Origin of the sequence: Cellulosimicrobium sp. SH8 (assembly GCF_025818875.1) — a bacterium.
Taxonomy (GTDB): domain Bacteria; phylum Actinomycetota; class Actinomycetes; order Actinomycetales; family Cellulomonadaceae; genus Cellulosimicrobium; species Cellulosimicrobium cellulans_D.
On the sequence record NZ_JAMXMH010000005.1, the window covers coordinates 1 to 57,671 of the forward strand.

The following is a 57,671-nucleotide window of genomic DNA, read 5'->3' on the forward strand; positions in this document are numbered from 1 at the left end:
GGGGTGGGAGAGTAGGACGCCGCCGGACAACCCTTCACCGAAGGCCCACCCCACACGGGGTGGGCCTTCGGCATTTCCAGACCGTCTCGCCGGCCGCCCCGTCCGGGCAGGCCCGCGCGGACGTCGCGCCGCAGGATTCCCCGGGCCCCTCCGTCACGTGTCACGGCGGGGCCGACGTGGGAAGATGGCCTGCGCAAACTCCAGAACGAGAGGTAACCCCGTGAACGACACCTCCCACGACCCCGAGTCGGACCTGCCGTCGTCGGGCGACGACCGTGGTGGTCGACGCGACCGTGACGGGCGACAGGGTTCCTCCCGTGACGCGCGCGGGGCGGGGCCCGGACGATCCGGTGGCGGCGCTGCCTCCAACGACCGCGACCGTCGTCGTGGCGGTGGCGACGACGCCCGTCGCGGATCAGGTGACTCGCGCGGACGTCAGGACGGCGGCTACCGCGGGAAGCCCGACGGCACGCGCGGCCGTACGGAGGGGGGCCGACCCGACCGGGGGTACGGGGCCACGGATCGCGACCGTCGCGCCGGCGACCGTCCCGGGCGGCGCGACGACCGGGCACCCGCTCGCGACGGGCGTGGCACGTCGGGGTCGCGCGGCGACGGGTACCAGCGGCCCGCGCGCACCGGCGAGGGAAGCCGCGGGCGGTACGACCGGGACTCGACCGACCGCCGTCGTGACGGCTCGGGCCCGCGCGACGACCGCCGTGGTGGTGACCGCCGCGGGCACGCACCGCGTGCCGGGGCCGGCCGTGACCGGGAGGGCTTCGACCGCCGTCCCGAGCCGCGCCACCCGGCGGGTCCGGCGATCCCCGACGAGGTGCAGATCTCTCAGCTCGACCGCGCGGCGCGCGGTCGGCTGCGGACGCTGAGCAAGGAGACCGCCGAGGTCGTCGGGCGTCATCTCGTGATGGCCGGGCGGCTCATCGACTCCGACCCGGAGCTCGCCTACGAGCACGCGCAGGCGGCCGTGCGTCGTGCGGGCCGGGTCGACGTGGCACGTGAGGCGGCCGGTCTGACGGCCTATGCGACCGGTCGGTACGCCGAGGCGCTCCGTGAGCTGCGCACCGTGCGGCGCCTCAACGGGTCGTCGGAGCACCTCCCGATCATGGCCGACTGCGAGCGGGGGCTCGGGCGCCCGGAGCGCGCGCTCGCTCTCGCGGCGTCGGAGGAGGCCGCGACCCTGGACGACGTCGGCCGCACGGAGCTCGCGATCGTCGTGAGCGGCGCCCGCGTCGATCTCGGCGAGCTCGACGCGGCCCTCGCGGCGCTCGAGCAGGTGCCCACGACCGGGACCCGCGGCGAGCTCGGGGCGCGCGTCCTGCAGGCGCGCGCGTCGGTGCTCGAGCTCGCGGGCCGGACCGAGGAGGCGGCGGAGATCCTCGCGGGAATCGACTCGAACCTGCTCGCCGCGGCTCTGGGCGAGGACGACGACGTCGTGGTCTACGACCTCACGGACGACGTCGAGGAGTCCGAGCAGGCCGAGGAGGAGCGTCCCGAGGCGTCCGGACCGACGGACGCCGGCGAGCCTGCCGAGGGCCAGGAGACGGACGAGCAGTCTGACGAGACCGCGGCCGGGGGCTCGCGGGGCGACGGGACGGACGAGGCGCAGGACACGACGGGGGACGCCGCGCCGTCGGACGGGGGCGACCGGTGAGCGTCGGGCTGCTCGGGAGCGACGTCGCGCTGGCCGACCGGTACGACCTCGCGCTCGTCGACCTGGACGGTGTCGCGTACCGCGGCCACGAGCCGATCGAGCACGCGTCGGAGGGCCTGACGACGGCCCGCGCCCGCGGCATGCGCCTCGTGTTCGTCACGAACAACGCGTCCCGCGAGCCCGGGTCGGTGGCCGAGCAGCTCACGGGTCTCGACATCCCCACCTCGGCGGACGAGGTCATGACGGCCGCGCAGGCGGCCGCCGCGCTGCTGCGGACCCGCCTCGAGCAGGGCGCCCGCGTCCTCGTGGTCGGCGGGCCGGGACTCGTGACGGCCGTCCACGACGCCGGCTTCGTCCTCGTGGAGAGCGCGGACGAGGAGCCGGACGCCGTGGCGCAGGGCTTCGCACCGGAGCTCGGGTGGGCCCAGCTCGCCGAGGCCGCCTACGCCGTCCAGCGGGGCGCGTGGCACGTTGCGAGCAACCTCGACCTGTCGCTGCCGACCGCGCGGGGTTTCGCGCCGGGCAACGGGTCCCTGGTCGGCGCGGTGCGCGCCGCGACGGGCGTCGAGCCTGACAGCGCGGGCAAGCCGTCGCCAACCATGTACCGGCTGGCCATCGAGCGCGCGGGCGCCGAGGCACCGCTCGTCGTCGGGGACCGGCTGGACACGGACCTCGCCGGCGCCCGCGCGGGCGGCTATCCCGGCCTGCACGTCCTCACGGGCGTGAGCACGGCGCGGGACGCGATCCTCGCGGAGCCGCACCTGCGCCCGCACTACGTGGGCGCCGACCTGCGCAGCCTCCTCGAGCCGCACCCGGTGCCCGTGCGCACGGACGCCGGCTGGTGGTCGTGCGGCGACAGCGCGGCCCGGGTCGACGACGGCGCGCTGCGCCTCGACGTGCGCGGCACCGCGACGGTCGACACGGTCCGGGCGGCGGCAGCCGCGGCCTGGGCCTCGGCCGACGCGGGGCTCCCCGTCGACCCTGCGACGGTCCCCGAGCTGCCCGTCGGGACCCACTGAGGCCGACCGTCGGGCGGCACGACGCGCCGTGTCGCGCGGGCCGCCGGTCGTGCCCGTCCGTGGGACGCAACCGGTAGCGTGGTCCGGGATGCCCGGCCGCGGCCGGGCGACGTGCGCGCAGCCCACCAGACAGGAGGCAGGACATGACAGACGGCCCGCTGCGTCCGGTTCCCGGCCCGCCTCCCGGCGGAGGACCGGAGCGTTCGGCGAACGACCGGGACGGCGACGCGCCGTCCCCGGTCGCCAGCCCGTCCGACAACCCGCTCGATGCCGCGCTCGGACGGCTCGATGGTCTGGAAGGGCTCTCCACTGCCGACCACGTGGGGGTGCTGGAGGCCGTGCACGACGCGCTGGTCGCCGAGCTCGCGCGCACGGAGGACTGAGCGTGGCCGATCGCACGAGTGCCCGCCTCGACGGCGAGCTCGTCCGGCGCGGGCTCGCGAGGTCGCGCCGGCAGGCCGCCGAGCTCGTGGCCGCGGGCCGGGTGACGCGCGGCGGGACGGTCGTGACCAAGCCCTCGACCGCCGTCGTGCCGGAGGACCTGCTCGCGGTGATGCCGGACCCGGCGGACCCCGGCTACGCCTCGCGTGCCGCGTTCAAGCTCGCCGGGGTGCTCGACGCGCTGGACGCGCTCGACCCCGCCGGCGCGCCGCCGCGGCCGCCCGCCGTCGACGGCGCGCGGTGCCTCGACCTCGGGGCGTCGACCGGGGGGTTCACCGACGTCCTGCTGCGCCGTGGCGCGCGCGAGGTCGTCGCGGTGGACGTCGGGCACGACCAGCTCGTGCCGGCCCTGCGCGCCGACCCGCGGGTCCAGGTGCACGAGGGGCTCAACGTCCGCGACCTGGCTCCCGAGCACGTCGGGGCCGTGCCCGACCTCGTCGTCGGCGACCTGTCCTTCATCTCGCTCGCGATGGTGCTTCCCGCCGTCGCGGGGGTGGTGGGCCCGGGCTCCGACCTGCTCCTGCTCGTCAAGCCGCAGTTCGAGGTCGGTAGGGAACGCCTCGGGAGCGGCGGGGTCGTGCGCGACCCGGCGCTCCACGCCGAGGTCGTCGCCGCGGTCGCCCGGCACGCGGCGGTCGTCGGGCTGCGCCCGCTCGCCGTCGTGCCGAGCCCGCTGCCCGGGCCGAGCGGGAACCGCGAGTACTTCTGGTGGCTGCGGGCCGGCGACCCCGGCCGCGCCGACGGCGCCGTGCTCGACGACTCCGCGCTGGAGGACGCCGCCGCCGCGGCGGTGGCGTGGCAGCCCGTGCCCGACGGCGGCCCGCCGCCCGTCGTCCTCGTCGCCCCGGCGGCGTCGGACGGGCCGAGGACGACGCCCGACGCCACGACGCCCGACCGACCCCTGACTGGAGGAGCACCGTGACGCGACGCGTGCTGATCGTGACCCACGGCGGCCGCCCCGAGGCGGTCGTCGCGCTGCACGAGGCGGTGACCGAGCTCGAGCGCGCCGGCTTCACCGTGACGCTGCACGACGACGACCTCGCGGAGAGGTTCGGCGACCACATGGCGCGCACGCGGGCGCGCGAGGGCGTCGCGGAGTCGGAGGTCGTCATGGTCCTCGGCGGCGACGGCACGATCCTGCGCGCCGCGGAGCTCACGCACGGGACGGGGGTGCCGCTGCTCGGCGTGAACCTCGGGCACGTGGGGTTCCTCGCCGAGAGCGAGCGCGAGGACCTGCGCGCCGCCGTGGGGCGGCTCGCGGCGTACGACTACACGGTCGAGGAGCGCACGATCGTCGAGGTCCGGGCCTACCTGCCCGGCGAGCCCGAGCCGCTCGTGGGGTGGGCCCTCAACGAGGCGACGGTCGAGAAGGCGCAGCGCGAGCGCATGATCGAGGTCGTGCTCGGCGTCGACGGCCGTCCGCTGTCGTCGTTCGGGTGCGACGGCGTCGTGACGGCGACCGCGACCGGCTCGACCGCGCACGCGTTCTCCGCGGGCGGCCCGGTGATGTGGCCGGACGTCGACGCGGTGCTCGTCGTGCCGCTCGCGGCCCACGCGCTCTTCGCGCGACCGCTCGTCGTGGGCCCCCGCTCGACGATCACGGTGGACGTGCTGCCGGACTCGGCGTCGTCGGGCGTGCTCACGTGCGACGGCCGGCGGCGCATCGACCTGCCCAACGGCTCGCGGGTCGAGGTGCGGCGCTCCGACACGCCCCTGCGCCTCGCGCGGCTCAGCACGGCACCGTTCACGGACCGGCTGGTTTCCAAGTTCTCGCTCCCCGTGGTCGGGTGGCGCGAGCGCGCGGCGAGCGTCGCCGCGACCGCGGGCACGACCGCGGAGCGCGCCGCCGCCGCGGCGGCCGCGGACGCAGGCAGGGTGCCGGAGGACAAGGTCGCCACGGACGAGGAGGAGTGAGCGTGCTCGAGGAGATCGCGATCGAGAACCTCGGCGTCATCCGGTCGGCCCGCGTCCCGGTCGGGGCGGGCCTGACCGTGATCACGGGCGAGACGGGCGCGGGAAAGACCATGGTGCTCACCGGTCTCGGTCTGCTCATGGGCGGCAAGGCGGACCCGGCGACGGTGCGCCCGGGCGCGGCGAGCGCGGTGGTCGAGGGTCGTGTGCGCGTCACCGACCGTCCCGCGGTCGCCCAGCGGGTCGACGACGCGGGGGGGCAGGTGGACGACGACGGCACGGTCGTCATCCTGCGCACGGTCGCGGCGGAGGGCCGCTCGCGCGCGCACCTCGGCGGGCGCAGCGTCCCGCAGGGCGTGCTCGCGGAGATCGCCGACGACCTCGTGACGGTCCACGGCCAGTCCGACCAGCTCCGGCTGCGGACCGCGAGCCGGCAGCGTGTCGCGCTGGACGCGTTCGCCGGTCCACCGCACGCCGAGCTGCTGGCGCAGTACCGCGACGCGTGGACCGAGCGGTCGGCGCTGCAGGCGGAGATCGACGACATCGAGACGCGGGCGGGCGAGCGGGCCCGGGAGGCGGAGCTGCTGCGCCTCGGGCTCGCGGAGGTCGAGCGGGTCGCCCCGCAGCCCGGCGAGGACGTCGAGCTGACGGCCCTGGTGGCGCGGCTGGGGAACGTCGAGGAGCTGCGGGTCGCGGCCCAGCTCGCGCACGACGCCGTGGCCGGTGACGAGGCGGCGGAGCCGCAGGAGAACGCGGTCGTGTCGGTCGACCGGGCGCGGCGCGCGCTCGAGGCGGTCGCGGGCACGGACCCCGTGCTCGCCCGGCTCGGGGAGCGGCTCGCGGAGGTGGGCTACGTGCTGGCCGACGTCGCGACGGAGATCTCGGGCTACGTCGAGGACCTCGCGGCGGACCCCGCCGGGCTCGAGAGCGCGCACGCGCGCCTCGCCGAGCTCGGGACGCTGACGCGCAGCTACGGTGACACGGTCGACGACGTGCTGGCCTGGGCGAGCGGCGCCGGGCTGCGGCTCCTGGACCTGGACGACGGCGGCGAGCGGCTCCACGCCGCCACCGCGCGCCGCGACGAGCTCGACGCGGAGCTGGACCGCCTCGGAACCGCGATCACGGCCTCGCGCGAGCGCGCCGCGGCAGAGCTCGCGACCGCGGTGACCGACGAGCTGCGCGGGCTGGCCATGGGCGGTGCGAGCCTCGTGGTCGACGTCGCTCGGGCCGAGGAGCCCGGCCCGTGGGGTGTCGACGTGGTGACCTTCTCGCTCGTCGCCCACGCCGGGGCGCCGGCGCGCCCGCTCGGCAAGGGCGCGTCGGGCGGCGAGCTCTCCCGCGTCATGCTGGCGATCGAGGTGGCGCTCGCGACGGCGGCGGTCGACGGCACCGGGCAGGTGCTCCCGACGTTCGTCTTCGACGAGGTCGACGCGGGCGTCGGGGGCAAGGCGGCGGTCGAGGTCGGGCGCCGGCTGGCGTCGCTCGCCACGCGCGCGCAGGTGGTCGTCGTGACGCACCTCGCGCAGGTCGCGGCGTTCGCCGACGTCCAGTTCGTGGTGACGAAGTCGTCGGACGCCGGTCCGGGGGACGGGTCCGACGACGGCGACGCGGCGACCGCGGTCACGGTCACCGGTGTGCGCGAGGTCACGGGGGACGAGCGCGTCCGCGAGCTCGCGCGGATGCTCTCCGGCCAGGAGGACTCGGACGCGGCCCGCCGTCACGCGGTGGAGCTTCTGGAGTCGTCGGTCGTGGGACGATAGGGCACGATGAGACTCACTCTGCGCAAAGCCTCCCTGCCGGAGGCCGGGTCCGGCACGCTCGGCCCGGCCAAGGTCGACCCGCGCACCAAGGCGCTCACCAAGCGGCTCCAGCCGGGGGACGTCGCGGTGATCGACCACGTCGACATCGACCGCGTCGCCGCCGACGCGCTCGTCGCGGCCAAGCCGTCCGCGGTCCTCAACGCCGCGAAGTCGGTCTCGGGCCGCTACCCGAACCTCGGGCCCGACGTCCTGGTCGAGGCCGGGATCGTGCTCGTCGACGACCTGGGCCCGGCGATCATGGCCGTCCCCGACGGCCGCGAGCTGCGGCTCGACGGCGGCAAGGTCTACCTCGGCGACGACCTCGTGGCGGAGGGCGTCCTCCAGAGCGAGGAGACGGTCGCGCGCAGCCTGGAGGAGGCGCGCGCCAACCTCTCGGTCGAGATCGAGTCGTTCGCCGAGAACACGATGAACTACCTGCGGCGCGAGCGGGACCTGCTGCTCGACGGCGTCGGCGTCCCGGACATCCGCACCCCGATCGACGGGCGGCAGGTCCTCATCGTGGTGCGCGGCTACCACTACCGCGAGGACCTCGCGACGCTGCGCCCCTACATCACGGAGTACCGGCCCGTCCTCATCGGCGTGGACGGCGGCGCGGACGCGATCCTCGACGCCGGGTGGAAGCCGGACATGATCGTCGGCGACATGGACTCGGTGTCCGACCGCGCGCTGAGCAGTGGCGCCGAGGTCGTGGTGCACGCGTACCGTGACGGGAAGGCGCCGGGCCTGGAGCGCGTCCAGGAGCTCGGCGTCGAGCCGGTCGTGTTCCCGGCGACGGGTACGAGCGAGGACATCGCGATGCTCCTGGCCGACGACAAGGGCGCCGAGGTCATCGTCGCGGTCGGGACGCACGCGACCCTCGTCGAGTTCCTCGACAAGGGCCGTGCAGGCATGGCGAGCACGTTCCTCACCCGGCTGCGCGTCGGCGGCAAGCTCGTCGACGCGAAGGGCGTCTCGCGCCTGTACCGGCACCGGATCTCCAACCTCCAGCTCTGGCTCCTGTCGATCGCGGGGCTCCTCGCCGTCGTCGCGGCGCTGTGGTCGACGGCGGCGGGCCAGACGTTCTTCGGGATCGTGGGCGCCCGGTTCGACGACCTCTGGTCGTGGATCGGGTCGCTCTTCGCGGGCGGCGGCTGACCCCGACCGGGCCGTCGTCGTCGGCCCGCTCGGGTCGCTCCCGACCGCGTCCGACCCGCGCTCCCGCGCACCCTGACCTTGCCAGCACGCAGCAGCACGAACCGAAGGACACCACCGCACAGTGATCGACTTCAGGTACCACATCGTCTCGTTGATCTCGGTCTTCCTGGCCCTGGCCGTCGGGATCATCCTCGGCGCCGGGCCGCTCCAGGGCGCCATCGGCGACCAGCTCACCGGACAGGTGGAGCAGCTGCGCACCGAGCGGAACGAGCTGCGCGACCAGCTCGACGAGGCGAACGTCACGGTCGGCAACGACTCGCGCTACATCGAGGCGGCGGGGCCGCAGCTCGTGGCGGGGTCGCTCCAGGACCGACGCGTCGCCGTCGTCGACCTCGACGGGGCGGACAACGAGCGGGACGACGCGATCGCCGAGCAGCTCGAGACGGCCGGGGCGTCGGTCGTCGGCCACGTCCGCCTGACGGACTCGTGGACCGACCAGGACGAGGAGAGCGCGCGGCAGACCGTGGCCGAGGGCCTCGGGGAGAAGCTCGGCGAGGTCCCGCAGGACGCGACCCCCGAGCAGCGGCTCGCCCGTGCGCTCGCGCTCGCGCTCACCGGGTCCACGCCCGCGAGCTCCGAGGAGCGCAGCCCGGAGGCCATCGAGCTCGAGGCGCTCCTGGAGCGCTTCGCGCTCGTGGACGTGGTGTCCGAGCAGACCCTGCCGGCCGACGTCGTCCTGCTGCTGGGCGGTCCGGCACCCGAGCAGGCTGCCCCGGCGGCCGCGGAGGGCGAGGAGGCGCCGGCGCCGGACACGTACGTCGTCGACATCGAGGTCCAGGTCGCGGTCGCCGCGCAGGAGGTCGCCGAGGCGGCGCTCGTCGCCGGCCCGACGGCGGTGAGCGGCGATGTCGTCTCGACCATCCGCGCGAACGATGACCTCGCCGCGACGCTCTCCACCGTGAGCGGGATCGAGGGGGAGCCCGGCCGGATCAACGTCCCGCTCGCCCTCGCCGCGCGGATCGCGGACCAGGTCGGGCAGTTCGGGTTCGAGGAGAGCGCGACGGCGGTCCTCCCGCCGGCCGTCGAGCTCCCGCCGGTGACGCGCACGACGTCGTCCGACACGGGCGCCCAGGGTGCTGCGGCGGGCGACACCGCGGGCGGCACCTCGGACGGCACCTCGGACGGCACGGAGGCCGACGGCGCCGCCGACGTCGAGCAGACCACCGCCGGCGCGGGGGAGGGCTGACGTGGCGCGCGCGCTGCGCACCCTCGCCGCGGCCGGGGTCGCCGCCGTCGTGACCGCGACGGTGCGTCGCTCGGCCGGGTCGCGCCCGCCGGGGGGAGCGGAGCGCTGGACGCGCACCAACCACCGCGGTGAGCCGATCAGCCTGCTCGAGGGCCCGGCGGTCGCCGCCGGCCTCGTCGCCGGGACGCTCGCGGCGGGCGGCGACGCCCGCACGCGCGGCGCGGTCGCCCTCGCCACGGCCAGCGCGGGCGCGTTCGGCCTCGTCGACGACCTCGCGGAGGACACATCGACCCGGACGAAGGGCCTGCGCGGCCACCTCGGCGCGCTCGCCGAGGGCCGGGTGACGACGGGCGCGCTGAAGGTCCTCGGGATCAGCGGCGTGTCGCTCGTCGCGGCGGCGATCGGGACGCGGCGCACGGGCGGGGCATTCGGTCACCTCGTGGACGTCGGCGTGAACGGCGCGCTCATGGCCGGCACGGCCAACCTGCTCAACCTCCTGGACCTGCGCCCGGGCCGCGCGCTCAAGGCCGCCGGGATGGCGTCCCTGCCGTACCTCGGCACCTCCGCGGCCCCGACGACGGGCGCGGTCCTCGGGGCTGCCGTCGCCGCGGCGTCCGGTGACCTGGGCGAGCGCGACATGCTCGGCGACTGCGGCGCGAACGCGCTCGGCGCGACGCTCGGCTCGCAGGTCGCGTTCGCGGCGCCCCGCTCGGTGCGCTGGCTCGCGCTCGCGGGCGTGGTGGGCCTGACCCTGGCGAGCGAGAAGGTGAGCTTCTCGAAGGTCATCGAGGGCAACGACGTGCTGCGGCGCGTGGACGCGTGGGGCCGGCGCCCGGCGTGAGCGCGCGGGCGGGGCGGCTGCGCGCCGCCACGGGCACCCTGGCGGGCGCCGCCGCGATGATCACGCTCGTGACGATCGCGAGCCGGCTCGTCGGCTTCGCGCGGTCGCTCGTGCAGTCCGCCGCGGTCGGCACCGAGGGCGTCGGCTCGGCGTACACGGCGGCGAACCTCCTGCCGAACGTCCTCTTCGAGGTCGCGGCCGGGGGCGCGCTCGCGGGGGCGGTCGTGCCACTCCTCGCGGGGCCGATCGTCCGCCGGTCGGGCACCGAGGTCTCGCGCATCGCGTCCGCGCTGCTCGGCTGGACGCTCGTCGTGCTGGTCCCGCTCGGGGGCCTCCTCGCCCTCCTCGCGCAGCCGATCGCCGGGCTCCTCATGAGCGAGCACCCGGAGCTCGTCGACGTCACCGCGACCTTCGTGCGCGTCTTCGCGCTCCAGGTCCCGCTCTACGGTCTCGCGGTGGTGCTCGGGAGCGTCCTCCAGGCGCACAAGCGCTTCTTCTGGCAGGCGTTCTCGCCGCTGCTGTCGAGCCTCGCCGTCATCGTGGTCTTCCTCGTGTTCGCGCGGGTCGCGGACGGCGACCAGGCGGACGTCGCCGCGCTGTCGGGTGACGCCATCGCCTGGCTGGGCTGGGGCACGACGGCGGGAGTCGCGGTCCTCGCGCTGCCGCTCGTCCTCCCCGTGCACCGGCTGGGCGTGCGGCTGCGCCCCACGCTGCGGTTCCCGGGCGGCGAGGCCGTCCGCGCGCGCAACCTGGCGTTCGCGGGGATCGGGGCGCTCGTCGCGCAGCAGCTCTCCGTGCTGGCCATCATGGGCGCCGCCTACCGGTACGGGCCGGAGCAGACCTTCCCGACGTACTGGTTCGCCCAGCAGGTGTACCTGCTGCCCTACGCGGTGCTGGCGTTCCCGCTCGCGACGAGCGCGTTCCCCCGGCTCGCCGAGCACGTCGCCCACGCGCGCCACGACGCCTACCGGCGCCTCCTCGCGACGACGACGCGGACGCTGATCGTCGTGGCGGGCCTCGGCGCCGCCGCCCTGATCGCCGCGTCGGCGGCCGTCGAGGCGGTGTTCGCGCACATCGCGACGGGCTCGGTCGCCGGTCTGGGGGGAGCCGTCGCGGGCATGGCCGTCGGCATCGTCGGCTTCTCGCTGATCCTGCACCTGTCGCGCGCGCTGTACACGATCGACCGCCAGCGCGTCGCGGTCGTCGTGACCGCCGCGGGGTGGCTCGTCGTGGCGGCGACCGCCTACCTCCTGCCCGCCGTGACGGGCGTGCGCGACCAGGCCGGGGTGCTGTTCCAGCTCGGCCTGGCGACCGCGGTCGGCATGTCGGTCGCGGGAGCCGGCCTGCTCCTCGCGACGCGCCGTCACGCGGGTCCCGGGGCGACGCACGGCGTCCCGCGGACGCTCCTGGTCGTCGCCCTGGGCGTGGCCCTCGGCGCGCTGGCGGGCTCGGCGGTCTCGGGCGCGCTGCTGCCCGACGACGCGGGCTGGTTGCCCGCCGTCGGGGTCGGGATCCTCGCCGCGCTCGTCGCGGGGGCGGTCGTCGTCGGGGTGTCGCTCGCGGGGGACCGTGCTGCGCTGCTCGGCGTGCTGCGCCGTGGCCGGTCCGGTGGAGCACCTGCGGAGGACGAGCCGACCACCTAGACGTGGTGCGTCGCACTGCGCGGTCCGCGTGCCGTCGTCGGGCACGCTGTTAGGATGGAGTTCCGTGGCAGACCTCCTGAACCGGCCCTCCTCCCGCCTCAACGCCTCGGGCGCACGCACCGAGCACCGCACCGCGCACGTCTTCGTCACCGGCGGCGTCGCCTCCTCGCTCGGCAAGGGCCTCACGGCTTCCAGCCTCGGTCGTCTGCTCCGCTCGCGCGGCCTGCGCGTCACCATGCAGAAGCTCGACCCGTACCTCAACGTCGACCCCGGGACGATGAACCCGTTCCAGCACGGCGAGGTGTTCGTCACCGAGGACGGCGCCGAGACGGACCTCGACATCGGCCACTACGAGCGCTTCCTCGACGTCGACCTCGAGGCCACCGCGAACGTCACGACCGGCCAGGTCTACTCCCAGGTCATCGCTCGTGAGCGGCGCGGCGAGTACCTCGGCGACACGGTCCAGGTCATCCCGCACATCACCGACGAGATCAAGTCGCGCATGCGCGCCCAGGCCGGTGAGGACGTCGACGTCATCATCACCGAGATCGGCGGCACGGTCGGCGACATCGAGTCGCAGCCCTTCCTCGAGGCCGCACGCCAGGTGCGCCACGAGCTTGGCCGCGACGACGTGTTCTTCCTCCACGTGTCGCTCGTGCCGTACATCGGCCCGTCGGGCGAGCTCAAGACGAAGCCGACGCAGCACTCGGTCGCCGCGCTGCGCTCGATCGGCATCCAGCCCGACGCGATCGTGCTGCGCGCCGACCGCGTGGTCCCGGAGCCGGTCAAGCGCAAGATCGCGCTCATGTGCGACGTGGACAACGAGGCCGTCGTCAACGCCGTCGACGCGCCGAGCATCTACGACATCCCGCGCGTGCTGCACTCCGAGGGCCTCGACGCGTACGTCGTGCGCCGCCTCGGCCTGCCGTTCCACGACGTCGACTGGGACGGCTGGAGCCAGCTCCTCGAGCGCGTGCACCAGCCCGCCCACCGGGTCGAGGTCGCGCTCGTCGGCAAGTACATCGACCTCCCGGACGCGTACCTCTCCGTCACCGAGGCGCTGCGCGCCGGCGGGTTCGCGAACGACGCGAAGGTCACGATCCGCTGGGTCGCCTCCGACGAGTGCCAGACCCCGGCCGGCGCGGACGACGCCCTGCACGGCGTCGATGCCGTCCTCGTGCCGGGCGGGTTCGGCGTGCGCGGCATCGAGGGCAAGCTCGGTGCGCTGCGCTGGGCGCGCGAGAACAAGGTCCCGACGCTCGGGATCTGCCTCGGCCTGCAGTCGATGGTCATCGAGTACGCGCGCAACGTGCTCGGCATCGACGACGCGTCGTCGACCGAGTTCGACCCGGGCACGTCCCACCCCGTCATCGCGACGATGGAGGAGCAGCTCGCGATCGTCGGCGGGGACGGCGACCTGGGCGGCACGATGCGCCTCGGGTCGTACGAGGCCGCGCTCGCGCCGGGCTCGGTCGTCGCCAAGACGTACGGGTCGGAGCGCGTGTCTGAGCGTCACCGCCACCGCTACGAGGTGAACAACTCGTACCGCAAGCAGCTCGAGGAGGCGGGGCTCGTCATCAGCGGGACGTCGCCCGACTCGTCGCTCGTCGAGTTCGTCGAGCTCCCCGCGGACGTGCACCCGTACTACGTGAGCACGCAGGCGCACCCGGAGTTCAAGTCGCGCCCGACGCGCTCGCACCCGCTGTTCACCGGCCTCATCGGCGCCGCGCTCGAGAACCAGGCCGACTGAGTGGCCGCCGAGCAGGGGTCCGTGCCTGCTGAGGCGTCGAGCGGGGCGGCGCCAGGCGCGACCGTGGTCGACGCGCTCGCCCCGCGCCCGGTCGTGGAGACGACGGTCGTCCACGCGGGTCGCGTGTTCGACCTGCGCTCCGACGTCGTCGACCTGGGCGACGGGGGCCGCGTGACGCGCGAGTACCTCGACCACCCCGGGGCGGTCGCGATCGTCGCCCTCGACGAGCAGGAGCGCGTTCTCCTGCTGCGGCAGTACCGCCACCCCGTGCGGCGCGAGCTGTGGGAGGTGCCGGCGGGCCTGCTCGACGTCGTCGGGGAGGACGGGCGGCTTGCCGCGGCCCGCGAGCTCGCCGAGGAGTCCGACCTCCAGGCCGCGCGCTGGGACGTCCTCGTCGACTACTTCACGACGCCGGGCGGCTCGAACGAGGCGCTGCGCGTCTTCCTCGCGCGCGACCTGTCGCCCGTCCCGGACGACGAGCGGTTCGAGCGCGAGGCCGAGGAGCTCGACATGGAGCTGCGGTGGGTCCCGCTCGACGAGGCGCTGCGCGGCGTCCTCGCGGGCGAGCTGCACAACCCCTCGGCCGTCGTCGGGATCCTCGCCGCTGTCGCGTCCCGCGCGGACGGCTGGGCGTCGCTGCGACCGGCCGACGCGCCGTGGCCGGAGCGCCGCGGCGCCTGATGCCACCGGCGGTCCCGGGCCGGTCTGCGCAGAGGTTCGGGTAGCGTCCTGGGGCGTGGGTGTTCCTCTTCCCGACCTCGTCCCCGTCCCGGCAGGCCGGCTCGACGTCGTCGACGCGCGCACCCGGGAGTCACGCTCCGTCGTCCTGGAGCCGTTCCACGTCGCGCGCACCGCGGTGACCGTCGGTCAGCACCGGTCCGTCCTCGCCGCCGACCCGATCCGCCCGCGTCCCGGGCGCTGCCCGGCCGTCGACGACGACGTCCCTGTGCACGGCGTGACGTGGTTCGAGGCGGTGCTGTGGTGCAACGCGGCGTCCCGGGTGGCGGGCCTGGACCCCGCGTACCGTGTCGAGGGCCGGGACGTGCGGTGGGACGTGCGGTCCGCGGGGTACCGGCTCCCGACGGAGGCCGAGTGGGAGCACGCCTGCCGCGCCGGGACGAGCGGCCCGCGCTACGGTCCGGTCGGCGACGTCGCGTGGACCGCGGACGACGGCGTCGACGGTCCCCGGCCCGTCGCCACACGGCTCCCCAACGCGTTCGGTCTCCACGACACGCTCGGCAACGTCTGGGAGTGGTGCTGGGACTACGCCGACACGGCGCGCTACGGCGAGTACCGGAGCCTGCGGGGTGGCGGCTGGGCGGACCGGCCCTGGAGCGTGCGCGCGGGGGTGCGTCGTGGCAGCGCGCCCGACGCGCGCATCGAGGACGTCGGGCTCCGGGTCGTGCGGGGCGCCGTGGGCGACCCGGGCGTCCCCGCGGCCCAGGGGTGGTCGGACGCGGCGGACCGGGCCCGGGCGCAGATCCCCGGCCTACTCCCGCTCGGATGGACGCCGTTGACGTTCCCGTCTGCTGCCGAGGCTTCCGCCCGCGACGCCGTCGGTGCCGAGGACTAGGGTCTGTCGACGTGCCCGCACCCGACGCCCCGACCCCGCCGGGAGACGCGCGTGTCCGCGTCCTTGGCCCGGTGCGGGTCCCCGGACCCGACGGCGCGCCCGTCGCCCCGCGCGGGTCGCGGGCGGCCGCGCTCGTCGTCGCGCTCGCGCTCGCGGGCGGCCGGACGCTGGGCGTGGCGACGCTCGTCGAGGACCTGTGGGGGGCCGACGCGCCGCAGGACCCGCGCGCCGCGCTCCAGAGCCTCGTGTCGCGGCTCCGGCGGGACGCTGCGTCCGGGACCGTCCTCTCGCGAGCGGGCGGCTACGCGCTCGGCGTGCCGAGCGACCTCGACCGCGCCCGCCGTGCGCTCGCCGACGCACGGTCGGGCGCGCACCGTGGGTCCGGTGCGGGCGGACAGGACGGCACGGGGAGCATCGCCGACCTGCGCGGTGCGCTCGCGCTGTGGCACGACGAGGACCCGGGCGCCGACGTGCCCGGACCCGTCGGGCAGGCGCTGCGCGTGGAGGCGACGCGGCTGCACGACGGCCTCACGGTCGCGCTGCGGTCTGCCGCGGCCGCCGCCGGCAACCAGGAGACCGTCGTCGCGCTCGCGACCGCGGCGCTCGATCGCGACGAGACCGACGAGGACGCCGCGCGCGACCTCATGACGGCTCTCGCGGCGGCGGGCCGGGAGCGCGAGGCGCTCGCCGCGTACGCGCGTGTCCGCCACGCGCTCGTCCGCGAGCTCGGCACGGACCCGGCCCCGGACCTGCAGCGGCTCGCCGCCGACCTGCTCGACCGCCCGCCCGGCGCGGGCGACCCGGCGCGCTCGCCCGCACGCGACGGCGAGGCGGGCGGACTCGCCGTGGTCTCCGGGGCGGGTACGGACCCCGCGACGGGCAGGGCCACCGGTGGGCGCGCGACGCAGGTGCGCGGCGTGCGCGTGGCGCCCGACGCGCTCGTCGGTCGCGACGACGACGTCGACCACGTGCAGGACGCGCTCGCCCGGTCCCGGCTCGTCACGATCCTCGGTCCGGGCGGGCTCGGCAAGACGCGGCTCGCGCAGGAGGTCGCGCGGCGTGCGGCCGCGACCGGGACGGTCGACCTCGTGGTCGTCGTCGAGCTCGCCGGCGTGCGGTCGGACGAGGACGTCGTCGTGGCGCTCGCGGACGGCCTGGGGATCTCCCCGCCCGGACGCACCGGCCGGCTCGCGGACCGCCTGGCCGCGCCGGAGCTGCGCGAGCAGGTGCTCGACCGCGTGCGGGGGCGAGACGTCCTGCTCGTCCTGGACAACTGCGAGCACGTCCTCGACGGCGCGGCGGGCTGGACCGCGGACCTGCTCGGCGCGGCACCGCACCTGGCTGTCCTCACGACGAGCCGGTCGCCCCTGCGCCTCGCGGCCGAGCACGTGTACCCCCTCGACGCGCTGGGGGCGGACGGCGGCACCGGACCCGCCGTGCGCCTCTTCGTCGAGCGCGCCCGCGCCGTCCGGCCCGGTGCGAGCCTGCCGCCCGACGTCGTCGCCCGGCTGTGCGAGCGCCTGGACGGTCTCCCGCTCGCGATCGAGCTCGCCGCGGCGCGCGTGCGCACGATGAGCGTCGAGGACGTCGAGCGGCATCTCGACGAGCGCTTCGCGCTCCTGCGCTCGGGCGACCGCCTCGCTCCGGACCGGCACCGCACGCTCGAGGCCGTGATCGAGTGGAGCTGGAACCTGCTGGCCGAGGCCGAGCAGGACCTGCTGTGCCGCGCGGCGGTGTTCCCGGACGGCTTCTCGGCCGAGGCGGCGCAGGTCGTGGCGGGCGACGCGCTCCCGGGAGCGGTGCTGGGCGCGCCCGCGTGGGGAACCTTGGACGCGCTCGACGGGCTCGTGGCCCAGTCGCTCCTGCGGGTCACCGAGGACGACGGGGTCGTGCGCTACCGGATGCTCGAGACGGTGCGGGAGTTCGGCGCGCTGCGGCTCCAGGACGCGGGCGCCACGGCTGCGGCGCGCGAGGCCGTGCAGCGCTGGGCCGCCGCGCTCGCAGAACGCTGCGCGGACGCGCTCGTCGGTGGTGACCAGGCCGCCGCCGCGACCGACCTGCGGCGCGAGCAGGAGAACCTCCTCTTCGCGCTGCGCGAGGCGGTCCAGGACGGCCGACCCGATGTCGTCGTGCGGGTGTTCACGGCGCTCATGGGCTCCTGGCTCCTGCTCGGCATCGAGGACCAGGCCGCCGGGCTCGTGGAGGTCGTGCTCGACTCGGTCGTCGGCTGGGCCGTCCCGGCCGCGGACGTCCAACCCGCGGCGCTCGCGCTCGCCGCCGTCGCGGGCGCCGGGGCGTTCGCGCGCCCCGAGCTCACCGCCCGGGCACTGGGGCGCCTGCGCCGGCTCCTGCGCCGCCCCGACGTCGGGCCGCGCACCCGGGCGTTCGCCCGGCTCCTCACGGTGCGCAGCACCGAGGAGATGGAGGCCACGCTCGCGAGCCTGCGGGCCGACGACGACGCGTTCGTCGCGATGCTGGCCGAGTTCACGACGGCCCAGATGGCGGAGAACGAGGGACGCCTCGCCGAGGCGCGCTCGTGGGGCACGCTCGCGCACGAGCGCGCGGTCGCCCGGGGCGACGTCGCGGCGCGCGCGACGACGGCGATGTTCCTCGCCTCGTGCGCGAGCGAGGCGGGCGACGCCGCGGACGTCGGGCGCTGGGCCGAGGCCGCGCGCGACCACCTCCGGGCGCTCGGCGCGACGGCGACGCTGCAGCAGCTCGACTGGGTGGAGATGTCGGCCGCGGTGACGCTCGGCGAGACGGAGCGCGCCGAGCGGATGCTCGCGGCGTTCGACGGCACGGTGGGCGTCGCGGGGTTCGGGGGCGCGGACGTCCCGCCCGACGTGCGGTCCGTCGTCGCGATGGGTCGGGCCGAGGTCGCGGCGATGCACGGCGACGACGACGCGGCCCTCGCGCTCTACGGCGAGGCCGCCGCCTCGTTCGACGACGAGGCACGCTGGTCGCCGTGGTACGTGCTCCTCGTCTCGTCATGGCTCGTGCGCCTCGCGACCGCCGGCTCGGCGCTGACCTCGACGGTCGCCGACGAGCTGCGGTCGCTCGTGCTCGGCATGCACCGGGCACGCCCGCACTTCGTCGACTACCCGGTCGTCGGGACGTCGTTCCTCGCGCTCGGGGTCGGGTCCGCGCTGGGCACGGGCGGCACCCCTGGCGGCGCCGCGGACGCCCTCGTCGAACGGGGTGCCCTGCTCGTCGCGCTCGCGGAACGGATGGGCTCACGGCAGGACCAACCGTCGCTGCGGCACGAGAACGCCTGGGCGCAGGTGACCGCCGTCGCCGGTGCGGCGGTCGCGGAGCGGGCACGGACCGAGGTCCGCGACCTGGAGCGGGGTGACCTCGCACGCCGGGGGTTCGCGCTCCTCGACGAGGCCGCGGGCGACGCCGGCCGGGACGGCTCGCACGACGCCTGACGGACGGCGACGGGGCCGGCACCGAGAGGTGCCGACCCCGTGCTGAGGACGCGTCCTCCGCCGTGCGACCCTGAGGCGCCGGGAGCAACGGCGAGTCGTCGGGTCAGGCCTTGCGCATGTACGCACGCACGGTGAGCGGCGCGAAGACCGCGACGATGACCGTCGCACCGACGAGCGAGATCGCGGCGTCGGAGCCGAGCGTCCCGGTGTTCGCCAGCTCCCGGACCGCGGTGACGAGGTGCGACACCGGGTTGACGTTGACGAAGCCCTGCAGCCAGCCCGGCATCGTGTCCGGCTGGACGAACGCGTTCGACAGGAACGTCAGCGGGAAGAGCACGATCATCGAGATGCCCTGCACGCTCGACGCGGTCCGGGCGACGACGCCGAAGAACGCGAAGATCCAGCTCACGGCCCACGAGCACACGATGACGAGCAGCCCTGCGAGCGCGACCGCACCGAGGCCGCCATCGGGCCGGTAGCCCATGAGGTAGCCCATCGCGAACGTGAGCGTGGTCGCGATGAGGTAGCGGACCGTGTCCGCGAGGAGCGCGCCCGACAGCGGCGCGATACGCGCGATGGGCAGCGACCGGAAGCGGTCGAACACGCCCTTGTCCATGTCCTCGCGCAGCTGCGTGCCGGTGACGACCGACGTCGTGATGACGGTCTGCACGAGGATGCCCGGGATGATGATCGGCAGGTAGCTCGTCACGTCGCCCGCGATGGCCCCGCCGAAGATGTACGTGAACATCAGCGTGAAGAGGATCGGCTGCAGCGTCACGTCGAAGAGCTGCTCAGGCGTGCGCTTGATCTTCAGCAGCCCGCGGTAGGCCATGGTCAGCGTGTGGTCGGCCGTCGCGCGCAGGGACGTGCGGTCGGACAGCGCGCGGTCGGCGCCGGCCTGGATGCGGGGTCGGGCCGCGGGCGCCGCGTCGGTCGGGCCGGGAGCCGTGGGGGGAGTCGTGGTCGTGGTGGTCATCGCAGCGCTCATCGCAGTGCCGCCTCTCGCGTCGCGGCGGCGCGGTCGTCGCGCGCGCCCGGGGTGTCGTCCGTGGGACGGGGCGTGCCGTCGCCCGACGCCGCTTCGGACTGCTCGGCGCCGTGCCCCGTGAGGGTGAGGAACACCTCGTCGAGGCTCGGCTTGTCCATGCTCAGCGAGCCGACCTCGATGCGTGCCTCGCGCAGGCGCACGAGAAGGTCCGTCACGACGTCCGGCCCGGGGACCGGCACGGTGAGTCGTCGCGCCTCGGGGGAGACCGTCGCGGCGAGGCCCAGCGAGCGCTCGACGATCTCGACCGCAGGGGCGACGTCGGCCGCGTGGACCAGAGCGAGCTGCAGCGACTGGTCGCCGACGGCGTCCTTGAGGTCGTCCGCGGTGCCCTCGGCCACGACGCGACCGCGGTCGATCACCGCGATCCGGTCCGCGAGCTGGTCCGCCTCGTCGAGGTACTGCGTCGTGAGCAGCACCGTGGAGCCGCTCGCGACGAGGTCGCGGATCGTCGCCCACATCTGGGCGCGCGTGCGCGGGTCCAGGCCCGTCGTCGGCTCGTCGAGGAAGATGAGCGGCGGCTGCGCGATGAGGCTCGCCGCGAGGTCCAGACGGCGGCGCATGCCGCCCGAGAAGTTCTTCAGCGGGCGGGACGCCGCGTCCGTGAGGCCGAACGCCTCGAGCAGCTCGACCGCCTTGCGGCGGGCCTGCGTGCGCGACAGCCCGAGGAGCCGCGCGAAGATCACGAGGTTCTCCGTCGCGCTGAGCGTCTCGTCGACCGACGCGTACTGACCTGTCACGCCGATGAGCTGGCGCACCTTGTGCGGGTGCGCGACGACGTCGTGCCCGAACACGCGGGCCTCGCCCGCGTCCGGGCGCAGGAGCGTCGCGAGCATGCTGATGGTCGTGGTCTTCCCGGCACCGTTGGGCCCGAGGACCCCGTAGACGGTGCCGGTGCGCACGGTGAGGTCCACGCCGTCGACGGCGCGGTTCTCGCCGAAGACCTTCACGAGGCCGTGGGCCTCGATCGCGGGGGTGGTCATGTGTCCTCCTGGTCGGTGGGTTCACCACCCAGGCTGGACGCGCGTCCTCGCAGCGCGCTGTCAGCGGAGCACCACCCGCTGTCACGCCGCTGTCACGCGACGGAGAACCGTGGTCCCGCGAGGTAGATCCGTGGTCGTGCTCGACGGCGGTCTGGTCGCGCTGGGTGGGCGGGGTGGGTGGTGGTGCCGCGTCTACCATCCGCCGCTCGTTCCTCGCGGCTCCCGCCAGGCCCGACCACGACGCGGCACCACCACCCACCCCGCCCGGCGTCGTCTCGCCCTGGTCGTCGCTCACCCGGGCGACTGCCCGCGGCGTCGGCCCGCCAGTGCCGTGATGGCCCACGGTTGGTCCGACCGTCGGGGTGACCGACCCGTCGTCGGGCACGGCCTGGGGTTCTCCTCGGCAGACCACGGCTCTACTTCGGCCAACCATGGCTCTGCCTCGTGTGACCGCGGCTCTACCACGGCAGGTGCGGTTCGTGCCATGCGGGTCTGAGACCCGACTCGCCAGCGTCCTCCCGACGGCCGTAAAGGCCGTGTGCCGAGGCGGGCCTGCGTGCTAGCGTCGGGGCCGATCGTGAATCGAGCCGAGGAGGTGAGTCCCGTGAACGCTGTGTCCGTACCGGGCGCTCCCTCGCTGCCCACGATCGCGCGACGGCCGTAGTCGTCGTCGGGAGTGCTCGCCGCACCATCGCGAGAGGCGACTCCCATGCACACCACCACATCTTCTTCTGTCGCGGGCACCTCGCCCGCGGGTTCCTCGGTCCCTGATCCCACGGCCTCCGACCCTGTCCCGACGTCGGGCGAGCGTGCCCTCGTGCTCGGGGGCGGCGGGTCCACCGGCAACGCGTGGCTGATCGGCGTGGTCGCCGGGCTGGCCGACTCCGGGCTCGACGTCTCCTCGACGGCCGACCTGACCGTCGGGACGTCGGCGGGGGCGACGACGGCGGCGCAGCTCGCCGGCGCGACGCCCGCGGAACTGTACGCCGCCGCTCTCGTCGCGCCCACGCGCCCGCAGGCGGGGCCGGGCGTCTCGAGCTCGGGCGGTGACCGCACGCGACAGGCGGCGGAACAGATGGCGCGGACGGCCGCGGTCATCGCCGGTGCCCGGGACGCGGCGGACATGCGACGCCGGCTCGGGGAGGCGGCGCTCGCGCTGCCGTCGTCGTCGGACGAGGCGGTGCAGTCCCGGTGGCGGTCCACCGTCGCCGCGCGCCTGCCCGACCCGTCCTGGCCCCGGCGGTCGTTGCTGCTCACGGCGGTCGACGCACGGACCGGCGAGTCAGCCGTCTTCGACCGGCAGAGCGCGGTGGACCTGGTCGACGCGGTCGCGGCGAGCTGTGCGAGCGGGTTCGCCTACCGGGTCGGAGAGGGGCAGTACATCGACGGCGGATACCGCCGCAACGAGAACGCGGACCTGGCGGCGGGGCATCGACGCGTGCTGGTGCTGTCGCCGTTCGGCGGCAGGACGCGCGCGCCGCTGGACTGGGGTCTGCAGCTCTCGGACCAGGTCGACGAGCTGCGGGAACGGGGGAGCGAGGTCGAGGTGATCGCCCCGGGCTCCGAGGCAGACCGGTTCTTCGGGCCGCAAGCGATGGACCTCTCGCTGCGCCCGGCGGCGGCCGAGGCCGGGTACGAGCGGGGCACCGCGCTCGCGGAGCGTGTCGCAGCGCTCTGGTGCTGACTGGCGCTGACCGGCGCTGACGCAGCGGTGGCCCGGGTCGCTCAGGCCCGGGTCACCGCCCGCTCAGCCGCGGGTGCGGGTCGTCAGGAGGACGCGCGTGGAGCCGGCGACGAGGAGCGCCGAGCCGAGCATGTGCAGCCCGACGAGGAGCGCGGGCAGGCCCGTGAAGTACTGGACGTACCCGATCAGTCCCTGGCCCAGGGTGATCGCGAGCAGGATCCAGGCCGCGCGGCGCACCTGCTGCGGCCCGCGACGGACGCTCACGAGGTACGCGACGAGGACGGCGACGAACACCCACACGGCCCACGCGTGGAGCTTGCTCATGAGCGCGGGGTCGACGGCGAGGCGGTAGCCGACCTCCTCGTCGCCGCTGTGCGGCCCGGCGCCGGTGACGATGACGCCGAGCACGACGACGAGCGCCGTCAGCCCGTACAGCGTCCAGGCGAGCGCGCGCGAGCGTGCCGCGACCGTCAGGACGGGCGGTCCGTCGCCCTCGCCGGACCGGTGCAGGAGGAGCAGCGAGACGGACACGAGCGCGGCCGAGACGACGAAGTGCAGGGACACCCACCCCGGGTGCAGGTGCAGCAGGACGATCACTCCACCGATGACCGCCTGCGCGGCGACGCCGAGCAGCGGGACGGCGCCGAGGAGCCGGTAGGACAGGACGCGCGAGCGGTCGGTCCACACGAGCACGAGGGCCGCGATCGCGATGACGCTCAGCACCCCGGTGAGCGTGCGGTTCCCGTACTCGACGAACTGGTGGTACGTCGTCTCGGGGTGGAACTTCGCCGCGAACTGCCCGGGCTCGCACTGCGGCCAGGTCGAGCACCCGAGCCCCGAGCCCGTGAGCCGCACGGCACCTCCGGTGACGATGATGCCGATCTGCGCCACGAGGTTCGCGACGAGCACCGGTCGGGTCCAACGGCGCCATCGAGCGAGCCGGTCGGGCCGGGTGGAGCCGTCACCGGTGGCGGCGCCTGCGGGGCTGTCGGCGGGAGCGGGGTCGAGCGCGGGGGGCGGGGTGCTCACGGACCCACGGTATCGGGGCGCGCGGGCGGCCCCGGAATCTTGCGGGTGTGAGATGTGCCCGGGGCTCAGGTCCAGCGGAAGAGCTTGCCCGCGCCCCAGCCGAGCGCGGCGGTCCAGCCGAGCAGCACGACGACGGAGAACGGCGGCACGGACCCGTCGAGCAGGGCGCCGCGCATCGCCTCGCCGAGCGCGCCCGACGGCAGCAGGAGCGCGACGTGCTCGAGCGGGCCGGGGAGCTGGTCGGCCGGGACGAGGACGCCGCCGCCGACGGTGAGCAGCACGAGCACGAGGTTCGCGACGGCGAGCACGCCCTCGGCGCGCAGGGTGCCCGCGAGGAGCATCGCGAGCGAGGTGAAGGCGGCGGTCCCGAGCAGCACCGCGAGCAGGGCCGCGGGGATCCCCGCCGGGTCGGGCTGCCAGCCGAGCGCGAGCGCGACGGCCGTGATGACCACGACCTGCACGACCTCGACGGCCAGGACACCGAGCACCTTGCCCGCGAGGAGGCCGCCGCGGCCCAGCGGCGTGGTGGACATGAGGCGCAGCACGCCGTTGCGACGGTCGAACGCGGTCGCGATGGCCTGCGACGTGAACGCCGTCGACATCACGGCGAGCGCGAGGACGCCGGGCGTCACGAAGTCGACGCGTGTCGCGCCGCCGGTGTCGAGGTCGACGAACGACGTGAGCACCAGCCCGAGCAGGAGCATGACCGGCAGGATGATCGTGACGAGGAGCTGCTCGCCGTTGCGCAGGATCATGCGCGTCTCGAACGCCGTCTGGGCCACGACGCGGCGCCACGCGGGCGCGGCGAGCTCGGTGTCCGGGGTCCGGCTCGGTTTCCGGGTCTCGGACGTCGTCGGCGGGGTCGCGCTCATCGCAGGTGCCGTCCCGTGAGGTCGAGGAACACGTCCTCGAGCGTGCGGCGGCCCACCGTGACGCGCGAGGCGAGGACGCCGCGCGCGGCGAGCCACGTCGTCAGCGCCACGAGCGTCGCGGGGTCGGCAGGGCCGGTGAGGGTGTACGAGCCGGGCTGCGGCTCGGCGACGCTCCACGCCGCGGGTGCGGCCACGCCGTCGGGCAGGCCTGCTCCGGCGACCGCGTCGCTCAGCCCGTCGAGCCCGAGCCCGGGCGTGGCCTCGAAGCGCACGGTGCGGTCCGCCTCGCCGTCGGCGCCGGACTCGAGCAGGTCGCGCGTCGCGCCCGCGGCGATGACCTTGCCGTGGTCGACGACGTACACGTGGTCGGCCAGGTCCTCCGCCTCGTCCATGAGGTGCGTCGTGAGGACGATCCCCACGCCCTCCGTGCGCAGCTCGCGCACCAGCTCCCAGACGGCGTGCCGGCTCTGCGGGTCCATGCCCGCGCTCGGCTCGTCGAGGAAGACGACCTCCGGCCGCCCGACGATCGCCGCGGCGAGCGCGAGCCGCTGCCGCTGCCCGCCGGACAGCCGCCGGACGGTCGTGCGCGCGAAGCTCTCCAGGCCGAGGCGCTCGGTGAGCTCGCCGACGTCGCGCGGCCGCGCGTACATCGACGCGACGTGCCGCAGCATCTCCAGGGCGCGCACCCCCGTCGGGAGCCCGCCGTCCTGGAGCATGACGCCGACGCGCGGGCGCAGGTCGCGCGCGTCGGTCAACGGGTCGCGGCCGAGGACCTGGACACGCCCGGCATCGGGGGAGCGCAGGCCCTCGCAGCACTCGACCGTCGTGGTCTTGCCGGCGCCGTTGGGGCCGAGCACCGCGGTGATCGCGCCGCGCTCGGCGGTGAGAGACACGCCGTCGACGACGGCACGACCGTCGTAGCGCTTGACGAGGTCGTGCACGAGCACGGCGGGGGCGGGCACCCGGCGAGTCTAGGGGGCGGGTCCGCCGCTCAGGATCCCGCGTCCCGCCAGGAGCGCTCGGGTGTCGCGTACGCCACATCCCGGCGCCCCAGGGGGCGGTCTGAGGGTCGCCTTGCTTGCGTTCGGGCAATTAGGGAACAACCATGTTGTCTATATCGGTTCCAGATCTGTCACCCCGTGTCAGGCCGCGCCTCGCGCACGCGCGCCCACGGGACGAAGCACGGGAGGTGAGCATGGCCGCAGGATCCGTCCGACCGGACGCGCTGCGCGCTGCCACCCCCGCGGGCGGGCAGACCGCAGCGCCGACCGCCGTGCCCGCCGCCGACGTCGACCGCCGCACGCGCGAGCGCGTGCTCGAGCTCGTCGCGAGCGCGGGCCCCGTGAGCGCCGCCGACCTCGCCGCGACGCTCGGGCTCACGCCCGCCGCCGTCCGCCGGCACCTCGCCCTCCTCGAGGAGGACGACCTCGTCGCCGTGCACGACGCCGGGCACCCCACCGGGATGCGCGGCCGCCCCGCGCGGCGGTACGTCACGACGTCGGCCGGGCAGGGCGAGCTGAGCGGCACCTACGCCGACCTCGCGACCCAGGCGCTGCGGTACCTGCGCGACGTCGCGGGACCGGACGCCGTCGAGCGCTTCGCCCAGGACCGGCTCGCCGAGCTCGCCGACCGCTACGAGGGCCGGCTCGACGCGGACGACGTCGAGGGCCGGGCCGCCCAGCTCGCGGCGGCGCTCGCGGACGACGGCTACGCGGCGAGCGTGCGCCCCGTCCCCGGCACCTCCGCGGTGCAGCTCTGCCAGGGGCACTGCCCCGTGCAGCACGTCGCGGAGGAGTTCCCGCAGCTCTGCGAGGCGGAGGCGCAGGTCTTCGCCAGGCTGCTCGGCTCGCACGTGCAGCGGCTCTCGACGCTCGCCACGGGCGCGCACGCGTGCACGACCAACGTCCCCGTCCGGGCGCGCGGTCGCCCGACGTCGGGCAAGACCTGACCCGAGGGGCGCACCGCCGCCCCGAGGCACGCACGACCTCCCCCGCAAAGAACCCTTGTACCGACTGCCCCCGCCCGCACACGACGGACAGTGGAAGGACGACCATGAGCGCTCCCACCCAGGACGCCACCGGCACGGCCCAGCCGACCGGTGAGAAGCAGACCGACGACGAGATCATCGCCTCGATCGGCGCCTACGGATACGGCTGGCACGACAGCGACGCGGCCGGCGAGGCCGCGCAGCGCGGCCTGTCCGAGGACGTCGTGCGCAACATCTCGGCGCTGAAGGACGAGCCCGAGTGGATGCTCAAGACGCGTCTCAAGGCCCTGCGCCTCTTCGACAAGAAGCCCATGCCGAACTGGGGCTCCGACCTCACGGGCATCGACTTCGACAACATCAAGTACTTCGTGCGCTCCACGGAGAAGCAGGCCGCCTCGTGGGACGACCTGCCCGAGGACATCAAGGAGACGTACGACAAGCTCGGCATCCCCGAGGCGGAGAAGCAGCGCCTCGTCGCGGGCGTCGCGGCCCAGTACGAGTCCGAGGTGGTCTACCACCAGATCAACGAGGAGCTCGAGCGCCAGGGCGTCATCTTCCTCGACACGGACACCGCGCTGCGCGAGCACCCGGAGCTCTTCCAGGAGTACTTCGGCACCGTCATCCCGTCGGGCGACAACAAGTTCGCGGCGCTCAACTCGGCCGTGTGGTCGGGCGGGTCGTTCGTCTACGTCCCGCCGGGCGTGCACGTCGAGATCCCGCTGCAGGCCTACTTCCGCATCAACACGGAGAACATGGGCCAGTTCGAGCGGACGCTGATCATCGCGGACGAGGGCTCGTACGTGCACTACGTCGAGGGCTGCACCGCGCCGATCTACTCGTCCGACTCGCTGCACTCCGCGGTCGTCGAGATCATCGTCAAGAAGAACGCCCGCGTGCGGTACACGACCATCCAGAACTGGTCGAACAACGTGTACAACCTCGTGACCAAGCGGGCGACCGCGGCCGAGGGCGCGACGATGGAGTGGGTCGACGGGAACATCGGCTCCAAGGTCACCATGAAGTACCCGGCGATCTACCTGCTCGGCGAGCACGCGCGCGGCGAGACGCTGTCGATCGCGTTCGCGGGCGAGGGCCAGCACCAGGACGCGGGCGCCAAGATGGTCCACGCGGCGCCGCACACGTCGTCGTCCATCGTGTCGAAGTCGGTGGCGCGCGGCGGGGGCCGCACGTCCTACCGCGGGCTGGTCCAGGTGCTCGAGGGCGCCTCGCACTCGGCCTCGACCGTGCTGTGCGACGCGCTGCTGGTCGACCAGATCTCCCGGTCCGACACCTACCCGTACGTCGACGTCCGCGAGGACGACGTGTCCATGGGGCACGAGGCGACGGTCTCGCGGGTGAGCGAGGACCAGCTGTTCTACCTCATGTCCCGAGGCATGGAGGAGACCGAGGCGATGGCCATGATCGTGCGCGGGTTCGTCGAGCCCATCGCGCGCGAGCTGCCCATGGAGTACGCGCTCGAGCTCAACCGCCTCATCGAGCTGCAGATGGAAGGGTCCGTCGGCTGATATGACCACCACCACCATTCCCGAAGAGGCCGGTCTGACCACCGACCACTCGCGCGCGCAGGCCGACGGGGCGCACTCCCACGGCGTCGTGCCGCAGGGCTCGCGCGCCGAGCGGCTGACGTCGTTCGACCTCGCCGACATCCCCGTGCCCTCCGGGCGCGAGGAGGAGTGGCGCTTCTCGCCCGTCGCGCGCCTCGCGCCGCTGTTCGACGAGAAGCTCGTCGGGCAGAGCGGCGGCGGCGACGTGCGCGTCACGGTCGTCGAGGCCCCCGAGGTCGAGGTCTCGATCGTGGGCCGCGACGACGCGCGGCTCGGCACCGCCGGCAAGCCGGGCGACCGCACCGCCGTGACGGCGTGGAACGCGTTCGAGCAGTCGACGGTCGTCACGGTGCCCAAGGAGGCCGTCGCGTCCGACGTCACGTCCGTGCGCGTCGAGGGCCACGGCTCCACGCCGACCGCGAGCCACGTCCTCGTGCGCGCCGAGCGGCACTCGGAGGCCGTCGTCGTGCTCGACCACGTCGGGACCGCGACGCTCAACGAGACGGTCGAGATCGTCGTCGAGGACGGCGCGCACCTCACGGTCGTGTCGGTCCAGGACTGGGCCGACGGCGCCGTGCACGCGTCGTCGCATCGCGCCCGCATCGGGCGCGACGCGCGGCTCAAGCACGTGGTCGTGACGCTCGGCGGCGACGTCGTGCGCGTCACCCCGGACGCGGAGTTCACGGCCGAGGGCGGCGACGTCGAGATGGTCGGCCTCTACTTCGCGGACGCGGACCAGCACCAGGAGCACCGCCTGTTCGTCGACCACGCCGTGCCGCGCTGCAAGTCGCGCGTCACGTACAAGGGCGCGCTGCAGGGCGAGGGCGCGCACGCGGTGTGGGTCGGCGACGTGCTCATCCGGGCCGAGGCCGAGGGCACCGACACCTACGAGCTCAACCGCAACCTCGTCCTCACGGACGGCGGGCGCGCGGACTCGGTGCCGAACCTCGAGATCGAGACGGGCGAGATCGAGGGCGCGGGGCACGCGTCCGCGACCGGCCGGTTCGACGACGAGCAGCTCTTCTACCTGCAGGCCCGCGGCATCCCGGAGGTCGAGGCGCGCCGCCTCGTCGTCCGCGGCTTCTTCGCGGAGCTCATCCAGGAGATCGGCGTCGCGTCGGTCGAGGAGCGCCTGCTCGAGGCGATCGAGCGCGAGCTGAGCAAGTCCATGTCGATCATCGACGGGAGCGCCGAGCTCGCCGAGGGGACCGCGTGACCGCACAGCCCGCCTGCACGACGTCCGACCTCGGCCCGGAGGAGGCACTCCGCGTCGAGCTCCCGGCCGAGGACGGGCGCGTCGTCGAGGTCGCGGTCATCCGTGACGGCGACGGCGACTGGCACGCGATCTCGGACATCTGCTCCCACGGGGCCGTGTCCCTGTCGGACGGCGAGGTCGAGGGCTGCTTCGTCGAGTGCTGGCTGCACGGCTCGCAGTTCGACGTGCGGACCGGCATGCCGACCGCGCTGCCCGCGATGCGGCCCGTGCCCGTGTACCCGGTGACGGTCGACGGCGAGCAGGTGCTCGTCGACGTCGACCGCGTCGTCGCTCCCACCTGATCCGTCTCGCTGATCCGTCAGCGGTCCACCAGCACTGACCTGGCGCGCCGCGCGCGCCCCACGGCTCACCAGAACCTCTTGGAGAAGAACCAGATGTCCACTCTCGAGATCCGCGACCTGCACGTCAGCGTCGAGACCAAGGAAGGGCCGAAGCCGATCCTGCGCGGCGTCGACCTGACGATCGCCAGCGGCGAGGTCCACGCCATCATGGGCCCGAACGGGTCGGGCAAGTCCACGCTCGCCTACTCGATCGCCGGCCACCCCAAGTACCAGGTCACCAGCGGCACCGTGACGCTCGACGGCGAGGACGTCCTCGCGATGAGCGTCGACGAGCGCGCCCGCGCGGGCCTGTTCCTCGCCATGCAGTACCCGGTCGAGGTCCCCGGCGTCTCCGTGTCGAACTTCCTGCGCACCGCGAAGACCGCGATCGACGGCGAGGCCCCCGCGCTGCGCCACTGGGTCAAGGACGTCAAGGGCGCCATGGAGCGCCTGCGCATGGACGACTCCTTCGCCGAGCGCTCGGTCAACGAGGGCTTCTCCGGGGGCGAGAAGAAGCGTCACGAGATCCTCCAGATGGAGCTCCTCAAGCCGAAGTTCGCCGTCCTCGACGAGACCGACTCGGGCCTCGACGTCGACGCGCTGCGCATCGTGTCCGAGGGCGTGAACCGCGTCCACGGCGCGACCGACGCCGGCATCCTGCTCATCACGCACTACACGCGCATCCTGCGCTACATCAAGCCGGACTTCGTCCACGTCTTCGTCGACGGCAAGGTCGCCGAGGAGGGTGGCTCGGAGCTGGCCGACCGCCTGGAGGAGGAGGGCTACGACCGCTACCTCTCCGGCTCGGTCGAGTCCGCCTCGGCCGCCTCGGCCTGAGCGGTCGCACCACCTCTGAGGAGACGACCATGACGACCACCGCGCACAGCTCCCCGCTGACGGCGACCGAGCTCGCCGCCGTGCGGGCGGACTTCCCGCTGCTCGAGCGCACCGTGCGCGGTGGTCGTCCGCTCGTCTACCTCGACTCCGCGGCGACGTCGCAGAAGCCGCAGGTCGTCCTCGACACCGAGGTCGACTTCTACGAGGAGCGCAACGCCGCCGTGCACCGCGGCGCGCACCAGCTCGCCGAGGAGGCGACCGAGGCGTTCGAGGACGCCCGCGCGGACGTCGCGGCGTTCGTCGGGGCGCGCCCGGGCGAGATCGTCTGGACGTCCGGCGCGACGGCCGCGATCAACCTCGTCGCGTACGGGATCTCGAACGCGACGCTCGGCCGCGGGGGAGAGGCGGCCCGCCGCTTCGCGCTCGCGCCCGGCGACGAGATCGTCATCACCGAGGCCGAGCACCACGCGAACATCGTGCCGTGGCAGGAGCTCGCGGCCCGCACCGGTGCCGTCCTGCGCTGGTTCGAGGTGGACGACGACGGGCGCGTGCGCGTCGAGGACGCGGCGACGGTCATCACCGAGCGCACGCGGGTCGTGGCGTTCGCGCACGTGTCGAACGTGACGGGCGCGATCACTCCGGTCGAGCCGATCGTGGCCCGCGCGCGCGAGGTCGGGGCGCTCACCGTGCTCGACGCGTGTCAGTCCGTGCCGCACCTGCCCGTGGACCTGCCCGCGCTCGGCGTCGACTTCGCCGCGTTCTCGGCCCACAAGATGCTCGGACCCACGGGCGTGGGCGTGCTGTACGGGCGGCGTGAGCTGCTCGAGGCGCTGCCGCCCGTGACGACCGGCGGGTCGATGATCGAGGTCGTCACGATGACCGAGTCGTCGTACATGGCGCCGCCGCAGCGGTTCGAGGCAGGCACGCAGGCCGTCGCGCAGGTCGTCGGGTTCGGCGCCGCCGCGAAGTACCTGCGCGAGCTCGGCATGGACGGCGTCGCGGCGCACGAGCACGAGCTGGCTGCCGAGCTGCTGCGCATCGGGGAGATTCCCGGGGTGCGGATCATCGGCCCGCGCGAGCCGGCCGACAGGCTCGCCGTCGTGTCGTTCGTCGTGGACGGCGTGCACGCGCACGACGTCGGCCAGGTGCTCGACGACGCGGGCATCGCCGTGCGCGTCGGTCACCACTGCGCCCAGCCCCTGCACCGCCGCTTCGGCATCGCCGCCACCGCGCGCGCGTCCGCGTCGGTGTACACCACGCGCGAGGACGTCGACGCGTTCCGGGAAGCATTGGCCGGGGTGCGCGCGTTCTTCGCGGTGGACTGAGAGAGGACCCGATGAGCTCGATCGAGCAGATGTACCAGCAGGTCATCCTGGACCACGCGAAGACCCCGCACGGCCGGGGCCTGGTCGAGGTGGCGGACGGCGCGGCCAGCGGCCAGTCGCACCAGGTGAACCCTACGTGCGGCGACGAGGTGACGCTGCGCGTCGAGCTCGCCGGCGACACGATCGATCGTGTGAGCTGGGAGGGACAGGGCTGCAGCATCTCGCAGGCCTCGCTGTCCGTGCTCACCGACCTCGTGTCGGGCCGACCCGTGACCGAGGCCGAGCACCTCGGCGAGGTCTTCCGCGAGCTCATGGGCTCGCGCGGCAAGGGTCTCGACGAGGCCGCGGAGGACGAGCTCGGTGACGCCACGGCGTTCACCGGCGTCTCGCAGTACCCTGCTCGCATCAAGTGCGCCCTGCTCGGCTGGGCCGCGCTGCGCGACTCGCTCGTCACCTCGGGCGCCCTGAGCACGCTGGGCGACGCATCAACCGCAGCAGCTTCCGACGCGGCGCTCGCCGCGCGGGGAACGACGGAGGAGAACCGATGACCACCGAGACCGGCGCGCCCGCCGAGGGCGTCACGCCCAGCCCGCCGAACGTCGCCGACGTCGAAGAGGCGATGCGCGACGTCATCGACCCCGAGCTCGGCATCAACGTCGTCGACCTCGGCCTCGTCTACGGCATCCAGATCGACCAGAACAACCACGCCGTCATCGACATGACCCTCACGTCCGCGGCGTGCCCGCTGACCGACGTCATCGAGGACCAGTCCGCCCAGGCCCTCGAGGGCCTCGTCGACGGCTTCCGCGTCAACTGGGTCTGGATGCCGCCGTGGGGCCCGGAGAAGATCACGACCGACGGCAAGGAGCAACTCCGCGCGCTGGGGTTCAACGTCTGAGCTCTGCTACGGAAGCTGATTGCTGACTTAGCTGGCGGAATGCCACTTGAACCGCGGTTCACAAGCGCGGACTGAAGGTCCAGCGGGATCCAAAGGCCCTTCGTGGCCACCGTCGCCCCCTCTCGCCGGGGTCGCCGACTGTCCCGATGCCCTCGCACGATTGTTGCGCGTGCGTGTCGTCGTCCTGAAGGCGTGAGCCGCGACGTGCGGCTGCACGAAGGCGCGCCCTCCGGTGTTCGTGCCGACATCCAGCGCCTCACGACGCGATCCGGTTCATCCGAATCGATGATGACCACCACGAACCGCGGAGTGGCCGGGAGGATGAGTCCTTCGCGTAACTAGACGTCCACGCGGACCACGACTATGGCCATTGCGCTGAACGCGACGGCCTCAAGTATCAGGAGGACCGAAGCGCACGGTGCGGCGCGGTTGAGACCCGGGGGGACTTGTGGCCCGGTTGCTAGGCTCTAGGCGACTCACGCGCGCCACTTCTGGCGCATTCCGCGGAGTTCACTCGGGTTCTCCGGTCGGTGGTGAGTCATTTCGGCAACGCCGAGTAGTTCCGCGGTAGTGTCTTGCTCGATCTGACGGTCTGGGGAGATTTGGCGGAGGAAGAGAGTCGTTGTGGACCTTGCGAGCATCATGATTCGTGGCTCGGCGGTCGTTCGGGAGAACGACGACCCCGCTCACCTGCGGCGCTCTGCTGAGTCTCTTGTGCGAGCGGCATGCGCGTATGAAGGGTTCGGGGTCGTCGCCGCCAGTCCCCAGGCGGAGCGAGTTCTTGGGGCGGCCATGATGCTGGCTCCGGAAATACACGGGGACGGCAGTGGTCCTTCGATCGTTTTTGATGTGAACTATGCGAGCGGAACCTTACTCGCCCGCGCCGCCCGACGGCTGCGGGATCGCGGTAACGACTCGCTACTGGTCGGGATTGTCCTCAACGCGTTGACCGCATCGGAACGTGAGATTACTGTCGCCGAGCTGGATCACATCCGTGTCGAGGTCAAGCGGGCCCCGCTAGCGCTGCAGAGCCAGAGCGGCGTAAGCCGCGTCCCTGTATTTGCGTGGTAGCCCTTCCAGAGCCTCCACGGCAGCCTCGAGATCAGTCTTCTTCATCCCAGCTAGCGTCGCGAGGCCCTGGGCGTCCTTTGCTTCCAAACGGACGTCAGTCACCTCATGGAGCACAAACAGAAGAGCGCCCTCGGCGTGAGCCCGTTGGAACGTCGCGCGGTTCCGTCTTGCGACGGGCGGCGCGCCCGCGGTCTTGATCGCAGCGGAGTTGAACGTCAGCCCGGGGAGCCGTCCCTGGAGCAGTCGAGCGAGGTTCACGGCCTGTGCGCCGGGCTCCGTCTCGGTTGTGTTGATTGTGAAGGTGTCGTCGACCTTCGGGCCGTCCGCCCCAAGGTCGATTAGCACAATATGGACCTTCGGGTTTCCACCCGCGGGATCCACGGAGATTCCCAGCACTCGCATGGCCGATACCTTATCCTTCGACTCGTGGATCTGTCAGAACTGCCCCCTGGGACGACCATCAACGACCGGTACGAACTGTCAAGCGGCCTGGGCACCGGCGCAGGTGGCTCGGTCTACGAGGCGCACGACCGGCACCTCAACTCCCGGGTCGCGGTCAAGCTGCTTAGCCCAGTTGAAGATGGTGTCGCCGGAGTCTGGCAGGAAGCTCAACGACTTGAGCTCCTAAAGTCGAGGTACTTGCTGCCGGTGTTGAACGCCGACGTGGTGATCGACAGCGACATCCGGTTCATCGTTACTCCCGTTATGAGTGGGGGTGATCTGGCGGAGGTCGCTCAGCCGTACGGGATCCATGCGTCGGAGGCGGCCCACTTGGTACAGCAGGTGGCATCGGGGCTTGACCGCATCCACCGTGCCGGGATGGTCCACCGCGATGTCAAGCCAGCCAACATCCTGCTCGAAGGAGCTGACGCGGTGTTGGGCGACCTTGGGTTCTGCCACCTCCTCGCCGCGGACGGAACCGCTCCGCCGAACGGGTCATTTTGCACGGTGGCCCCCGAGGTGATTCGGGACGATGGGACGTGTTCGTCGGCAACCGACGTCTACTCGCTGGCAGCAACGACGTTCTATCTGTTGAGCGGTGAGTACCCGGTCGACCATCGACTCCCGAGGCATGAGCAACGCAGCCGGATCCGGGCTGGATCCGTCAGGGAGCTTCGGGAAGTCGCTCCGCACGTATCCCGCGCGGTCGGTACCGTGGTGCGCAAGTCGCTGAACGGGGACCCCGCGAAACGACACGCGAGCGTCACAGATTTTGGCAACGCGTTCGCAGGGGCAGTCCGGGGCAACAGGGACTGGCGCCGGGTCTCACATGCTGGACATCTGCACTGTATTTCCGGCGCGCGTCACGGTGGGAAGAAAGCTGTCGAGGTATGTAGTGCCGGGATCGACGGGCGAACGATTCAGGTGAGCGCGCGACTGGCGGATAGTGGGCGTCAGGTACGTGGGACGCCTGATCTTCGCATTGCCCCGGCTCAGTTGATCGCAACGCTCCAACGGTTGACGGCGAGCCTGTGAGGCGTCCTCATCAGGCATCGGCTCCGTAAGGAGTCGCGTTGGTGCGCTGACACTTGGAGACCACTCGGCAGCTTGGCAGCAGCGAGCCGCCGGTTCAGTGCAGGGGCCTCCCCAATCCGCAGACACGTACCGCTCCCGATCGGGATGACCGCCAACTCTCGCCGATCTCTGTCAAGGCCAGCTCCGCGTAGCCCGCTTCGGTGGTCGGGACTGGCCAGGTGTGCCCGTCGCTCATTGATGTACTCCGGCCTGGCATGCTGGGGCTCGGCAGCGCCGCGGCATGAGTTCGGTTGTGTCTGCGGGAGACTGCGCGAAAGCGAACGTGGCTCCCGGCGGGCTTCGGCGACCCGGTGGTCAAGAGGTGCTCGAAGGGTCTTCACCCAACCTGTACGAGAGCAAGCACAGGCCGGCGACTGAGTCGGCGCTGTCTCCAGCGGTGCGTCGTAGGGCTGCCGGATCGGTCCGATCGGAATCGCCAGTGCGCCGAGAGGCCCGCTGTCCCGTCGCCCCCTCACGTTGCCGCTGCTCACGATCCGATTGCGATCCTTCCGGTGCGTTGACGAGGACTGTCCTGAGTGTTGGGATATGTGCGCCCACACCACTTTTCGGAGGATGACGTGACACAGCAGGACCAGACCGGCGCGGGCGGTTCCCCGCGGCAGGTGCGCTATCGCGGCCGGCACCTCCCGATGGTCGCCGTGGTCATCGCGGCGACGATCGCCACCGCGCTGGCGTACAGCGGCATGGTCCTGTTCGGTCTCGAGGTGGCGCACATGTCGCCGCTCGAGGCGTACGGGCTGGCGGGCTTCCTCGAGATCAGCCTCGTCGCCGTGGCGCTCATGGCGCGCAACGCGGCGCTGGAGGGGCGCCCGTACGGTGTCCTGCTCGCGCTGACGTGGGTGCTCTCGGGCACCTCGGGCCTGTTCGCGGCGCTCCACGAGATCGCCGTCCCGACGGCGAGCACCCCGTACATGGTGGTGTTCCGGTTCGTTCCGCCGCTGGTGGCCGCGCTCATGTGGCACCTCGCCCTCGTGGGGGAGCGGCACATGGTGACCGGCCACACGCTCGAGGAGCGTCGTCGCGAGCTGCGCGTCCACGGCTACGTCTCGGCCCTGGAGCAGTGGCGTGACGCGCGAGCCGACAGCGCTGGCTCGTCCGGGGACCTGCGGAAGGTCCGCGCCGCCCACGAGCGGCAGCGCGCCGCCCGCGACGCCGCGCTGAAGCTGCTGACGGTCGAGGACTTCGAGCGCCGCATGCTGGTCTGGGTCGACCGCCTGGAGGCGGCGGAGCGCCACGGCAACAGGCTCGACCTCATCGGGGCGAGCTCGGTGAAGCGCGGCACCGCCCGCGGGTCGGCCGAGGTCGCCGGGCCGACCGAGGCGACGGCAGTCGTCGTGGCCCGGACCGCCGCGCCGGCCGCGACGCTCGTCGAGACGCACCGCCAGGAGACCCTCGCGCTGGAGTCCGCGCGCGACGCCGAGGTCCGCACGGAGACCCCGACGCCCGTCGAGGAGGCCCGGGACGTTCCGGCCGCCGAGCCGCACCAGGAGAGCACGGCCGCCGTCGCACCGGCCGAGGCGCCCGCCGTCGAGCGGGACGTCGAGCCGGAGACGGAGCCGGAGACCGAGCCTGCGCGCGAGGCGAACGACGAGAAGCCCTACGCGCCCGAGACGGCGTTCGAGGCGCTCCCCGACCTCGAGGCGCGGGTGAAGGAGCTGTTCGGGCGTCCGCTCCCCTGGGACCAGCCGGCCCCGGAGGAGGACAGCGCGGCACCGGTCGTGGAGCCCCCCGCCGTGACGGGCCACACGCGCCGCGTCGAGGTCTTCGACCTCGTGGGCGGCACGAACGGCGCGCAGGCCGCGGCGACCGAGGCGGACGACGCCTCCCTCGGCGAGGACCCGACCGCGGAGCGCGACCGTCGCATCGTCGAGCTCGCCCGCCAGGGCATGAACCAGCGCGAGATCGCCCAGAAGGTCTCGGCGTCGCGGTCGACCGTGAGCCGCGTCGTGCGCCGCTACGAGGACCAGCGGCCCGTGGCGGACGACGACCGCGAGCTCGCGAACGTCTGACGCACGGAGTCGCGCACACTCGTCCGGCCACCGTGGCCGACGTCTGACGCGCCCACCTCACGACGCCGCGTCCCCGTCCCCGGGGGCGCGGCGTCGTGCTGTCCGCACCGCGCCGGAGCGCGCACGTGATGGCCTTCGATGGGGGTACTGAGGACCTTGGTCCCAGACGGCTGATGTGGTCAGACCACCTCCCCTAGGGTCGGGAGCAGGGCACCGGTCGCACCCGGACCGGGACCTCGACGCAGCCCCCGCCTCTCGAAAGTGCTCCCCGTGGCCCCCCTCTCTCACTCCCCGTCGGACGCGCTCGCTCCCGCCGCCGGCGGTCCCCTGGACGGCGACCGGATCGTCGTCGTCGGCGCGGGCATGACGGCCCACCGCCTGGTCGCGGGCCTGCGCTCGCGCGACCCCGAGGGCGGCTGGTCGCTCACGGTGATCGGCGACGAGCCGCACGAGCCCTACGACCGCGTGCACCTGTCGGAGTGGTTCGACGCGCGCGACGCCCAGGCGCTCACCCTGGACCGCGGCGTGTGGGACGACCCGCGCGTCACGCTCGTCACGGGCGACGCGGTCGCGTCGCTCGACCGCACGGCGAGCGTCGTGACGACGCGGTCGGGCCGCCAGGTCCACTACGACCGCGCGGTGCTCGCGACGGGCTCGTGGGCGTGGACGCCGCGCGCGGAGGGCACGGACCTGCCGGGCCTGTTCACCTACCGCACGCTGGACGACGTCGAGCGGCTGGCCGAGTGGGTGCGCCTGCGCGAGCGGACGCTGGGCCGGGCGGTGCGCGGCGTCGTCGTCGGCGGTGGCGTGCTGGGTCTCGAGGCCGCGGCGGCGCTCCAGCGCCTGGGTGCCGAGGCCACGGTCGTCGAGTTCGCCGACCGCCTCATGAGCGTCCAGCTCGACCAGGGCGGCGGCGAGATGCTGCGCCTGCTGATCGAGGACCTGGGCGTCACGGTGCGCACGGGCGCAGGCGCCCACCGGTTCCTGCCCGCGGGCGACGGGTCCGTGGGCTCGGTCGAGCTCACCGACGGGTCCGCCCTGCCGACCGACGTCGTCGTCTTCTCCGTGGGCATCCGCCCGCGTGACCGCGTGGCACGTGAGGCCGGCCTGGCCATCGGCGAGCGCGGCGGCGTCGTCGTCGGCGAGGCGTGCCAGACGTCCGACCCGGGCGTGTGGGCGATCGGCGAGTGCGCGTCGGTCGACGGTGTGTGCGCGGGCCTGGTCGCGCCGGGGAACGACATGGCGGACGTCGTCGTCGACCGCTTCCTGGGCGGCGAGCGCGTGCACCGCCGCGCCGACGACGGCACCAAGCTCAAGGGCGTGGGCGTCGAGGCCGCGTCGTTCGGCGACGTGAACGCGGTGAGCGCGGGCGCGCTGGAGGTGTCGTTCGTCGACCCGATCCACCGCCGGTACCGCAAGCTCGTCCTCTCGGACGACGCGACGACGCTGCTGGGCGGCGTGTTCGTCGGCGACATCGAGCTCTACTCCGCGCTGCGGCCGCTGCTGGGCCGCCCGCTCGGCGCCGACCCCGCCGCCGTCATCGCGCCCGACGGCGAGGGGCTGGCCGACACCGAGCTGCCCGACGAGGCCGTCGTGTGCTCGTGCAACAACGTCGACGCCGGGACGGTCCGCTCGGCCGTGACCGAGCACGGGTGCCGGACGATCGGTCAGGTCAAGGAGTGCACGACGGCCGGCACGGTGTGCGGGTCGTGCGTCCCGGCGCTCACCAAGCTGCTCAACACGGAGCTGTCCCGGGCGGGCGTCACGGTCTCTGACGCGCTGTGCGAGCACTTCGCGATGTCACGTGCCACGCTGTACCGGCTCGTCCGCGAGGAGGGGCTGCGCACGTTCACCGAGGTCGTCGCGGCGCACGGGACCGGGCGCGGCTGCGCGGTCTGCCGCCCGACGGTCGCGTCGATCCTCTCGACGCTGCGCCGCGGGCACGTGCTCGAGGGCGAGCACGCCGCGCTGCAGGACACCAACGACCACGTCATGGCGAACCTCCAGAAGAACGGCACGTACTCGGTGATCCCACGGATGCCCGGGGGAGAGGTCCGTGCCGACCAGCTCCTGGAGTTCGCGAAGGTCGCCGACGACTTCGGGCTCTACGTGCGTGTGACCGGCGGCCAGCGGCTGGCCATGTTCGGCGCGCGGCTCGACCAGCTCCCGGAGATCTGGCGGCGCCTGACCGCCGTCGGTTTCGAGTCCGGGCACGCGTACGGGAAGTCGCTGCGCACGGTGAAGACGTGCGTCGGTCGCACGTGGTGCCGGTTCGGCGTGCAGGACTCGTCGGCGATGGCGGTCCGGCTCGAGCTGCGCTACCGGGGGCTGCGCTCGCCGCACAAGATCAAGTTCGGCGTCTCGGGCTGCGCGCGCGAGTGCGCGGAGGCGCGGGGCAAGGACGTCGGGATCATCGCGACGCACAAGGGCTGGAACCTCTACGTGGGCGGCAACGGCGGGGCACAGCCGGCGCACGCCCAGCTCCTCGCCGAGGACCTCGACGACGAGACGCTGGTCCGCTACGTCGACCGGTTCCTCATGCTCTACGTCCAGGAGGCCGACCGCCTGCAGCGCACGGCGCCGTGGGTGGCGGAGCGCGCGGGCGGGCTGGAGGAGCTGCGGCGCGTCGTCGTCGAGGACTCGCTCGGGATCGCGGACCAGCTCGAGGCCGCGATGGCCGAGCACGTGCGCGACTACGAGGACGAGTGGGGCGCGACGCTCGCCGACCCGGCCAAGCTGCGCAAGTTCACGCCGTTCGTCAACGCGCCCGAGGCGGTCGACGGCGACCTCGCGTTCGTCCCCGAGCGCGGCCAGGTCCGGCCCGCCGACGAGGGCGACGCCGTCGCCTACCCCGACCCGCGCGCCGCGCGCGACGTCGCGCTGGTGGCGGCCCGTGCCGAGCTGGAGGACGCCCGATGAGCACGTTCGTCGACATCTGCGCGCTCGAAGACCTCGACCCCGAGCGCGGGACCGGAGCGCTCCTGGGCGACACCCAGGTCGCCGTCTTCCGGCTCGCCGACGGCACCGTGCGCGCGGTCCAGCAGCGCGACCCGTACTCCGGCGCCAACGTCATGTCGCGCGGCCTCGTCGGCACGCACCGCGTGACCGGCGACGACGGCGCGGAGCGCGACGTCAACACGGTCACCACCCCCATGCTCAAGCAGGTGTGGGACGCCGACACCGGCGAGGTGCTCGACGCCGGGGGCAAGGACCGCAGGCCGCTGGCGGTCTTCGCGGCACAGGTGCGCGACGGTCGCGTCCTGGTCGCCGGCACGCCCACGGAGCGCGCACCCGCACCCTAACCCGATGCCCGTGCTCGCCCGGGGAGCCGGTGCTGGCGGCACGACACGCGCCCGCGGTCCGGCGCCGGGAACCGGCGATCCCCTAGCCTGGCGGTATCCCGTCAGCAGGCGCGGACCCCGCGCCGCGCGTCGCAAGGGAGCCGTGGGTGCGCGTCCTGCTCGTCATCGACCAGTTCGAGGATCCCACCAACGGGACCACGATCTCGGCCCGTCGCTTCGCCGTCGCGCTGCGTGAGCGCGGCCACGAGGTGCGCGTCGCGTGCTGCCGCGGTGGCGCGGCCCGCCCGGGTGACGCCGACCCCGAGAACCGCGCGGACGGCGTCGTGCAGTACCGGCTGGAACCCCTCGGCGTCCCGGGCTTCGACCGGGTGATCGCGGGCCAGGGCTGGGTGCTCGCCAAGCCCGACGACGACGTGCTGCGCGACGCCCTGGGCTGGGCCGACGTCGCGCACGTCATGTCGCCGTTCTGGCTCGGCTCCCGCGCCAAGCGGCTCGCGGACGCGCTCGGCGTCCCGGCCACCGCCGCGTTCCACGTGCAGCCGGAGAACGTCACCTACAGCCTCGGTCTGGGGCGGGTCGCGCCGCTGAACCACCTCGTGTACGCGGTGTTCCGGCCGTTCTACGACCGGTTCGGGCACGTCCACTGCCCCAGCCGGTTCATCGCCGGGGAGCTGCGCGACCACGGCTACCGGGCGGCCCTGCACGTCGTGTCCAACGGCGTCGACCCCGGGTTCGTCCCTCGCGCGCTGCCGAAGAGCGCCGACCTGTCCGGCCGGTTCGTCATCACCATGACCGGGCGGCTCTCGCGCGAGAAGCGGCAGGACGTGCTCCTCGACGCCGTCGGCCGGTCCCGGCACGCCGACCGCATCCAGCTCGTGCTCGCCGGGCGCGGCCCGCTCGCGGAGAGGTACGCCCAGCAGGGCGCGAGCCTGCCGCACCCGCCGCGGATCGGCTTCCTCGCCCAGGACGAGCTCCGTGACGTGCTGGCCATGAGCGACCTGTACGTCCACGCCGCCGACGCGGAGATCGAGGCCCTCGGCTGCCTCGAAGCCGTCGCCACCGGCCTCGTCCCGGTGATCTCCGACTCCCGCGCGTCGGCGACCGGGCAGTTCGCGCTCGACGAGCGCAGCCTCTTCCGCGCCGGGGACGCCGCAGACCTCGCGCGCGCGATCGACTACTGGATCGAGCACGACGAGGAGAGGACCCGCATGGGTCCGGCCTACGCCGAGGTCGGCCGGGAGCACGCGCTCGACGTGTGCGTCCCGCAGATCGAGGACATGCTGCGCCTGGCGGTCGGCGAGGGAGGCGGCTCGGTAGACCCCGCGCCGGTCGACCGGGACGACGCGGCGGACCGGGCGCCGGGACGCTCGCATGAGCGCTGACCGCGATCACGGGTCCCGGGCGCCGCGGCTCTGGAACCGCTTCGACGCGACCTTCTTCGACGTCGCGATGGCCGTCGTGCGGGGGTACGGGTCCGTCGTCCACGGGCTGCGGGTCACGGGTCGCGAGCACCTCGCCGGCGAGCACGGTGGGGTCGTCTCGATCGCCAACCACGTGCACTACCTGGACGGCCCGTGGGTCGCCGGACAGTTCCGTGGCCGGCGCGCCGCCGTCGTCTCCCAGCCCTCGAACTTCCACCTGCCCGTGGCGGGTGTCCTGGTCAGCCACCTGCTCGCCGTCCCGCTGCCCCGCGGGCCGGGAGAGCTCGCCGCGTTCGAGGCGCGGGTGCGCCGGACCGTCGACGCCGGTCAGGGCGTCCACTTCTTCCCCGAGGGCGCGCTCGTCATGTACGACACGACTCTGCGCCCGTTCCGGCGCGGCGCGTTCGTGTACGCCTGCCGGCTGGGCGTCCCCGTCGTGCCGATGGTCTTCACGTACGGCCGACGGCCCTGGTGGCGCCCGCGGCCGCCGATCCGGCTGACGATCCTGCCGGCCGAACATCCCCGCGGCGCCGCCCCCGCCGACATCGCCGAGCTCCTCGCCCGCTGCCTGTCCGCGATGGAGGCGGTCGTCGTGGAGGCTCCCGATGGCGTCTCCCGGTCGTGAGGCGCGGAGCTATTGGCCGACGCGCCCGTCGACGCACTCGCGCAGCAGGTCGGCGTGGCCGCAGTGGCGGGCGTACTCCTCGACCCGGTGCACCAGCACCTCCCGGACGGCGATCCCGTCCGCGCCGAGCCGCTCGCCGAGGTCCGGGTGCTGCGCCAGCGCCGCGTCCGTCGCGGCCTGCTCGCGCGCCAGGGCCGCGTACGCCTCGTCCACCACGGACTGGTCCGCGACGGCGCCGTCGAAGTCCGCGTCGTTCCCCCCGTACAGCGTCGGTTCGGCGCCGTCGTCCGAGATCCATCCCCGCCAGTCCCGCTCGACCTCCGCGAGGTGCCGCACGAGCCCGAGCAGCGACATCGTCGACGGCGGCACCGACCGCCGCGCCAGCTGCTCCGGGTCGAGGCCCTCGCACTTCATGAGCAGCGTCATCCGGTAGCTCGCCGTGTAGTCGAGCAGCGTCGCGAGCTCGCCGTCCGGGCTCACGCCGCCGGTGTTGCGCGGGTCGTCGTCCGGGTCCACCCACATGTCCGGATAGACGGTCGCTCGGGTCCAGCGGACGGGCTCCTCGGTCATCGCCCCATGCTCGCGCGCGCACTCGTGCCCCACAAGGGCATTCCCTGACCGTCCGGCAGTAGGATCGGCCCCCGCCGGCAAGGACGCCGGTGAACGACCTGAAGGAGTCTCCTCGCCCATGATCACCGCGTGGGGCGCACTCGCCCTGCTCACCCTCGTCCACCTCGCCGCGCAGCTCGCGGGCGCCTCGGCGCTCGCCGACACGTCGCAGTGGTTCCTCATGCCCCTCCTCGCGGTCTGCCTGTGGCTCGCCACGCGACGACGCGACGGCGACGGCTCGCGCCGGCGCTCGCGGCTGGTCCGCCTCACCCTCGTCGCGCTGGGCTTCTCGTGGCTCGGTGACACCGCTCCCGACCTCGCCGACGGCGACACGGCGTTCCTCGTCATGGTCGGGTTCTTCCTCTGCGCCCAGGTGACGTACACCCTCGCGTTCTGGCCGTACCGCGCGGGGTCCGTGCTGCGTCGCCCGCTCGCGCTCGCGCCGTACCTGCTCGCCTTCGTCGCTCTCGTCGTGGCGTGCGCGCCCGGTGCCGGGTCGCTCCTCGTCCCGGTCGTCGTCTACGGCGCGTGCCTCGTGCTGATGGCCGTGACGGCGACGGGCGTCGACCGCCTCGCGGCCGTCGGCGGCGCGGTGTTCCTCGTGTCCGACGCGCTCATCGCCCTCAACGCGTTCGCGCCGTGGTACGCCCTGCCCGCGCACGGCTTCTGGGTGATGCTCACCTACGTCGTCGGGCAGGTGCTCCTCGTCCTCGGCGTGCTCCGGCGCGAGCGCGCCGCAGCGGCCTCTGTCGAAGAGAAAGGCAGCGCCGCGTGGGCGTCGACGTGACGCTCGCGCTGGTCGTCCAGGAGGGGACAAGTCCGCGGCGGCGTTCGACGTCGTCGGTCGCCGTGGTGCCCGACGACGGGGACGCGCTGGCCCGCGTGCTCCCGACGAGCGGCCTGCCGATGCTCGCACGTGTCGACCCCTACCGCGACGTCGTCCTCAGCAGCTCCGAGATGGAGCAGCGTCTCGACGAGCTGCGCGTCCTGGTGTCGAGATCGGCCCGTTCCGACGTCGCAGTCCTGGACAGGGTGGTCGCGCTCGCCGAGCGGTGTCGTCGTGACCCGCGCACCGAGCTGCGGTTCGAGGGCGACTGAGGGCCTCAGGCGCCGAGCGAGCGGACGACGCGCGCGGGTGTGCCGACGACGACGGTGCGGGCGGGGACGTCCCGGGTTACGACGGAGCCGGCCCCGACGACGGCGTCGTCCCCGATCGTCACCCCGGGGAGGACGGTCACGTTCGCGCCGAGCCACACGTTGCGGCCGAGGACGACGCGCGCGGGGTGCATGTCGGCGCGCCGGGCCGGGTCGAGGTCGTGGTTGAGCGTCGTGAGGACGGCGTTGTGCCCGATGAGGCAGCCGTCCCCGACGACGATGCCGCCCTGGTCCTGGAACCGGCAGCCGGAGTTGATGAAGACGTCCCGCCCGAGGGTGATGTTCTTGCCGAAGTCGGCCGTGAACGGCGGGAAGAGGGTCACGGACTCGTGCACGGGCCTGCCCGTCAGCTCCGCGAGGAGCTCGCGGACGCGCTCGGGCGAGCGGTAGGCGCCGTTGAGCTCGCCGGCGATGCGCAGCGCCTCCTGGCTTGTGCGGTGCATGACGGCGTGCAGCGGTGAGCCGCCGGGGATCGTCCGGCCGGCGTCGAGCTCGGCCAGCAGGTCGTCCAGGTCCATGGGTTCCTCTCAGTCGGTGCGCGACGGCGCGGTGGCCGGGGCCTCGGTGGCCGCCCAGGACGCGAGCAGGCGCAGCGACTCCTCGGTCGGGGAGCCCGGCGTCGCGGTGTACACGGTCATGCCGAGCCCGGGGTCGCCGTGCAGCTCGAGCGTCTGGTAGTGCAGCTCGAGGTCCCCGACGACGGGGTGGCGGAACGTCTTCTGCCCGGCGTAGTGCCGCCGCACGTCGTGGGACGCCCACAGCTCGCGGAAGCGCTCGCTGCGCGTCGACAGCTCGCCCACGAGCGCCTGGAGGCGACGGTCGTGCGGGCTGCGGCCTGCCTCGCGACGCAGGATCGTGACGTTCGTCCACGCCGCGCGGTCCCAGTCGGGGTAGAAGTCGTGCGACGCGGGGTCGAGGAAGATGTGCCGTGAGAAGTTGGCCGGGCGCGTGGAGCCCGCGATCATCGGCGCGTACATCGCGTACCCGAGCGCGTTGGCGGCGACGAGGTCCATGCGGTTGTTCTGGATGAACGCGGGCGCCGTCGTGATCGCGTCGAGCAGGTACTGCAGCTCGGGGCGTACCGGCGTGTCGCCGTGGCCGCGCTGCGGGCGAGCGCCGACGGGGTTCGCGGTGCGCGCGAGGTCGAGCAGGTGCTCGCGCTCGGCGGCGTCGAGCAGGAGGGCGCGCGCGACGGACTCGAGCACGACCTCGGACACGCCCCGCAGGTTCCCGCGCTCGAGCCGGGTGTAGTAGTCCACGCTCACGCCCGCGAGCCGGGCGACCTCGTCGCGACGCAGTCCCGCGACGCGGCGGCGGCCGCCGAACGTCTCGATACCGGCCTGCTCGGGGGTCACCCGGGCCCGGCGGCTCATGAGGAACTCGCGCACCTCGGAACGGTTGTCCATGGCCTCCACGTCTTTCACGGTACGTCGGGACGACGGCGGGCCGCGCGGGCGGGAGGGTGCGTGCCCTCCCGCCCGCGCTGGGTCGCGTCAGCCCGGGTACTCCTCGGGAGTGAGGAGGTCGCCCCACGTCGTCTCGGGCTCGTCGTCGCCCGATGCGGGCGCCTCCCACAGCGCGAGATGGCACAGGAAGTTGTCGCCCCTCGCGCCGTGCCAATGCCACTCGCCCGGAGGCGTGTGGACGGTGTCGCCCGGCCGGAGCTCGATGACCTCCTCACCGCGCGACTGCACGTAGCCGAACCCCTCGGTGACGTGCAGGGTCTGCCCGACGGCGTGCCGGTGCCACGCGGTGCGCGCGCCGGGGGCGAAGCGGACGAGGTTCAGGCGCGCCCGCGACGGCTCCGTGCCCGCGTAGTAGGCGTTGAACCAGACGTCGCCGGTGAACCACGCGGCGGGTCCCTTCACGGTCGGCGTCGGCGGCTGTCTCTCGGTGCTCATGTCTCTCCTCCCGTGAGGACGTCGCTCAGAACGCGACGAGCGTCTTGAGGGACTCGCGGCGGTCCATCGCGGCGTAACCCTCGGCGATGTCGTCGATCGCGACGGTCTTGTCGAACACGCGGCCGGGCTCGATCTCGCCGCGGAGCACCTGCGGGATCGCGTCCTCCAGGTACGCGCGGACGGGCGCGGGCCCGCCGGTGAGGGTGATGTTGCGGCCGAACAACGAGCCGAAGCCGACCGGCGCGTCCTCGTACTGGGGCACGCCGACGCGGCTGATCACGCCCCCCGCGCGCACGACGCCGTAGGACTGCTCGTAGGCGGGCATGTGCCCGACGGCCTCCAGCACGACGTGGCTGCCCAGGCCGTCCGTGAGATCGAGGACCCGCTGGATCCCCTCCGTGCCGCGCTCGGCGACGACGTCGGTCGCGCCCCACTCGCGCGCCAGGTCCGTGCGCGACGCGTGGCGGCCCATGAGGATGATGCGCTCGGCGCCCATCTGCCGTGCGGCGAGCACGGCGGACAGCCCGACCGCGCCGTCGCCGATCACGGTGACGGTCGTCCGCGCGGAGACGCGTGCCATGTACGCCGCGTGGTAGCCGGTGAGGTACACGTCCGAGAGAGTGAGCAGCGAGGGGAGGAGCGGGCTCGATTCGTCGACGTCCGGCACGGCGACGAGGCTGCCGTCCGCGAGCGGGATGCGGGCGAGCTCGGCCTGCTGGCCGCCCACGTCGCCGGGGTTGCCGTAGAACCCGCCGTGCGGGCACGCGGTCTGGAAACCGCCGCGGCACACAGGGCACGTGTTGTCCGACCACGCGAACGGCGCGATCACGAGGTCGCCCGCGCGGACGGTCGTGACCGCCGACCCGGTCTCCTCCACGACGCCGAGGAGCTCGTGCCCGATCGGGACGCCCTGGTCGGTGTGCGGCATGGAACGGTACGGGTGCAGGTCGGAGCCGCAGACGCACGCGCGCACGGTGCGCACGATCGCATCGGTCGGCTCGACGATCGTCGGGTCGGGACGGGTCTCGACGCGGACGTCGCCCGCGCCGTAGATGACGGTGGCCTTCAAGGAGCTCTCCGTTGCCGGTGGGGATCAGGTGCGATCACCATTCGACACCTGGAGCGTGGCCTCCTGGGAGTCCCGCTCCAACAGGGTTCTGGCAGTACCTGGTTCTCGAGGGCTCGTCAGCGACACACGTGTCACCCGCTCCTGGCGACCCTCGCCCTGTCGAGGAGCGCCTCACAGGTCGACGTCGCGCTGCGTCAGTCCGAGGCGTGGTGGCTCGAGCTCGAGGTCTTCGCCGGCTTCGACGCCGAGCAGGTCGGCCATGGCGACCGAGTCCTGCGCTGAAGCGGGAGGCCGAGATGCTCGTCCGCCGGCCTTTCTTGCGCGACGATTCGGCGCGGGGGAGGTGCGGAAGACCGTGGCCGTGCGCCACGTGGCGAAGGTGCGCTCGACCTCCCGTGGGTCGACAAGTCCTTCGAGGGAGCGCTTCGCGCGCTCGGTGCTGACCGGGTCGGTGAGGACGGCCCGGGTCCAGTCCGCTGCGAGCCGGACGTCGGCCCCGATCTGCGGGTCGTCCAGGAACTCGGTGACGGTCGCGGCTGCATGCCCTGGCTCGGTGCACGCCATGAGGCGCCAGAGGTCACCGAGATCCTTGTCCCGGACCTCACCTTGTCGGGGGTGGTCGAGGCGTTCGCCGACCTTGGCCCCCTTGGCAAGCAGCAGGGCGGGGACCTCGGCCACGCAGACCTGAGCGTGGAGGCGCGCGTCCGCGAAGTCTGTGATGGGCATGGTGGACTGGTTGAACGCAGCAAGCTCGATCCCGACGACGTTGCCGACGGCGAGCTTGCCGTGCGTCGGCGCGAGTGCGGGAACGCTGCGTCTGGTCCGTGACATCGTGCCCGACAGCCCGTGCGGTGCGAGCAGGTCGATCTTCTCGCGGTAGCCCGTCCTGCCGAGCCGGTCGACGAACGGTCGCCGTCCCCAGAGCCCGGGACGGGCCGTCGTGCGGTGCTCGTAGCCCGCGTCGGCGAGGAGCGTCTCGATGCTGGGGACGTCGCCGACGAGTCCGGGAGTGACACCGAGGTCTCCGTCTCCGGTCGATGCGAACGGGACGTCGAGGTCGGCGGTGCGCAGCATCACGGCGTGCGCGCCGATCAGGGTGAGCGAGTCGGCATGTGCGGCGAGCACGTCGACGACGTTGATGATCGCCCGGCGGCTCCACTCGGTCTCCGAACGAGGTTCGGTGAACGTCGTCATGCTGCTCGGCCCAGCAGCTGGTCGGCCTGCTCGGCCATGCGGCCTGTCCCTCCGTAGCAGTCGAGGATCACCTGGTCGAGCGCAGCCGTCATCACGCCGTCGACCCGTTCACGTCCGGTCTCGCAGACGCCGTCGAATCCGATGAGCGTGACCCGCCCCCCGAACGTTCCTGGTTCGCGGCGCCGCAGGCCGGCGGTCTGCGCTGCGGCGGCGACGTCGGCGACGTAGAGGACGGGCCAGACCTCGCCCGCGCCCGGGGAGTAGAGGTTGGCCGCGCTGTCTCCGGTGAGGGCGTGGTCGATCCCGGCGCCGCCTAACGTCTCGACCAGGTTCCGCGCAGACGTCGTGGGCAGGTAGTCGGCTGCATCCGCGCGCCGGGAGAGCCGTGCGACGGTCGCCGCGCGGAAGAGGAGGCGTGCACGCTGCCCCGGGAGTACGGTTCCGTCCTCGTCGACGAGGCGGATCCTCGCCCAGCGTTCCCACCACGCGACGACGCCGTCCGTGACGGCGATGGGGAGCGTCGGGTCGAGGGCCAGCCGTGCGGCAGCGAGCACGTCCGGGTCCGTCTCACCGGTGAACCCGATCGGCTCACCCAGCACCCGCAGGATCTCGCTCGCCAGATCGAACGACGGGCTCACCGTCCCGGCCTCGATCCGCGTCACCGTGGTCGGGGCGACGTCGACCAGCGCCGCGAGCTGACGGGCACTGAGCCCGTTGGCGCGACGCAGCGTCGAGATGCGCTCCGCGATGTTCACGGGACAAGGGTACGGTGGTGTGTTGCAAATTAGCAACGGCCTGGGGAGCGTGCTGGCGCAGGGGCGCGACTCGGAACGGCGTTCGGAGCGTCGCGCGCGACAGGCCTCAGCCCACCGCCGTGACGGGCGAGGCGAGCGGCGTGCCCGACCCGTCGCGGCGCTGGTCGACCTCGGGTAGGTCGACGGCCTGGCCGCCGGAGCCCGTGGCACGGGCGGGGCCCTGCCCGACCCACGCGAGGATCAGCGCGTCCTCGCCCTTGAGGAACCGCTGCGCCCGGACGCCGCCGGTGCCGCGGCCCTTGCCGGGGTAGAGCTCGTACGGCGTGACCTTGCCGGCCCCGGTCTGGGTGCCCGCGAGGGCGCCCGACGACCCGGCGACGGTGACGACGACCCCGAGGTCTCGCACGTCGGCCGGGACGACGCCGAAGAACGCGACGCGGTGGCCGTCGGCGAGCCGGATGCCGGCCATGCCGCCGGCCGCGCGGCCCTGGGGTCGCACGGCAGACGCCTCGAAGTGCAGGAGCGACGCGTCGGAGCTCACGAACACGACCTCGTCCGCGTCGGTCGCGGGCGCCGCGCCGACGACGATGTCACCGTCCTTGAGGCCGATGACCTCCCAGTCGTCGCGGTTGTTCGGCACGTCGCCCGGGGTGACGCGCTTCACGACGCCCTGCGCGGTGCCGAGGGCGAGCGGGGGAGCGTCGGCGTCGAGCGACGTGATCGTCACGGCCTCCTCGCCGGGCTCTAGCGCGACGACCTCGCCGAGCGGCACGCCGCCGGACAGGCTCGGCGCGTTGTCGGTGGGCGGCAGCGTGGGCAGGTCGAGCACGGACACGCGGACCATGCGGCCGCGGCTCGTGACGAGGCCGACCTCGCCGCGCGCCGTCGTGCGTACGACGGCCCGCAGCACGTCGTGGGCGGCACGCGGACCGCTGCGCGCGGGCTCGGTCTCGTCGCTCGTGCGCGCGAGCAGGCCCGTCGCGGAGAACAGCGCCCAGCAGGGCGTGTCCGCGACCTCGAGCGGCACGGCCGCCGTCGTGGTCGGCGCAGCGCCGGCGGACTCCAGGAGGATCGTGCGGCGCGGCGTCCCGTACGTCTTGGCGACGTCCGCCATCTCGCCCGAGACCACGGCCCGGAGCTTCGCGTCGCTGCCGAGGATCTCCTGGAGCTCCTCGATCTCGCGACGCAGCGTCTCCTGCTCCTTCTCGAGCTCGATGCGGGAGAACTTGGTGAGGCGGCGCAGCTGCAGCTCGAGGATGTACTCCGCCTGCGGCTCGGACAGGTCGAACACGGTCTGGAGGCGACCGCGGGCCGTCGCGGTGTCGTCGGACGAGCGGATCACCTGGATCACCTCGTCGATGTCGACGATGGCGACGAGGAGGCCGTCCACGAGGTGGAGCCGCTCGGACCGCTTGCGCAGCCGGTAGGCGGAGCGGCGCCGGACCACGTCGATGCGGTGGTTCACCCACACCGTGAGCATCTCGCGCAGGCCGAGCGTGCGCGGCTGGCCGTCGACGAGCGCGACGTTGTTCATGCCGAACGAGTCCTCGAGCGGCGTGAACTTGTAGAGCTGCTCCAGCACCGCCTCGGGGTTGAAGCCCGTCTTCACCTCGACGACGATCCGCAGCCCGTGCTCGCGGTCCGTGAGGTCGGTCGCGGCCGTGATGCCCTGGATCTTCTTGGTCTTGACGCCCTCGGCGATCTTCTCGATCACCTTCTCCGGGCCGACGAGGTAGGGCAGCTCGGTGATGACGATGCCCTTGCGGCGCGGCGTCAGGTTCTCCACGCGCGCGGTGGCGCGCGTGCGGAAGGTGCCGCGGCCGGTGCGGTAGGCGTCGCGCACGCCGTCGAGCCCGACGATCTTGCCGCCCGTCGGCAGGTCGGGGCCGGGGACGAACCGCATGAGCGCGTCGAGGTCGGCGTCCGGGTGGGCGACGAGGTGGCGTGCCGCGGCGACGACCTCGACGAGGTTGTGCGGCGCCATGTTGGTCGCCATGCCGACCGCGATGCCCGACGCCCCGTTGACGAGCAGGTTGGGGATCGCCGCCGGCAGCACCTCGGGCTGCTGGAGCTTGTTGTCGTAGTTCGGGACGAAGTCGACGACGTCCTCGTCGAGCCCGGCCGTCATCGCGAGCGACGGGGGAGCGAGGCGCGCCTCGGTGTACCGGGAGGCGGCGGGGCCGTCGTCGAGCGTGCCGAAGTTGCCGTGCCCGTCGACGAGCGGGAGCCGCAGCGAGAAGTCCTGCGAGAGGCGCACGAGCGCGTCGTAGATCGCCGCGTCGCCGTGCGGGTGCAGCTTGCCCATGACCTCGCCGACGACGCGCGCCGACTTCACGTGCGCGCGGTCGGGGCGCAGCCCCATGTCGGCCATCATGTAGAGGATGCGGCGCTGCACGGGCTTGAGGCCGTCGCGCGCGTCGGGCAGGGCGCGGGAGTAGATGACGGAGTAGGCGTACTCGAGGAACGACGTCTCCATCTCCGCCTGGACGTCGACGTCGACGATCTTCTCGTTCACCTCGGCCGGGTCGAGCGAGGGGGTCGAGGACTTGCGCGCCATGTGCCTGCGGGCTCCTGCCGTTCGGTGCGCCGCGGGGGCGCTGGATCGGTGCCGGCGTGCGCCGGCGATGACGTGCTGCGGTTGCGCGCCGCACGCGAGGGTACGCCAACCGTCCGACACGCCGCGTCGCGATGCCTGTCGAGGGACCATTGTCCTCCCAGGTCGGGCCGGGGTGGCGCAGGCGCACCGCGCCGGGGACCGCATAGCCTGGGGGCGTGAGCGACGGCGGCGTAGCCGGGCGGGGCCCGGACCGGTACCCGGTGGAGTGGGAGGCGGACGTCGTCCTGCGCGACGGGACGACGACGCACGTGCGCCCCATCCGTCCCGAGGACGCCGACGCGCTCCAGCGCTTCCACGTCGGCCAGTCCGAGCGCTCGACCTACCTGCGCTTCTTCGCCCCCATGGAGCGGCTCTCGGAGCGCGACCTGGAGCGGTTCACGCGCGTGGACCACGTCGACCGCGTCGCGCTCGTCGCGGTCCGCCCGCGCGACGACGTGGACGGCGGCGCCCCGGACCCGGCCGCCGAGGAGCGGGCCGACGACGTCGGCGAGGACATCATCGGCGTCGCGCGCTTCGACCGCACGGGCACGAGCGAGGCCGAGGTCGCCTTCAACATCGCGGACTCGGCCCAGGGCCGGGGGCTGGGCTCCGTGCTGCTCGAGCACGTCGCCGCGGCGGCGCGCGAGCGGGGCGTGCGGCGGTTCACCGCCGAGGTGCTGCCGCAGAACGGCAAGATGCTCGCCGTCTTCCGCGAGGCCGGGTACGACGTGCGCCAGCAGATGGACGACGGGTTCGTCCAGGTGAGCGTCGACCTCGACCCCACGGAACGGTCGCGGGCCGTCATGGCCGACCGCGAGCACCGCGCGGAGGCGCGGAGCATGCAGGGGCTGCTCGGGGCGACGAGCGTCGTGCTCGTGGGACCCGGCGTGCCGCCGGGCGAAGGACAGGACCACGCCGGCGCGCCCCTCGATCATGTCCTCGCGCACCGCGCCCTGGTCGCGCTCGTGCGCAGCCAGGGCGTCACCGTCCACGTCGTGGGCGGCCGCGCGGACGTGCCGGACGGCGGGACGTCGCTCCATGAGCACGCCACCCTCGCCGACGTCCCCGGCCCGGTGGACCTCGCGGTCGTCGCCCTGCCGCCGCCGGACGCCATCGAGGCGGTCCGCCAGCTCGCGCGCCTCGAGGTGCGCGGCGTCGTCGTCCTCTCCGCCGGGTTCGCCGAGACCGGGCCGGACGGGCTCGCGCTCCAGCGCGAGCTCCTGCGCGTCGCGCACACGGCGGGCCTGCGCGTCGTCGGGCCGGCGAGCTACGGCCTGCTGCGCACGGGCGAGGCCCGCGAGCGGCCCGCGCTCGCGGCGACGCTCGCCGAGGACCTGCCGCTGCCCGGCGTCGTCGGGCTGTTCAGCCAGTCGGCGCCCATGGCCGTCACGCTGCTCGCGACCACGGCGCGGCGCGGGCTGGGCGTGTCGTCGTTCCTGTCGGCCGGGCACCGCGCGGACGTGTCGGGCAACGACCTCATGCAGTACTGGCAGGACGACGCCGCGACGCAGGTGGTCTGCCTGTACCTCGAGTCGATCGGCAACCCGCGCAAGTTCTCGCGCATCGCGCGGCGCCTCGCGTCGGTCAAGCCGGTCGTGGTCGTCACGGCCGGGCGCTCGGGCCAGGTCGTGCCGCCCGGCCACGCCGTGCGCTCGACGCGCGCTCCCCGCCGCACGCTCGAGGAGATGCTGCGCCAGTCGGGCGTGATCCGGGCCGAGAACACGCACCACATGATCGACATCGCCCAGCTCCTCGCGCACCAATCGCTCCCCGGCGGGCGCCGCGTGGGCATCCTCGCCAGCTCGGCGTCGCTCGCCGCGCTCGTGGCGGAGGCGTCGTCGTCGGCGGGCCTCGTCGTCGCGCGGTCGGACTTCCTGCCCGAGGACGCGTCGCCGGACGAGCTCGCTGCCACGGTCGACGCGCTCTACGCGCCCGACGCGTGCGACGTCGTCGTGGTGGTCCAGGTCCCCGTGGTGCACCCCCGCCGCGCGGACCTCTCCCGGGCCGTCGCGCGCGCGGCGGCGCGCACGGGCCGCACGACCGTCGCGAGCATGCTGGGGCTCCACGGCCTCACCGACGAGCTCTCCGCCCCCGCGTCGGACGCGCCCGACGGCTCCCTGCTGCGGGTCCCGGCCTACTCCACGCCCGAGGACGCGGTCGCCGCGCTCGGCGCCGTCGTGCGCTACGCGCGCTGGCGCGAGGCGGACCACGGGACGCCCGTGCGCCCCGCGGGCGTCGACGCCGGTCGCGCCCGCGCCCTCGTCGAGGGCGCCCTGGCGGGCCGGGACGCCGTCGACCTCGACCCCGCGACGACCGCCGACCTGCTCGCGTGCTACGGCGTCCGCGTGTGGCCCGCGCGCCGGGTCCGGACCGCCGACGAGGCGGTCGCGGCCGCCTGCGAGGTCGGCTGGCCCGTCGCGCTCAAGAGCACGGCGGCCGGGCTGCGCCACCGCGCGGACCTCGGCGGCGTACGCCTCGACATCGCGGACGAGACGGAGCTGCGCTCCGACGTCGCGCAGATGCGCGAGGCGCTCGCGGCCGTGCTGCCGGGCGCGGCCGACCAGCCGTTCGAGGTGCAGGCGATGGCTGACGCGGGCGTCGCGTGCGTGGTGCGCTCGACGGAGGACCAGCTCTTCGGACCCGTCGTGTCGTTCGGCCTCGCGGGCGACGCGGTCGACCTCCTGGGCGACGTCGCGTACGGGGTGCCGCCGCTGACCGACGTGGACGTCGCGGCCATGGTGCGGTCGGTGCGGGCGGCCCCGCGGCTCTTCGGGTACATGGGCACGCACGTCGTGGCCACGGCCGCGCTCGAGGACGTCCTGGCGCGGGTGTCCGTGCTCGCGGACGACCTGCCCGAGGTGCGCAGCCTCGAGCTGTACCCCGTCGTCGTGTCCGAGCACGAGGCCGCGGTCCTCAGCGCGCGCGTCACGCTCGCGGACGCCCAGCGCGCCGACGCGCTGCGCCGCGCGCTGCCCGGCTGAGGTCCGCCTCGTCCGTCCACAGGAGGTGAGGGCGGGTGGCCGCGGCCGCTCGCCGGATGGGAGAATGCGCGGGTGCCCTCAGCGACCTCGAACCCCTGGACCGACCTGACGACCCAGCTCCACCGCGCCGGCTACTACCCGGAGCTCGTCGCGGACGTCCTCGACCTCGCGGTCGCGGGGGAGGAGATCGTCTCGCACCTCGTGCTCCCGGAGACGACGTTCGACGCGTCCGAGGTGCGGCGGCACCTCACGGTGCTCGTGCTGACCCCCACGCGGCTCGTCACGGCGCACGTCGACGACCACCCGGCCGACAGCGAGAACCCGTCCGCGTCCGCCGCCGCCACGACCGAGTCGGTGCCGCTGGCCGAGGTGCGGTCGGTCTCGCTCACGCACGTCGTGGCCGAGCCGCACGAGCACCGCGCGGGCACCGCGCCGCTGGAGGTGACGCTCGCCCTCGGCTGGGGCGCGGTCTCGCGCGTCGACCTCGAGCCCGCGGGGTGCGCGGACCCGAGCTGCGACGCCGACCACGGGCTCACGGGCCAGATCACGCCGGACGACGTCGTCGTCCGCGTGAGCGCCGAGGCGGAGGGCCGTGACGCCGTGCGTGCCGCGGTCGACTTCGCGCGCGCCCTCTCGCGCGCCACCGCGAGGCACAGCGCCCGGTGAGCGAGGCACGCACGGACGAGGCCCCTGCGACCCCGGCGCTCCCGGAGGGCTTCCTCGCGCCCGACCTCGGGCTCGGCGGCCTCGCCGCCGTGCTCCCCGGGGCTGCGGGCGCCCTCGGCGTCCGCCTCACGACCGCCACCGGCCTCGGGAGCGAGGCGGCACGCTCGGCGCTCGACCTGCCGCGCGCCGAGCGCGTGTGCGTCGTCCTCGTCGACGGCCTGGGGCACGTCAACCTCGCGGAGCGTGCTGGGCACGCGCCGTTCCTCCGCTCGCTCCTGCCCGACGCGCGGGCGCTCACCTCGACCTTCCCCAGCACCACGGCCGCCGCGATCGGCGCGTTCGGCACCGGCACCGCTCCCGGGCGCACGGGCATGCTCGGGTACACGCAGCGCAACCCCGCGACGGGCGGGCTCGCCAACATGGTGTCGTGGGACGGCGCACCGCCGCCCGCGGAGCTCCAGCGCGAGACCCCCGTGCTCGAGCGGCTCGCAGGAGCGGGCGTCGCGGTGACCTCGACGGGTCCGGCGCGGTTCGCCGGGTCCGGCATGACCGTCGCGGCCCTGCGCGGTGGGTCGTACGCCGCCGCCGAGGGCCTCGGGGCGCGCGTCGACGCCGCCGTGCGGGCCCTCAAGCGGCCGGGCCTCGTCTACCTGTACTGGGGCGAGGTGGACAAGGCGGGTCACCATCACGGCAGCACGTCGTGGCAGTGGGGCGACGAGCTCGAGGCCCTCGACCGCGAGCTCGCCCGGCTCGCCCGGTCGGTCCCGAGGGGCACCCTCGTGCTCGTCACCGCGGACCATGGCATGGTCGACGTCGACCCGGCGCTGCGCCGCGACGTCGCCACGGACCCGGTGCTCGCGCGGGGCGTCGCGCTCGTCGGCGGCGAGCCGCGCGCAGTGCACGTCTACACGGAGCCCGGGGAGACGACCTCGGTCGCGGCGCGCTGGCGCGACGTGCTGGGCGACGACGCGCTCGTCCTCGAGCGCGAGGACGTGCTCGCTCGTGGTCTCCTGGGCCCCGACCCGCGGCCGGAGGCGGTCGCGGCGGCCGGCGACGTGATCGTCGCGCTGCGCGGCCGCGCCACCGTGGTCGACTCGCGCACCCAGACGCCGGCGTCGCTCGCGCTCGTCGGCGTGCACGGCTCGCTCACCGAGCGCGAGATGCGCGTCCCGCTGCTCGTCGCCGGGACCTGACCACCCGCGACGCCCGGCGGCCCCACCACACCGCGACCCGCCCACGACCCCGCACCGACCGACCTCGCGAAGGAACGCCCGATGGCCGAGCTCGTCTTCTTCTCCGGGACCATGGACTGCGGCAAGTCCACCCTCGCCCTGCAGCTCGACCACAACCACGCCGCGCGCGGCCGCCGGGGGCTCATCTTCTCCCGCAACGACCGGGCCGGGTCCGACCGGCTCTCGTCCCGGCTCGGGCTCGAGGTCGTCGCGCGCGAGGTGCGCGACGACACCGACTTCTGGTCGCTCGTCACGGCCGAGCAGGACCCGGTGGACTACCTCGTCTGCGACGAGGCGCAGTTCTACTCCCCGGCGCAGGTGGAGCAGCTCGCGCGGCTCGTCGACGAGACGGAGATCGACGTCTTCGCGTTCGGCATCACGGCCGACTTCCGCACCCGGCTCTTCCCCGGCTCGGCCCGGCTCATCGAGCTCGCCGACCGGGTCGAGGTGCTGCAGGTCGAGTCGCTGTGCTGGTGCGGCCGGCGCGCGACCCACAACGCCCGTACGGTCGACGGGAGCATGGTCGTCGAGGGTGACCAGGTCGTCGTCGGGGACGTCGACGCGGGCTCGGGCGAGGTCGGGTACGAGGTGCTGTGCCGTCGCCACCACATGCGCCGCATGACCACCGCCGTCGCGCGCCGCCAGGCCGCGGCGGACGGTCTGCCGCTCGACCTGCCACGCTGAGCCGGGTACCGAGCCCGAGTCCTGAGCCGGAGTGCTGAGCCGGAGTGCTGAGCCGGCGCGTCGCGCCTACTCCGGGCGTGCCCCGAACACGATCTCGTCCCAGCTCGGGACCTTCGCGCGCGAGCGGTTCTTCCCCTTGCGGGGCTCGCGCGCGGCCTGGGGCCGCGCGGCGCGCGGCGGCTCGTCCGCGTCCGTGGAACCGGCGCCGCCCGAACGATCCTCGTGCGGCGGACGGCCGCCCGGGCCGTCCTCAGGGTCCGGTACCGCCTCGTCGCGGGCGTCGTCGGGCGTCGGGTCCGGGAGGCGCACCGCGTCGAGCGGACGGATGGTCGGGAGATGGACGACGGTCGCCCCGGCGGGCGCGGCCGCGTCGTCCGGAGAGTCGTCCTGCGACGCGTCCTGGTCGTGCCGGACCCCCACCTGCGGCCCGAACCCCTCGAACGGCTCCTGCCCGTCGACCTCGACGGGCCCGGCCGGTGCCTTGCGCGGGCGTACCCCCCGACGCTGGCTCAGGTCGTCGAGCAGCTCGGCGGTCCCGTCGTCGGCCGGGGGAGCGGCCGGCGGTGCGGCAC

At 74.0% G+C, this 57,671-nt stretch carries 50 protein-coding genes (1 of these 50 running past the window's edge); 35 read left to right on the top strand and 15 right to left on the bottom strand.

What is annotated here, in order from left to right:
• Window positions 1-829: 829 nt before the first annotated feature.
• From NF338_RS08100 to NF338_RS08165, 14 genes are all read left to right on the top strand, one after another.
• Window positions 830-1,666: a hypothetical protein gene (locus NF338_RS08100; RefSeq protein WP_264030305.1), complete on the top strand. Its 837-nt coding sequence runs from the start codon at window positions 830-832 to the stop codon at window positions 1,664-1,666.
• Entirely contained in the window at window positions 1,663-2,685 is a 1,023-nt protein-coding gene (locus NF338_RS08105) for an HAD-IIA family hydrolase (protein ID WP_264030306.1), read from the top strand. Before NF338_RS08100 ends, NF338_RS08105 begins: the two co-directional genes overlap by 4 nt.
• A 143-nt stretch (window positions 2,686-2,828) precedes the next feature.
• Entirely contained in the window at window positions 2,829-3,068 is a 240-nt protein-coding gene (locus NF338_RS08110; RefSeq protein ID WP_264030307.1) for a hypothetical protein, read from the top strand.
• Window positions 3,069-3,070: 2 nt separating this feature from the next.
• Window positions 3,071-4,048 carry a TlyA family RNA methyltransferase gene (locus tag NF338_RS08115; protein ID WP_264030308.1) on the top strand — a complete coding sequence of 326 codons (978 nt, stop codon included), beginning with the start codon at window positions 3,071-3,073 and terminating at the stop codon, window positions 4,046-4,048.
• Complete coding sequence (locus tag NF338_RS08120) at window positions 4,045-5,040, top strand: NAD kinase (RefSeq protein ID WP_264030309.1); 996 nt, start codon at window positions 4,045-4,047, stop codon at window positions 5,038-5,040. The genes NF338_RS08115 and NF338_RS08120 overlap by 4 nt, the downstream gene beginning before the upstream one ends.
• 2 nt (window positions 5,041-5,042) lie before the next feature.
• The gene (gene recN, locus NF338_RS08125; protein ID WP_264030310.1) at window positions 5,043-6,797 is read left to right on the top strand and encodes a DNA repair protein RecN; all 1,755 of its coding nucleotides are present in this window, start codon (window positions 5,043-5,045) and stop codon (window positions 6,795-6,797) included.
• 6 nt (window positions 6,798-6,803) lie between these two features.
• The gene (gene steA, locus NF338_RS08130; RefSeq protein WP_087471865.1) at window positions 6,804-7,991 is read left to right on the top strand and encodes a putative cytokinetic ring protein SteA; all 1,188 of its coding nucleotides are present in this window, start codon (window positions 6,804-6,806) and stop codon (window positions 7,989-7,991) included.
• Window positions 7,992-8,112: 121 nt separating this feature from the next.
• Window positions 8,113-9,237 (top strand): copper transporter, encoded by a 1,125-nt coding sequence (locus tag NF338_RS08135; RefSeq protein WP_264030311.1) that lies wholly within the window; start codon window positions 8,113-8,115, stop codon window positions 9,235-9,237.
• 1 nt (window position 9,238) lies between these two features.
• Window positions 9,239-10,078, top strand: a complete 840-nt coding sequence (locus NF338_RS08140; protein ID WP_264030312.1) for a hypothetical protein — start codon at window positions 9,239-9,241, stop codon at window positions 10,076-10,078.
• The gene (murJ, locus tag NF338_RS08145; RefSeq protein ID WP_264030313.1) at window positions 10,075-11,721 is read left to right on the top strand and encodes a murein biosynthesis integral membrane protein MurJ; all 1,647 of its coding nucleotides are present in this window, start codon (window positions 10,075-10,077) and stop codon (window positions 11,719-11,721) included. The genes NF338_RS08140 and murJ overlap by 4 nt, the downstream gene beginning before the upstream one ends.
• A gap of 76 nt (window positions 11,722-11,797) precedes the next feature.
• On the top strand, window positions 11,798-13,471 hold the full coding sequence (locus tag NF338_RS08150) for a CTP synthase (protein WP_239577753.1): 1,674 nt from the start codon (window positions 11,798-11,800) through the stop codon (window positions 13,469-13,471).
• Window positions 13,472-13,492: 21 nt separating this feature from the next.
• Complete coding sequence (locus tag NF338_RS08155) at window positions 13,493-14,152, top strand: NUDIX hydrolase (RefSeq protein WP_318783009.1); 660 nt, start codon at window positions 13,493-13,495, stop codon at window positions 14,150-14,152.
• Window positions 14,153-14,207: 55 nt separating this feature from the next.
• A complete protein-coding gene (locus NF338_RS08160) occupies window positions 14,208-15,044 on the top strand; it encodes a formylglycine-generating enzyme family protein (protein WP_264030314.1) in 837 nt (278 codons plus the stop codon).
• Between the two features lie 11 nt (window positions 15,045-15,055).
• Window positions 15,056-18,472 carry an AfsR/SARP family transcriptional regulator gene (locus NF338_RS08165; protein WP_264030315.1) on the top strand — a complete coding sequence of 1,139 codons (3,417 nt, stop codon included), beginning with the start codon at window positions 15,056-15,058 and terminating at the stop codon, window positions 18,470-18,472.
• Between the two features lie 103 nt (window positions 18,473-18,575).
• Here NF338_RS08165 and NF338_RS08170 read toward each other — a convergent pair whose 3' ends face one another.
• Together NF338_RS08170 and NF338_RS08175 are read right to left on the bottom strand one after the other, a co-directional pair.
• Window positions 18,576-19,448 (bottom strand): ABC transporter permease, encoded by an 873-nt coding sequence (locus NF338_RS08170; RefSeq protein ID WP_264030316.1) that lies wholly within the window; start codon window positions 19,446-19,448, stop codon window positions 18,576-18,578.
• Between the two features lie 8 nt (window positions 19,449-19,456).
• A complete protein-coding gene (locus NF338_RS08175; RefSeq protein WP_264030317.1) occupies window positions 19,457-20,500 on the bottom strand; it encodes an ATP-binding cassette domain-containing protein in 1,044 nt (347 codons plus the stop codon).
• Window positions 20,501-21,209: 709 nt separating this feature from the next.
• Between NF338_RS08175 and NF338_RS08180 the strand changes: the two genes are divergently transcribed.
• The gene (locus NF338_RS08180) at window positions 21,210-22,184 is read left to right on the top strand and encodes a patatin-like phospholipase family protein (RefSeq protein WP_264030318.1); all 975 of its coding nucleotides are present in this window, start codon (window positions 21,210-21,212) and stop codon (window positions 22,182-22,184) included.
• A 63-nt stretch (window positions 22,185-22,247) separates the two neighbouring features.
• Here the strand turns inward: NF338_RS08180 and NF338_RS08185 are convergent, their stop codons facing one another.
• From NF338_RS08185 to NF338_RS08195, 3 genes are all read right to left on the bottom strand, one after another.
• A complete protein-coding gene (locus tag NF338_RS08185; protein WP_264030319.1) occupies window positions 22,248-23,213 on the bottom strand; it encodes a COX15/CtaA family protein in 966 nt (321 codons plus the stop codon).
• Between the two features lie 65 nt (window positions 23,214-23,278).
• Entirely contained in the window at window positions 23,279-24,085 is an 807-nt protein-coding gene (locus tag NF338_RS08190) for an ABC transporter permease (RefSeq protein ID WP_264030320.1), read from the bottom strand.
• On the bottom strand, window positions 24,082-25,047 hold the full coding sequence (locus NF338_RS08195; protein ID WP_264030321.1) for an ABC transporter ATP-binding protein: 966 nt from the start codon (window positions 25,045-25,047) through the stop codon (window positions 24,082-24,084). The genes NF338_RS08190 and NF338_RS08195 overlap by 4 nt, the downstream gene beginning before the upstream one ends.
• A gap of 233 nt (window positions 25,048-25,280) precedes the next feature.
• Here NF338_RS08195 and NF338_RS08200 point away from each other — a divergent pair, with 233 nt between their 5' ends.
• From NF338_RS08200 to NF338_RS08235, 8 genes are all read left to right on the top strand, one after another.
• Window positions 25,281-26,033 carry a helix-turn-helix transcriptional regulator gene (locus NF338_RS08200; protein WP_264030322.1) on the top strand — a complete coding sequence of 251 codons (753 nt, stop codon included), beginning with the start codon at window positions 25,281-25,283 and terminating at the stop codon, window positions 26,031-26,033.
• 104 nt (window positions 26,034-26,137) lie between these two features.
• On the top strand, window positions 26,138-27,598 hold the full coding sequence (gene sufB / locus NF338_RS08205; RefSeq protein ID WP_087471877.1) for a Fe-S cluster assembly protein SufB: 1,461 nt from the start codon (window positions 26,138-26,140) through the stop codon (window positions 27,596-27,598).
• Window position 27,599: 1 nt separating this feature from the next.
• On the top strand, window positions 27,600-28,853 hold the full coding sequence (gene sufD / locus NF338_RS08210; protein WP_264030323.1) for a Fe-S cluster assembly protein SufD: 1,254 nt from the start codon (window positions 27,600-27,602) through the stop codon (window positions 28,851-28,853).
• Window positions 28,850-29,194 carry a non-heme iron oxygenase ferredoxin subunit gene (locus NF338_RS08215; protein ID WP_047234320.1) on the top strand — a complete coding sequence of 115 codons (345 nt, stop codon included), beginning with the start codon at window positions 28,850-28,852 and terminating at the stop codon, window positions 29,192-29,194. Before sufD ends, NF338_RS08215 begins: the two co-directional genes overlap by 4 nt.
• A gap of 93 nt (window positions 29,195-29,287) precedes the next feature.
• Window positions 29,288-30,070 carry a Fe-S cluster assembly ATPase SufC gene (gene sufC / locus NF338_RS08220; RefSeq protein WP_264030324.1) on the top strand — a complete coding sequence of 261 codons (783 nt, stop codon included), beginning with the start codon at window positions 29,288-29,290 and terminating at the stop codon, window positions 30,068-30,070.
• A gap of 29 nt (window positions 30,071-30,099) precedes the next feature.
• Window positions 30,100-31,395 (top strand): cysteine desulfurase, encoded by a 1,296-nt coding sequence (locus NF338_RS08225; RefSeq protein WP_264030325.1) that lies wholly within the window; start codon window positions 30,100-30,102, stop codon window positions 31,393-31,395.
• 11 nt (window positions 31,396-31,406) lie between these two features.
• The gene (gene sufU / locus NF338_RS08230) at window positions 31,407-31,943 is read left to right on the top strand and encodes a Fe-S cluster assembly sulfur transfer protein SufU (protein WP_264030326.1); all 537 of its coding nucleotides are present in this window, start codon (window positions 31,407-31,409) and stop codon (window positions 31,941-31,943) included.
• Entirely contained in the window at window positions 31,940-32,293 is a 354-nt protein-coding gene (locus NF338_RS08235) for a metal-sulfur cluster assembly factor (RefSeq protein WP_047234322.1), read from the top strand. Before sufU ends, NF338_RS08235 begins: the two co-directional genes overlap by 4 nt.
• A gap of 1,017 nt (window positions 32,294-33,310) precedes the next feature.
• Here NF338_RS08235 and NF338_RS08240 read toward each other — a convergent pair.
• Complete coding sequence (locus NF338_RS08240; RefSeq protein ID WP_264030327.1) at window positions 33,311-33,766, bottom strand: hypothetical protein; 456 nt, start codon at window positions 33,764-33,766, stop codon at window positions 33,311-33,313.
• Between the two features lie 24 nt (window positions 33,767-33,790).
• Between NF338_RS08240 and NF338_RS08245 the strand changes: the two genes are divergently transcribed.
• The 6 genes from NF338_RS08245 to NF338_RS08270 all read left to right on the top strand — a co-directional run bounded on the left by NF338_RS08245 (window position 33,791) and on the right by NF338_RS08270 (window position 42,257).
• On the top strand, window positions 33,791-34,840 hold the full coding sequence (locus NF338_RS08245) for a serine/threonine-protein kinase (protein WP_264030328.1): 1,050 nt from the start codon (window positions 33,791-33,793) through the stop codon (window positions 34,838-34,840).
• Window positions 34,841-35,457: 617 nt separating this feature from the next.
• Window positions 35,458-36,909: a helix-turn-helix domain-containing protein gene (locus tag NF338_RS08250; protein ID WP_264030329.1), complete on the top strand. Its 1,452-nt coding sequence runs from the start codon at window positions 35,458-35,460 to the stop codon at window positions 36,907-36,909.
• A 363-nt stretch (window positions 36,910-37,272) separates the two neighbouring features.
• Window positions 37,273-39,828: a nitrite reductase large subunit NirB gene (nirB, locus tag NF338_RS08255; protein ID WP_264030529.1), complete on the top strand. Its 2,556-nt coding sequence runs from the start codon at window positions 37,273-37,275 to the stop codon at window positions 39,826-39,828.
• Entirely contained in the window at window positions 39,825-40,211 is a 387-nt protein-coding gene (locus NF338_RS08260) for a nitrite reductase (NAD(P)H) small subunit (protein WP_264030330.1), read from the top strand. Before nirB ends, NF338_RS08260 begins: the two co-directional genes overlap by 4 nt.
• Window positions 40,212-40,357: 146 nt before the next feature.
• On the top strand, window positions 40,358-41,593 hold the full coding sequence (locus tag NF338_RS08265; RefSeq protein ID WP_264030331.1) for a glycosyltransferase: 1,236 nt from the start codon (window positions 40,358-40,360) through the stop codon (window positions 41,591-41,593).
• The gene (locus NF338_RS08270) at window positions 41,583-42,257 is read left to right on the top strand and encodes a lysophospholipid acyltransferase family protein (protein ID WP_264030332.1); all 675 of its coding nucleotides are present in this window, start codon (window positions 41,583-41,585) and stop codon (window positions 42,255-42,257) included. Before NF338_RS08265 ends, NF338_RS08270 begins: the two co-directional genes overlap by 11 nt.
• A 9-nt stretch (window positions 42,258-42,266) precedes the next feature.
• Here the strand turns inward: NF338_RS08270 and NF338_RS08275 are convergent, their stop codons facing one another.
• Window positions 42,267-42,827: a DinB family protein gene (locus NF338_RS08275; protein ID WP_264030333.1), complete on the bottom strand. Its 561-nt coding sequence runs from the start codon at window positions 42,825-42,827 to the stop codon at window positions 42,267-42,269.
• Between the two features lie 118 nt (window positions 42,828-42,945).
• On the opposite strand from NF338_RS08275, the gene NF338_RS08280 reads away from it, so the two are divergent.
• Window positions 42,946-43,653, top strand: coding sequence for a lysoplasmalogenase (locus NF338_RS08280; RefSeq protein WP_264030334.1), 708 nt, complete (start codon window positions 42,946-42,948; stop codon window positions 43,651-43,653).
• Window positions 43,638-43,964 carry a hypothetical protein gene (locus NF338_RS08285; RefSeq protein WP_264030335.1) on the top strand — a complete coding sequence of 109 codons (327 nt, stop codon included), beginning with the start codon at window positions 43,638-43,640 and terminating at the stop codon, window positions 43,962-43,964. Before NF338_RS08280 ends, NF338_RS08285 begins: the two co-directional genes overlap by 16 nt.
• A gap of 5 nt (window positions 43,965-43,969) precedes the next feature.
• Here the strand turns inward: NF338_RS08285 and NF338_RS08290 are convergent, their stop codons facing one another.
• The 7 genes from NF338_RS08290 to NF338_RS08320 form a co-directional block, all read right to left on the bottom strand.
• Window positions 43,970-44,539: a DapH/DapD/GlmU-related protein gene (locus NF338_RS08290; RefSeq protein ID WP_264030336.1), complete on the bottom strand. Its 570-nt coding sequence runs from the start codon at window positions 44,537-44,539 to the stop codon at window positions 43,970-43,972.
• Between the two features lie 9 nt (window positions 44,540-44,548).
• Window positions 44,549-45,427, bottom strand: coding sequence for a helix-turn-helix transcriptional regulator (locus NF338_RS08295; RefSeq protein WP_264030337.1), 879 nt, complete (start codon window positions 45,425-45,427; stop codon window positions 44,549-44,551).
• An 87-nt stretch (window positions 45,428-45,514) separates the two neighbouring features.
• Window positions 45,515-45,922 carry a cupin domain-containing protein gene (locus NF338_RS08300; RefSeq protein ID WP_264030338.1) on the bottom strand — a complete coding sequence of 136 codons (408 nt, stop codon included), beginning with the start codon at window positions 45,920-45,922 and terminating at the stop codon, window positions 45,515-45,517.
• 25 nt (window positions 45,923-45,947) lie between these two features.
• Complete coding sequence (locus NF338_RS08305) at window positions 45,948-46,991, bottom strand: zinc-binding dehydrogenase (RefSeq protein WP_264030339.1); 1,044 nt, start codon at window positions 46,989-46,991, stop codon at window positions 45,948-45,950.
• A gap of 171 nt (window positions 46,992-47,162) precedes the next feature.
• Window positions 47,163-48,185 carry a hypothetical protein gene (locus tag NF338_RS08310; protein ID WP_264030340.1) on the bottom strand — a complete coding sequence of 341 codons (1,023 nt, stop codon included), beginning with the start codon at window positions 48,183-48,185 and terminating at the stop codon, window positions 47,163-47,165.
• Window positions 48,182-48,940 carry a helix-turn-helix transcriptional regulator gene (locus tag NF338_RS08315; RefSeq protein WP_264030341.1) on the bottom strand — a complete coding sequence of 253 codons (759 nt, stop codon included), beginning with the start codon at window positions 48,938-48,940 and terminating at the stop codon, window positions 48,182-48,184. Before NF338_RS08315 ends, NF338_RS08310 begins: the two co-directional genes overlap by 4 nt.
• 106 nt (window positions 48,941-49,046) lie before the next feature.
• On the bottom strand, window positions 49,047-51,497 hold the full coding sequence (locus tag NF338_RS08320; RefSeq protein WP_264030342.1) for a DNA topoisomerase (ATP-hydrolyzing) subunit A: 2,451 nt from the start codon (window positions 51,495-51,497) through the stop codon (window positions 49,047-49,049).
• A gap of 215 nt (window positions 51,498-51,712) precedes the next feature.
• Between NF338_RS08320 and NF338_RS08325 the strand changes: the two genes are divergently transcribed.
• The 4 genes from NF338_RS08325 (at window position 51,713) to NF338_RS08340 (ending at window position 57,099) form a co-directional block, all read left to right on the top strand.
• Window positions 51,713-54,517 (top strand): GNAT family N-acetyltransferase, encoded by a 2,805-nt coding sequence (locus tag NF338_RS08325; protein WP_264030343.1) that lies wholly within the window; start codon window positions 51,713-51,715, stop codon window positions 54,515-54,517.
• Between the two features lie 72 nt (window positions 54,518-54,589).
• Window positions 54,590-55,183 carry a DUF5998 family protein gene (locus tag NF338_RS08330; protein ID WP_087471895.1) on the top strand — a complete coding sequence of 198 codons (594 nt, stop codon included), beginning with the start codon at window positions 54,590-54,592 and terminating at the stop codon, window positions 55,181-55,183.
• Window positions 55,180-56,376 (top strand): alkaline phosphatase family protein, encoded by a 1,197-nt coding sequence (locus NF338_RS08335; protein ID WP_264030344.1) that lies wholly within the window; start codon window positions 55,180-55,182, stop codon window positions 56,374-56,376. The genes NF338_RS08330 and NF338_RS08335 overlap by 4 nt, the downstream gene beginning before the upstream one ends.
• Window positions 56,377-56,457: 81 nt before the next feature.
• Window positions 56,458-57,099 carry a thymidine kinase gene (locus NF338_RS08340; RefSeq protein ID WP_087471897.1) on the top strand — a complete coding sequence of 214 codons (642 nt, stop codon included), beginning with the start codon at window positions 56,458-56,460 and terminating at the stop codon, window positions 57,097-57,099.
• A gap of 66 nt (window positions 57,100-57,165) precedes the next feature.
• On the opposite strand, the gene sepH is transcribed toward NF338_RS08340, so the two are convergent.
• Window positions 57,166-57,671 carry the 3' portion of a septation protein SepH gene (gene sepH / locus NF338_RS08345; protein WP_264030345.1) on the bottom strand. The gene runs 637 nt beyond the window's last position, so 506 of the gene's 1,143 nt are visible here — the last part of the coding sequence; its start codon lies off the right edge, out of view — the gene reads right to left on this strand; it ends in the stop codon at window positions 57,166-57,168.

Excerpts from the sequence above, each read along its gene's own strand:
- NF338_RS08180 (WP_264030318.1), top strand. The coding sequence starts at position 21,210 with ATGCACACCACCACATCTTCTTCTGTCGCGGGCACCTCGCCCGCGGGT.
- NF338_RS08275 (WP_264030333.1), bottom strand. The coding sequence starts at position 42,827 with ATGACCGAGGAGCCCGTCCGCTGGACCCGAGCGACCGTCTATCCGGAC.
- NF338_RS08290 (WP_264030336.1), bottom strand. The coding sequence starts at position 44,539 with ATGGACCTGGACGACCTGCTGGCCGAGCTCGACGCCGGCCGGACGATC.
- NF338_RS08280 (WP_264030334.1), top strand. The coding sequence starts at position 42,946 with ATGATCACCGCGTGGGGCGCACTCGCCCTGCTCACCCTCGTCCACCTC.
- sufB (WP_087471877.1), top strand. The coding sequence starts at position 26,138 with ATGAGCGCTCCCACCCAGGACGCCACCGGCACGGCCCAGCCGACCGGT.
- NF338_RS08310 (WP_264030340.1), bottom strand. The coding sequence starts at position 48,185 with ATGACGACGTTCACCGAACCTCGTTCGGAGACCGAGTGGAGCCGCCGG.
- NF338_RS08240 (WP_264030327.1), bottom strand. The coding sequence starts at position 33,766 with ATGCGAGTGCTGGGAATCTCCGTGGATCCCGCGGGTGGAAACCCGAAG.
- NF338_RS08235 (WP_047234322.1), top strand. The coding sequence starts at position 31,940 with ATGACCACCGAGACCGGCGCGCCCGCCGAGGGCGTCACGCCCAGCCCG.
- NF338_RS08295 (WP_264030337.1), bottom strand. The coding sequence starts at position 45,427 with ATGGACAACCGTTCCGAGGTGCGCGAGTTCCTCATGAGCCGCCGGGCC.
- NF338_RS08260 (WP_264030330.1), top strand. The coding sequence starts at position 39,825 with ATGAGCACGTTCGTCGACATCTGCGCGCTCGAAGACCTCGACCCCGAG.
- NF338_RS08225 (WP_264030325.1), top strand. The coding sequence starts at position 30,100 with ATGACGACCACCGCGCACAGCTCCCCGCTGACGGCGACCGAGCTCGCC.
- NF338_RS08170 (WP_264030316.1), bottom strand. The coding sequence starts at position 19,448 with ATGACCACCACGACCACGACTCCCCCCACGGCTCCCGGCCCGACCGAC.
- NF338_RS08190 (WP_264030320.1), bottom strand. The coding sequence starts at position 24,085 with ATGAGCGCGACCCCGCCGACGACGTCCGAGACCCGGAAACCGAGCCGG.
- NF338_RS08200 (WP_264030322.1), top strand. The coding sequence starts at position 25,281 with ATGGCCGCAGGATCCGTCCGACCGGACGCGCTGCGCGCTGCCACCCCC.
- NF338_RS08320 (WP_264030342.1), bottom strand. The coding sequence starts at position 51,497 with ATGGCGCGCAAGTCCTCGACCCCCTCGCTCGACCCGGCCGAGGTGAAC.
- NF338_RS08340 (WP_087471897.1), top strand. The coding sequence starts at position 56,458 with ATGGCCGAGCTCGTCTTCTTCTCCGGGACCATGGACTGCGGCAAGTCC.
- NF338_RS08300 (WP_264030338.1), bottom strand. The coding sequence starts at position 45,922 with ATGAGCACCGAGAGACAGCCGCCGACGCCGACCGTGAAGGGACCCGCC.
- nirB (WP_264030529.1), top strand. The coding sequence starts at position 37,273 with ATGACGGCCCACCGCCTGGTCGCGGGCCTGCGCTCGCGCGACCCCGAG.
- NF338_RS08175 (WP_264030317.1), bottom strand. The coding sequence starts at position 20,500 with ATGACCACCCCCGCGATCGAGGCCCACGGCCTCGTGAAGGTCTTCGGC.
- sufU (WP_264030326.1), top strand. The coding sequence starts at position 31,407 with ATGAGCTCGATCGAGCAGATGTACCAGCAGGTCATCCTGGACCACGCG.
- NF338_RS08110 (WP_264030307.1), top strand. The coding sequence starts at position 2,829 with ATGACAGACGGCCCGCTGCGTCCGGTTCCCGGCCCGCCTCCCGGCGGA.
- steA (WP_087471865.1), top strand. The coding sequence starts at position 6,804 with ATGAGACTCACTCTGCGCAAAGCCTCCCTGCCGGAGGCCGGGTCCGGC.
- NF338_RS08270 (WP_264030332.1), top strand. The coding sequence starts at position 41,583 with ATGAGCGCTGACCGCGATCACGGGTCCCGGGCGCCGCGGCTCTGGAAC.
- sufD (WP_264030323.1), top strand. The coding sequence starts at position 27,600 with ATGACCACCACCACCATTCCCGAAGAGGCCGGTCTGACCACCGACCAC.
- sufC (WP_264030324.1), top strand. The coding sequence starts at position 29,288 with ATGTCCACTCTCGAGATCCGCGACCTGCACGTCAGCGTCGAGACCAAG.